General features: G+C 32.2%; 43 protein-coding genes. 35 read left to right on the top strand and 8 right to left on the bottom strand.

The window, feature by feature from the left end; genetic code table 11:
* The first annotated feature begins 20 nt into the window (after positions 1-20).
* From GC105_RS06255 to prmC, 11 genes are all read left to right on the top strand, one after another.
* Positions 21-950 (top strand): AEC family transporter, encoded by a 930-nt coding sequence (locus GC105_RS06255; RefSeq protein WP_152802835.1) that lies wholly within the window; start codon positions 21-23, stop codon positions 948-950.
* A 27-nt stretch (positions 951-977) separates the two neighbouring features.
* The gene (locus tag GC105_RS06260) at positions 978-1,688 is read left to right on the top strand and encodes a 5'-methylthioadenosine/adenosylhomocysteine nucleosidase (RefSeq protein WP_152802836.1); all 711 of its coding nucleotides are present in this window, start codon (positions 978-980) and stop codon (positions 1,686-1,688) included.
* Between the two features lie 22 nt (positions 1,689-1,710).
* Entirely contained in the window at positions 1,711-2,847 is a 1,137-nt protein-coding gene (alr, locus tag GC105_RS06265; RefSeq protein ID WP_343029969.1) for an alanine racemase, read from the top strand.
* A gap of 248 nt (positions 2,848-3,095) precedes the next feature.
* Entirely contained in the window at positions 3,096-3,455 is a 360-nt protein-coding gene (locus tag GC105_RS06270; protein ID WP_484476966.1) for a type II toxin-antitoxin system PemK/MazF family toxin, read from the top strand.
* A 655-nt stretch (positions 3,456-4,110) separates the two neighbouring features.
* Entirely contained in the window at positions 4,111-4,977 is an 867-nt protein-coding gene (locus GC105_RS06275; protein ID WP_152802838.1) for a YitT family protein, read from the top strand.
* Positions 4,978-4,989: 12 nt separating this feature from the next.
* Positions 4,990-5,799: a transketolase gene (locus GC105_RS06280; protein ID WP_152802840.1), complete on the top strand. Its 810-nt coding sequence runs from the start codon at positions 4,990-4,992 to the stop codon at positions 5,797-5,799.
* Positions 5,796-6,734 carry a transketolase family protein gene (locus GC105_RS06285; RefSeq protein ID WP_152802842.1) on the top strand — a complete coding sequence of 313 codons (939 nt, stop codon included), beginning with the start codon at positions 5,796-5,798 and terminating at the stop codon, positions 6,732-6,734. The genes GC105_RS06280 and GC105_RS06285 overlap by 4 nt, the downstream gene beginning before the upstream one ends.
* A gap of 248 nt (positions 6,735-6,982) precedes the next feature.
* Complete coding sequence (pyrG, locus tag GC105_RS06290) at positions 6,983-8,593, top strand: CTP synthase (protein WP_152802844.1); 1,611 nt, start codon at positions 6,983-6,985, stop codon at positions 8,591-8,593.
* 559 nt (positions 8,594-9,152) lie between these two features.
* Positions 9,153-10,808, top strand: a complete 1,656-nt coding sequence (rho, locus tag GC105_RS06295; RefSeq protein WP_152802846.1) for a transcription termination factor Rho — start codon at positions 9,153-9,155, stop codon at positions 10,806-10,808.
* Positions 10,809-10,904: 96 nt separating this feature from the next.
* Positions 10,905-11,114, top strand: a complete 210-nt coding sequence (rpmE, locus tag GC105_RS06300) for a 50S ribosomal protein L31 (protein WP_152802848.1) — start codon at positions 10,905-10,907, stop codon at positions 11,112-11,114.
* A 49-nt stretch (positions 11,115-11,163) separates the two neighbouring features.
* Complete coding sequence (prmC, locus tag GC105_RS06305; RefSeq protein WP_152802850.1) at positions 11,164-12,018, top strand: peptide chain release factor N(5)-glutamine methyltransferase; 855 nt, start codon at positions 11,164-11,166, stop codon at positions 12,016-12,018.
* Positions 12,019-12,060: 42 nt separating this feature from the next.
* Here prmC and GC105_RS06310 read toward each other — a convergent pair whose 3' ends face one another.
* On the bottom strand, positions 12,061-13,314 hold the full coding sequence (locus tag GC105_RS06310; protein WP_152802852.1) for an aminopeptidase P family protein: 1,254 nt from the start codon (positions 13,312-13,314) through the stop codon (positions 12,061-12,063).
* Positions 13,315-13,508: 194 nt separating this feature from the next.
* Here GC105_RS06310 and GC105_RS06315 point away from each other — a divergent pair, with 194 nt between their 5' ends.
* The 6 genes from GC105_RS06315 to GC105_RS06340 all read left to right on the top strand — a co-directional run bounded on the left by GC105_RS06315 (position 13,509) and on the right by GC105_RS06340 (position 22,743).
* On the top strand, positions 13,509-14,378 hold the full coding sequence (locus GC105_RS06315) for an N-acetylmuramoyl-L-alanine amidase family protein (protein WP_152802854.1): 870 nt from the start codon (positions 13,509-13,511) through the stop codon (positions 14,376-14,378).
* A 241-nt stretch (positions 14,379-14,619) separates the two neighbouring features.
* The gene (locus tag GC105_RS06320) at positions 14,620-15,543 is read left to right on the top strand and encodes a sugar-binding transcriptional regulator (RefSeq protein ID WP_152802856.1); all 924 of its coding nucleotides are present in this window, start codon (positions 14,620-14,622) and stop codon (positions 15,541-15,543) included.
* Positions 15,544-15,564: 21 nt separating this feature from the next.
* Positions 15,565-16,890: a dihydrolipoamide acetyltransferase family protein gene (locus tag GC105_RS06325; protein ID WP_152802858.1), complete on the top strand. Its 1,326-nt coding sequence runs from the start codon at positions 15,565-15,567 to the stop codon at positions 16,888-16,890.
* A gap of 15 nt (positions 16,891-16,905) precedes the next feature.
* Entirely contained in the window at positions 16,906-18,264 is a 1,359-nt protein-coding gene (gene lpdA / locus GC105_RS06330) for a dihydrolipoyl dehydrogenase (protein ID WP_343029971.1), read from the top strand.
* A 67-nt stretch (positions 18,265-18,331) separates the two neighbouring features.
* Positions 18,332-20,797: an alpha-ketoacid dehydrogenase subunit alpha/beta gene (locus GC105_RS06335; RefSeq protein ID WP_152802860.1), complete on the top strand. Its 2,466-nt coding sequence runs from the start codon at positions 18,332-18,334 to the stop codon at positions 20,795-20,797.
* A gap of 503 nt (positions 20,798-21,300) precedes the next feature.
* Entirely contained in the window at positions 21,301-22,743 is a 1,443-nt protein-coding gene (locus GC105_RS06340; RefSeq protein ID WP_152802862.1) for a nicotinate phosphoribosyltransferase, read from the top strand.
* Between the two features lie 97 nt (positions 22,744-22,840).
* Here GC105_RS06340 and GC105_RS06345 read toward each other — a convergent pair whose 3' ends face one another.
* From GC105_RS06345 to GC105_RS17580, 3 genes are all read right to left on the bottom strand, one after another.
* On the bottom strand, positions 22,841-23,530 hold the full coding sequence (locus tag GC105_RS06345) for a hypothetical protein (protein WP_152802864.1): 690 nt from the start codon (positions 23,528-23,530) through the stop codon (positions 22,841-22,843).
* 151 nt (positions 23,531-23,681) lie between these two features.
* The gene (locus GC105_RS06350; protein ID WP_152802866.1) at positions 23,682-24,440 is read right to left on the bottom strand and encodes an SDR family NAD(P)-dependent oxidoreductase; all 759 of its coding nucleotides are present in this window, start codon (positions 24,438-24,440) and stop codon (positions 23,682-23,684) included.
* A 143-nt stretch (positions 24,441-24,583) separates the two neighbouring features.
* Positions 24,584-25,276 carry a GntR family transcriptional regulator gene (locus tag GC105_RS17580; RefSeq protein ID WP_343029972.1) on the bottom strand — a complete coding sequence of 231 codons (693 nt, stop codon included), beginning with the start codon at positions 25,274-25,276 and terminating at the stop codon, positions 24,584-24,586.
* A 380-nt stretch (positions 25,277-25,656) separates the two neighbouring features.
* Here GC105_RS17580 and GC105_RS06360 point away from each other — a divergent pair, with 380 nt between their 5' ends.
* The 11 genes from GC105_RS06360 (at position 25,657) to gndA (ending at position 37,100) form a co-directional block, all read left to right on the top strand.
* On the top strand, positions 25,657-26,673 hold the full coding sequence (locus GC105_RS06360) for a zinc-dependent alcohol dehydrogenase (protein ID WP_152802868.1): 1,017 nt from the start codon (positions 25,657-25,659) through the stop codon (positions 26,671-26,673).
* Between the two features lie 59 nt (positions 26,674-26,732).
* Positions 26,733-27,881 (top strand): galactonate dehydratase, encoded by a 1,149-nt coding sequence (gene dgoD, locus GC105_RS06365; RefSeq protein ID WP_152802870.1) that lies wholly within the window; start codon positions 26,733-26,735, stop codon positions 27,879-27,881.
* Positions 27,882-27,905: 24 nt separating this feature from the next.
* Positions 27,906-29,321 (top strand): gluconokinase, encoded by a 1,416-nt coding sequence (locus GC105_RS06370; protein ID WP_152802872.1) that lies wholly within the window; start codon positions 27,906-27,908, stop codon positions 29,319-29,321.
* A 73-nt stretch (positions 29,322-29,394) separates the two neighbouring features.
* Positions 29,395-30,414, top strand: a complete 1,020-nt coding sequence (locus GC105_RS06375) for a DctP family TRAP transporter solute-binding subunit (protein WP_152802874.1) — start codon at positions 29,395-29,397, stop codon at positions 30,412-30,414.
* Positions 30,415-30,520: 106 nt separating this feature from the next.
* Complete coding sequence (locus tag GC105_RS06380; RefSeq protein ID WP_152802875.1) at positions 30,521-31,015, top strand: TRAP transporter small permease; 495 nt, start codon at positions 30,521-30,523, stop codon at positions 31,013-31,015.
* Entirely contained in the window at positions 31,008-32,291 is a 1,284-nt protein-coding gene (locus GC105_RS06385) for a TRAP transporter large permease (protein WP_152802877.1), read from the top strand. The genes GC105_RS06380 and GC105_RS06385 overlap by 8 nt, the downstream gene beginning before the upstream one ends.
* Before the next feature lie 50 nt (positions 32,292-32,341).
* Complete coding sequence (locus GC105_RS06390; RefSeq protein ID WP_152802880.1) at positions 32,342-33,340, top strand: 2-dehydro-3-deoxygalactonokinase; 999 nt, start codon at positions 32,342-32,344, stop codon at positions 33,338-33,340.
* Positions 33,341-33,375: 35 nt separating this feature from the next.
* A complete protein-coding gene (locus GC105_RS06395) occupies positions 33,376-34,011 on the top strand; it encodes a bifunctional 4-hydroxy-2-oxoglutarate aldolase/2-dehydro-3-deoxy-phosphogluconate aldolase (protein WP_152802882.1) in 636 nt (211 codons plus the stop codon).
* A 14-nt stretch (positions 34,012-34,025) separates the two neighbouring features.
* Positions 34,026-34,973 carry a phosphoglycerate dehydrogenase gene (locus GC105_RS06400; protein WP_152802884.1) on the top strand — a complete coding sequence of 316 codons (948 nt, stop codon included), beginning with the start codon at positions 34,026-34,028 and terminating at the stop codon, positions 34,971-34,973.
* A 22-nt stretch (positions 34,974-34,995) separates the two neighbouring features.
* Complete coding sequence (gene eda, locus GC105_RS06405; protein ID WP_152802886.1) at positions 34,996-35,619, top strand: bifunctional 4-hydroxy-2-oxoglutarate aldolase/2-dehydro-3-deoxy-phosphogluconate aldolase; 624 nt, start codon at positions 34,996-34,998, stop codon at positions 35,617-35,619.
* Positions 35,620-35,720: 101 nt separating this feature from the next.
* Positions 35,721-37,100, top strand: coding sequence for an NADP-dependent phosphogluconate dehydrogenase (gndA, locus tag GC105_RS06410; protein ID WP_152802888.1), 1,380 nt, complete (start codon positions 35,721-35,723; stop codon positions 37,098-37,100).
* 144 nt (positions 37,101-37,244) lie between these two features.
* On the opposite strand, the gene GC105_RS06415 is transcribed toward gndA, so the two are convergent.
* The 3 genes from GC105_RS06415 to GC105_RS06425 are packed head-to-tail and all read right to left on the bottom strand — an operon-like array spanning position 37,245 to position 40,205.
* Positions 37,245-38,213, bottom strand: a complete 969-nt coding sequence (locus GC105_RS06415) for an acyl-CoA dehydratase activase (RefSeq protein ID WP_152802890.1) — start codon at positions 38,211-38,213, stop codon at positions 37,245-37,247.
* Complete coding sequence (locus tag GC105_RS06420; RefSeq protein WP_152802892.1) at positions 38,201-39,292, bottom strand: acyl-CoA dehydratase activase-related protein; 1,092 nt, start codon at positions 39,290-39,292, stop codon at positions 38,201-38,203. Before GC105_RS06420 ends, GC105_RS06415 begins: the two co-directional genes overlap by 13 nt.
* Entirely contained in the window at positions 39,264-40,205 is a 942-nt protein-coding gene (locus GC105_RS06425) for an acyl-CoA dehydratase activase-related protein (protein ID WP_246169742.1), read from the bottom strand. Before GC105_RS06425 ends, GC105_RS06420 begins: the two co-directional genes overlap by 29 nt.
* 378 nt (positions 40,206-40,583) lie before the next feature.
* Between GC105_RS06425 and GC105_RS06430 the strand changes: the two genes are divergently transcribed.
* Together GC105_RS06430 and GC105_RS06435 are read left to right on the top strand one after the other, a co-directional pair.
* Entirely contained in the window at positions 40,584-42,356 is a 1,773-nt protein-coding gene (locus tag GC105_RS06430; protein WP_152802896.1) for a phospho-sugar mutase, read from the top strand.
* Positions 42,357-42,491: 135 nt separating this feature from the next.
* Positions 42,492-43,598, top strand: a complete 1,107-nt coding sequence (locus tag GC105_RS06435; RefSeq protein WP_152802898.1) for an aminopeptidase — start codon at positions 42,492-42,494, stop codon at positions 43,596-43,598.
* 55 nt (positions 43,599-43,653) lie between these two features.
* On the opposite strand, the gene yyaC is transcribed toward GC105_RS06435, so the two are convergent.
* The gene (yyaC, locus tag GC105_RS06440) at positions 43,654-44,205 is read right to left on the bottom strand and encodes a spore protease YyaC (RefSeq protein ID WP_152802900.1); all 552 of its coding nucleotides are present in this window, start codon (positions 44,203-44,205) and stop codon (positions 43,654-43,656) included.
* A gap of 177 nt (positions 44,206-44,382) precedes the next feature.
* On the opposite strand from yyaC, the gene GC105_RS16805 reads away from it, so the two are divergent.
* From GC105_RS16805 to GC105_RS16810, 5 genes are all read left to right on the top strand, one after another.
* Positions 44,383-44,523, top strand: a complete 141-nt coding sequence (locus GC105_RS16805) for a hypothetical protein (RefSeq protein ID WP_207706948.1) — start codon at positions 44,383-44,385, stop codon at positions 44,521-44,523.
* 91 nt (positions 44,524-44,614) lie between these two features.
* On the top strand, positions 44,615-45,301 hold the full coding sequence (locus tag GC105_RS06445; protein WP_152802902.1) for a transaldolase family protein: 687 nt from the start codon (positions 44,615-44,617) through the stop codon (positions 45,299-45,301).
* The gene (locus tag GC105_RS06450) at positions 45,298-45,774 is read left to right on the top strand and encodes a COG2426 family protein (RefSeq protein ID WP_152802904.1); all 477 of its coding nucleotides are present in this window, start codon (positions 45,298-45,300) and stop codon (positions 45,772-45,774) included. The genes GC105_RS06445 and GC105_RS06450 overlap by 4 nt, the downstream gene beginning before the upstream one ends.
* A 358-nt stretch (positions 45,775-46,132) precedes the next feature.
* Positions 46,133-46,942, top strand: a complete 810-nt coding sequence (locus GC105_RS06455; RefSeq protein ID WP_152802906.1) for a hypothetical protein — start codon at positions 46,133-46,135, stop codon at positions 46,940-46,942.
* Between the two features lie 61 nt (positions 46,943-47,003).
* The coding region (locus tag GC105_RS16810; protein WP_207706949.1) for a hypothetical protein at positions 47,004-47,247 on the top strand (244 nt) is incomplete at its 3' end.

Here is a 47,247-nt window from a genome sequence, read left to right on the forward strand (position 1 = left end):
AGTAGTAAGAGGAGCGATATATGGATTTATTAATAGTATTTACATCTATACTTACATTATTTATTGTAGGAATAGTTGGTTATTATTGTAGGAAAAAAGAAATATTAGGAGAACAAACAGTACAAAATTTACCTAGGTTTTTATTAGATATTACATTTCCTTGTATGATTATTAGTTCAATGCAAATTCCATATTCTACAAATAAGTTAGATGATCTAAAAGCAATGTTTTTAATATCAATAGGTGTGTACATATTTTCATTACTATTTGCATTACTAATACCAAAGATCTTAAGGATAGAAAAGGAAGAAGATCAAGGAGTATATAAATTCATGTCAGTATTTTCTAATGTCGCTTTTATGGGGTATCCTGTGCTATTATCTATTTACTCTAGTGAAGCGATATTTTATGCATCAGTATTTAATTTGCCATTCAACTTTTTAGTTTTTACTGTGGGAATTTATTTTATGCAAAGTAAATTCAAAAAATTCAACTTTAAAATTTTAATAAACCCTAGTTTAATTTCAGTGTTTACAGGTTTTATTTTTTTCTTATTTTCTATTAAAATTCCTAATATGATATTGCAACCAGTAGAAATGATAGGGAATTTGACAACGCCACTGGCTATGATTTTTATAGGAGCATCTTTAACAAATGTAGATATAAAAAAGATTTTTACAGAATGGAGATTATATGGTATATCTTTAATAAGGTTAATCATAATACCAATGATTATTCTATTAGTTTTAAGAAACTTCGTTCAGGATCCATTATTGTTGGGAATACCAGTAATAATATGTGGGATGCCTGTAGCAGCAAATTGTGCTATTATCTCAAGTCAATACGGATGCGATTCTGATATAGCGTCGCAAGGAATTTTTATGACTACATTGTTATCAATGTTTACAATTCCGTTTTTAGTTTTTATTTTATCAATTTTATCAGTATAGAAATAAAAGTGAAAAGGAGAGTTATATATGATTATTGGAATTATAGGTGCCATGGAAAAAGAGATTGTTTTACTAAAAGAAAAAATGATTATAGAGAAAACCGTAAATCAATCTAGCCTTGAGTTTTATGTTGGAAAACTTAATGACAAAGAAGTGGTGTTGGTTAGATCAGGAATAGGGAAAGTTAATGCAGCAATGTGCACACAAATTTTAGTTGATATTTACAATGTAGAGTTAATAATTAATACAGGAGTAGCAGGCGCATTGCACCCAGATTTAAACGTTGGGGATATAGTGGTATCTACAGATACATTGCAACACGATATTGATGCATCAGTTTTTGGAGATCCAAGAGGAATAATTCCAGGCATGGACAAAAGTGTTTTTTTAGGTGATGAGAAGTTGTTAGGGTTTATCGATGATATTACACTGTCTGATCAGAAAATATTGAAAGGAAGAATAGTAACTGGAGATCAGGCTATAGGATGTGGCGATACTAAAACTTTGTTGTATGAACAATTTGAAGGTTTTTGTGTAGAAATGGAAGGTGGAGCAATAGCCCACGTTTGTCACTTGAATAATATCCCGTTCCTAATTATTAGAGCTATATCTGATAAAGCAGATGAGGAAGTAGAAGTAAATTATAATGAATTTTTAGAGTTAGCCGCAAAGAACTCAAGTTTTATTGTTGAGAGTATACTATCAAACATAGAAATAGGTAGTATGAGGAAATTATAATATATTGTTGGAGGAACGTTAAGTGAGACCTACATGGTGTGAGATAGATTTAGATAAATTGATAGATAACTATACTGCTATAAAGAATCATGTTGGACAGCAAGTTGAATTAATGCCTGTAGTTAAGGCTGATGCATATGGACATGGAGCAATACAATGTGCGAGAGCACTTATGGATATAGGTGCAAATAGATTTGCAGTTGCTATAGTAGACGAAGGGATTCAATTACGTAAGGCAGGAATAACCTGCCCTATTCTTGTTTTAGGATATATACCATTAGAGGAAATATCAAACTTAATAAAATGGGATTTAACACCTACTGTTTATACTATAGAATTTGCAAAAAAATTATCCGATAAAACAAATAAAAACCAAAAGATTCACATTAAATTAGATACGGGTATGGGTAGACTTGGATTTAGAGGATTTAAAGAAACAATCAGTGCTGTAGAAACTATAAACAAGTTAGATAATATAAACATTGAGGGTATATATAGTCATTTCGCTATATCGGATGCATTAGATAAGAGTTATAGTTATGGGCAAATAGAAGTTTTCGAAGAAGTAATTAGGGAGTTGAAAAAAAGAGGAATAGAGATTCCATTAAAGCATTTTTCAAATAGTGCGGGGATTATAGATTTACCAACTAGCCACTATAACTGTGTTCGCCCAGGAATTATACTATATGGACTATATCCTTCTCAAGAGGTACAAAAAAATAATATAGACCTAAAACCGGTAAAAAACTTTAAAACTAGAATATCTAATCTAAATACAATTCATACAAATGAAAGCGTAGGATATGGGAGAAAATATGTAGCTAACAATGAAAGGGTTATCGCTACATTAGCTGTTGGATATGCGGACGGATACAGTAGACTATTATCTAATAAAGGTGAAGTTATATTAAGAGGCCAAAGAGCAAATGTTGTAGGCACAATATGCATGGATCAATGTATGATCGATGTAACGCATATTAAAGATGTCAAAATCGGCGACGAGGTTTTACTTTATGGAGAAAATCTTCCCATTGAAGAAATTGCCCAAAAAATGGGGACTATAAATTATGAAGTAACATGTATGACGAAAGAAAGAGTACTTAAATTATATTATTGGAAAAATATTTTAATTAAATTGGATAATTTTCTTATAGAGTGACAATAATACAAATGAGAGAAAATTACATATTCATTCCCTTCATTTTTCTTGTTATTTTTGGTAACGAAATCATAAAAATAATTATAAAATATTATGAGTACTAAGTGTTTTGGATTATAAGCTAAATTATAAGATGAAATCTCTCACAATACAAGAAAAATAGATGAAATAGTTTATAATTACCTCCAATGCATATTTAGTTTTAATGAGCTAATGAAAATTAGGACTTTATAATATTAAATCGGAGAGTGAATAGGGTGAATGTCAAGCGTGGAGACGTGTATTATGCAGATTTAAGCCCAGTAGTTGGTTCTGAACAAGGAGGCATTAGACCCGTCCTCGTTCTTCAGAATAATGTAGGCAATAAGTATAGTCCGACGATAATAATATCTGCTATAACATCACAGATAAATAAATCAAAATTGCCAACGCATATTGAAATAAATGCTACAGATTTCGGCTTGAGTAAAGATTCAGTTGTATTATTAGAACAGATAAGGACCATTGACAAGAAAAGATTAAGAGAAAAAATAGGCCATTTGAATGAAGACGTAATGAATCAAGTAAATGAAGCACTTCAAATTAGCTTTGGAATGGCAAATTTTTAAATATGAAATTAGCACCCCAATTCGTAGGGGTGCTAATTTCATAAATAGCAAACTTAAAAGACCCTCAAATATATTATTATATTAAAAGAATTCAAATATTGAGCACGTTTACATAATGTAAAGCTATTTACCACTATAAATGATGTGGTATAATATTCGCATCAGCAGATTGGCTCGCAGAATTCAAATCATTTTCCGTGCTTGCACGAGAAAAGGAAGTGAATTCTATGAGCAAGTGCCAACGACCGAGACAGCAAAGCTGTTGAGGTGAGATCTGCAGCAGATTGGATGCAATTAGGGAGCAAGAGGTAGGAAACTGGACGCAGGATTAGAACTTTTTGGCTTTCGCCAAAAGAAGAAAAGTTTTTCGTAAGCGAAAAACAGCAAGCCTTCTGCCTCCAACATCTCACTTCTCACTTCTCACTTCTCACTTCTCAAGGGAGCAAGTGCCAACGACCGAGACAGCGAAGCTGTTGAGGTGAGATCTGCAGCAGATTGAATGCAATTAGGATGCGAGAAGCGAGAAGCTAGATGCAGGATTGGAGCTTTAGTTTACAGCCAAAAGCAAAGAAGGACTTATCCAAAACAAAAGCTATAAACATCTAGCATTTTTGTTTATGTTTAAATAGCGGCGGATTGAAGATAGGAGCAATTAATGAAGAATACTGATATTAAAAAAAGCAAGTTACTTTTAGATTATCTGGGAATATCAATTGGATGTATGATTATGGCTCTTAGCTTTAATTCATTTTTTGTGCCCAGCAAAATTGCGCCTGGTGGTTTTAGTGGTCTAGCTACGGTTTTGTACCATTTTACAGGTTTTCCTATAGGTATAGTGACATTAATTTTGACCATACCATTATTTTCTGTATCAATTAAATTGTTAGGAGCAAAATTTGGATTAAAAAGTTTCTATGGGACAATATTTTTTTCTATCTGTATTGATTTTATTATACGAACTCCACCATTAACGAATGATTATTTCTTAGCGTCAGTTTTTGGAGGTATCTTATTGGGTATTGGTATTGGGTTTATTTTCAGATTTGGTGGTACCACTGGTGGAACAGATTTATTAGCAGCTATTTTACACCATTACTTTAGAGGAATCCCTGTGTCTACTTGGCTGCTAATTTTGGATTCAATCGTAGTATTGATAGCAGGTATCTCATTTAGGAATATAGAGGTAACTCTTTATTCTATACTTACAATATACATTACTATGAGATTAATAGATCTGATACTAGAGGGCATTAGCTACGCAAAAGCATTCTATATCATCTCTGATTATTCATCCCAAATGGCTGATAAAATAATAAATGAGCTAGACAGAGGTGTTACTACACTAAGTGGGAAAGGTATGTATACTAAGAACAATAAAGATGTACTATTATGCGTGGTTAATAGATCACAAGTTTATGATCTTAAAGAGATGGTTAGATCAGTAGATCCAAATGCATTTGTTATATTAGCCGATGTCCATGAAGTTTTGGGCGAAGGTTTTAAAAATATAGATAAAAAATAAGGAGGTAAATGAATGGTAGATTTAAAAGTTATAGCTACTAACATTAGACAAGGCATTATTAAGCAAATATCAAATGCTGCTTCAGGGCACCCAGGAGGTTCATTATCAGGTGTGGAGATTCTAACATTATTATATTTTGAGGTAATGAAGGTTGATCCTAAGAACCCTAAAGATCCAAAAAGTGATAGGTTTGTATTATCAAAAGGACATGCCTCACCATTATTATATGCAACTTTAGCAGAAAGAGGATATTTCGATAAATCAGAGCTACTTACCTTTAGAATGATTAATAGCAAGCTACAAGGTCATCCTGATATGAAACATACTCCTGGTGTAGATATGTCCACAGGCTCATTAGGACAAGGGCTATCAGCAGCAGTTGGAATGGCGATGGCAGGAAAATTAGATAAAAAAGACTCAAAAGTTTATGCCTTATTAGGTGATGGAGAATTACAGGAAGGTATAATTTGGGAAGCAGCAATGTCGGCAAGTCATTATAATTTAGATAACTTAGTAGCATTTGTGGATTATAATGGACTACAGATAGATGGTAGATGTTGTGATGTTATGGGATCTGATCCTATAGATGCAAAATTTGAGGCATTTAACTGGAATGTAATTAGTATTTCTAATGGACATGATTTTGATGAAATAAGAGAAGGTTTAAGTAATATAGTAAAAGGAAAACCAAATGTTTTAATTTGTAAGACGATTAAAGGTAAAGGTGTATCATTTATGGAAGATCAAGTGGGTTGGCATGGATCAGCGCCAAATGAAGAACAAACAAAACAGGCATTAGCTGAGTTAGGAGGTACACTATGAGTAATCAAGTAGCTACTAGAGTAGCCTATGGAAATGCACTTGCAAAACTAGGAAAGACAAATAAAAATATCGTTGTATTAGATGCAGATTTATCTAAATCTACAAATACTGCAACGTTCTGCAAAGCTGAACCTGAGAGACATTTTAATTGTGGTATAGCAGAACAAAATATGCTTGGTATAGCAGCAGGACTTGCTGCTTCTGGCAAAATAGCATTTGCATCAACTTTTGCAGTATTTGGGGCAGGTAGAGCTTTTGAAATAATAAGAAACTCAATTTGTTACCCTAAATTAAATGTAAAAGTTGCAGTAACACATGCTGGATTAACAGTTGGAGAAGATGGTGCGACTCATCAATCTATTGAAGATGTTGCTATAATGCGTTCTCTTCCAAATATGATAGTATTATGTCCTGCAGATGCTGTTGAAACTGAAAAAATGATTAATACTATTGTTGAATATAATGGACCAGTCTATATAAGACTAGGTAGACCAAACTTGCCAATTATATTAAGTGAAGATTATGAATTTGAGATAGGTAAATCTGTAGAACTACAAGATGGTAAAGATGTGACTATTATAGCTATGGGTATTATGGTAGCACAAGCGCTTAAAGCAAGTGAAGAGCTGAAAAGTGAAGGAATTAGTGCAAGAGTTATCAATATGAGTACTATTAAACCAATAGATGAACAAGCAGTGATTAAAGCTGCAAAAGAGACCGGTGCAATAGTAACAGCAGAAGAACATAGCATTATAGGTGGTCTAGGAAGTGCAGTAGCTGATGTTTTAGTGAAGGATACATTTGCGCCACTAGAAAAAGTTGGTGTACAAGATACTTTTGGTGAATCTGGAAAGCCAGATGAATTATTAGAGAAATACGGTTTAACGTACAAAGAGATTATAGAAGCTTCAAAGAAAGCTATAGCAAGAAAGTAAAAATAACTGTATCATACATGAGATCAAAAATTTAATGTGTAATACCACTAAACTCTAACTTAATAAGTTAGAGTTTAGTCATGCAAACTTTTATTATAACTAAGGATGGTTATCTCATCCTTAGTTATAATAAAGAAATAGCATGAAATCATTGATTGATGACTCATTTAACTATATAATTAATTGACATTATTATTATTAATCTTTAAAATGAATAAGTTAAGGTCAACTACGTATGGAGGTTTTTTATGAGTACTAAATATATATTTGTAACTGGTGGAGTTGTATCATCTTTAGGAAAAGGAATTACAGCAGCATCATTAGGAAGACTGTTAAAAGATAGAGGATTAAAAGTATCTATTCAAAAATTTGATCCCTATATAAATTATGATCCAGGAACAATGAGTCCTTACCAACATGGAGAGGTTTTTGTAACTGACGACGGAGCCGAAACCGATTTAGATCTGGGGCATTACGAAAGATTTATAGACGTAAATTTATCAAAGTGGAGTAACGTAACTACAGGTAAGGTATACTGGTCAGTAATTTCTAAAGAGAGAAAAGGTGACTACTTAGGAGGAACGGTCCAAGTTATACCGCACATTACTAATGAAATTAAAGAAAATATATTAAAAGTTGGACAAGAGTCATCTCCAGATGTTGTAATAACCGAAATTGGTGGAACAGTTGGCGATATAGAAAGTTTACCTTTCTTAGAGGCCATTAGGCAATTACAAAATGATTTAGGACATAAGCGTGTATTGTTTATTCATGTAACATTACTACCGTTTTTGAATATGGCTGGAGAGTTAAAGACTAAACCAACACAACATAGTGTAAAAGAGTTAACAGGTTTAGGAATACAACCAGATATTATTATTTTAAGATCAGAAAAAGAAGTTAATGATGATATTAAAGAGAAAATTAGTTTGTTTTGCAATATAGAGTCAAATGCCGTTATTCAAAATACAGATGCTTCTGAACTCTATGAGGTACCCTTATTATTAGAAAAAGAAGGATTAGCAAACTTAGTATGTGAAAAGCTATCTATTCAATGTAATAAAGTTGATTCATCTGACTGGATTTCTATGGTGAAAAAATGTAAAAATTTAAACTCTAAAGTAAGAGTAGCATTAGTAGGAAAGTACGTTGAGCTACACGATGCATACTTATCTGTTGTCGAAGCACTAAAACACGGTGGAATTGAAAATGACTGTGAAGTAGAGATAAAATGGGTGCATTCTGAAGATATAACAGAAGAAAATGTAAAATCAACATTTGAAGATGTAAGCGGTATTATTGTGCCTGGCGGATTTGGACATAGAGGCGTAGAAGGTAAAATACTAGCAGCTAAATATGCAAGAGTTAATAATATACCTTATTTTGGATTGTGTTTGGGATTACAAATTGCTGTAATTGAGTTTGCAAGGAATGTAGTTGGTTTAAAAGGTGCGCATAGTTCAGAATTAGATGCAAATACACCATACCCTGTAATTGATATTATGCAAGAGCAAAAGGATATTGACGATAAAGGTGGGACTATGAGATTAGGCTTATATCCTTGTAAAATTAAAGAAAAAACAAAGGCTATGGAAGCTTATGGAAGTGAATTAGTAGATGAGCGGCATCGTCATCGTTATGAAGTAAACAATGCATACAGAGAAGCCTTAGAAGAAAAGGGTATGATTATAAGTGGTATTTCTCCAGATAGGATGCTAGTAGAAATGATAGAGATAAAGAATCACCCTTGGTTTGTAGCTACACAAGCTCATCCAGAATTTAAATCACGACCTAATAAGGCCCATCCCTTGTTTAGAGATTTCATAAAAAACATTAAGAAAATCAGCAATAAAGCTTAATAATAGTTTAAATAATGAAAAAATATCTCTATTTCTGAGATATTTTTCTTTAAGTTATCAACGTTATACACTATTAAACGGGGGATAATGTGGATAAGTGGACGATTTACTGTGGACAATGTGGATAAAAGTCCGTAAAAATAGATATAGTGATGAAAAAAACATTATATTGTGTATATAATAGATACTATATACTAAAGTTGCTAACAATGTGTTGATTACCTAGATAATATGCTTGTGGATAAGATATTAAGAGAAACAGAAATAATAATATTTTCAAACAATCATTGACAACAGAAATTTATTTGATATATTATTATATAGACAAGCTAATTAAAATATGTTTGTAATCTCGAACGATTCTGTTTAATATTCATTAATTTTGGACATTATATTTGTATATATTATTTTATGATAAGATAATTTGATTTAGTACACTTCAATGCATTTCTATCATATTGAAAAACGATCGAAGTCGCTATTCATTATATTTTCAAATCCTAATTTTCTTCTAAATATCTACTAATAATCTGTCGTACATAATACCGGAGGTGTTTAATTGAACAAAGATAATCTAGAAAAATTAACTATACTGCAATTAAGAGAAAAAGCTAAGGAGTTAGGCATCCATAGTATTACAAAATATAAAAAGCACGAATTAATTGTGCAGATACAAATGGCAACAAAAGAAGAACTAAGTAATATTAGTAATAAAGATCAAAATGAAACCGACAGTAAAATCTCAATTCCCGTTAAGACTACTACTAAAGAGAATATAAAATACTCTAAACTAAAAGACAATATTCAAGATGCTTTCGATTTACAAGGTACGCTTCAGATACTTCCTGAAGGGTTTGGTTTTGTCAAAAATGATGAAATGGCAACCCCAGAAGAATATGTATATGTTTCTGCTTCTCAAATCCAAAAATTTAAGCTTGAATCGGGCAATGAAATAAAAGGAAAAGTACGTAGTCCTAAAGAAGGCGAAAAATATTTTGCCATGCTTTTTGTAGAAAATGTAAATGGGAAAAAAACAAGCCAAATACTTAAAGAAGAAGAAAATTTAATGAGTAATCCAGACAAAAAGGATATGACAAAGTATAGTAAATCTCAAGGGGGAATACTAGATATAAACCCTGACGGATTTGGATTTCTTAGAACGAATAATTATTTAACAGGTGAGAATGACATATATGTATCTCCATCACAAATAAGGAGATTTAAATTGCGTAGAGGAGACAAAATCTACGGTAAAATAAGAATACCAAACGAGGGCGAAAAATTTGATGCATTGCTATACGTAGAAACAGTAAATGGTGACGCACCAGAAAAAGTAGTAAACAGACCAAATTTTGAAAAGCTTACACCAATATTTCCAGAGGAAAAGATTAGATTGGAGACAAGTGGAAAGATATATTCGACTAGAATCATTGATTTATTTGCACCTGTTGGAAAGGGACAAAGGGGTATAATAGTCGCAGCACCTAAGGCTGGGAAGACTATACTATTAAAACAGATTGCTGACTCTATTACAAAGAACCATCCAGAAATAGAGCTTATTGTTTTGTTAGTTGATGAAAGACCAGAAGAAGTTACTGATATGATACGATCGATTAAAGGTGACGTTGTATATTCTACATTTGATCAATTACCATCAAATCATATTAAAGTAGCAGAAGTTGTTTTAGAAAGAGGTAAAAGACTTGTAGAACAAGGTAAGGATGTAGTTATCCTAGTAGATAGTATAACTAGGTTCACAAGAGGAAATAATCTAGTAGTTCCTCCTTCAGGTAGAACTCTTTCAGGTGGGTTAGATCCAGAAGCATTATATTTACCTAAAAAATTCTTTGGAGCAGCACGAAACATTGAAGAAGGTGGTAGTTTAACTATATTAGCTACAGCACTAATAGATACTGGGAGTCGTATGGACGATGTTATCTTTGAAGAATTTAAAGGTACAGGAAATATGGAATTACACTTAGATCGTAGTTTAGCAGAAAAGAGGATATTTCCTGCAATAGATATATATAAATCAGGAACTAGAAGAGAAGATAAACTATTAACTGAAATGGAATTAAAACTTGTTTTTGGAATTAGAAAGATGTATAGCAACTCATCAAATGCAGATGTAACAGAGAAAATAATCGATATATTATCAAGAACAAAGAGTAATAAGGATTTTATTAACTTCTTTATTTCAAAATATAATTTCTAAAAATATTTGCTATATAAGAAATATCATGATAAAATATCATGAGTGTAAACTATGTATATTATTTATATAATTTCGTTAGGAAAAGAGGTGATTGTAATGAAGGAAGGTATTCATCCAAATTACAAAAAATCTATAGTAAAATGTGCTTGTGGAAATACTTTTGAAACTGGTTCTATTAAAGAAGAATTAAAAGTTGAGATATGTTCTGCTTGTCATCCTTTCTTTACTGGAAAACAAAAATTAATTGATACAGGCGGTAGAGTAGATAGATTTAAAAAGAAATATGGAATCAAAGACGAACAATAGTAGATCAGCTGCCTAGCAGCTGATCTTTACTACTATATAAGGAGTTATAATGATTACAATATCTGAATTATTAATTAATAGCACGAAACTATTAAGAGAGAACAATAATGCTTCACCAAGATTAGATGCTGAAGTCATGTTAGGACACCTATTGAATGTAGAACGCTCTTATTTTATTATCCATAGCGACGTACTACTTGAAGATAAAGAAGTATTAAAGTATAAAGAAATGATGTTTAGAAGGCTACAAGGAGAGCCCATAGCATACATTATTGGGCATCAAGAATTTATGGGTTTAAATTTCTTGATAAATAATCATGTCCTTATTCCAAGGCCAGATACAGAGAAATTAGTAGAATACGTGATAGATTATTGTAAAAATATGAGCGACAAAATTTTAAATATACTAGACATTGGAACTGGAAGTGGTGCCATAGCACTTTCAATTGGAAAAAATATACATGACTGTACTTTGACTTTAGTTGATATATCAGAAAATGCGCTAAGGGTTGCAAAAATTAACGCAGAGAAATTAAAAATTTCAAGTAAAGTTAAGTTCGTGCTTAGTGACTGCTTCAAAGAAATCGAGAATCAAAAATTTGATATTATTGTTTCTAATCCACCATATATACCGTCACATGATATTGAATGTTTACAAACAGAAGTTAAAACGTATGAACCACGAGGTGCCCTTGATGGAGGGAAAGACGGACTATTGTTTTATAGAAGAATAATTAGAGATGCTAAAAACTTCCTTGTGAAAGACGGGTTAATTGGTTTTGAAATAGGATATAATCAAGGGCAAGAAGTCTCTAAATTATTAAGAGCTGGTGGATATGATAATATTCAAATTATTAAAGACTTAGGGAGACATGATAGAGTAGTTGTAGGAAATTTGAAATAGAACATAGATAATATTCTCGCATATTATCTATGTTCTACTCAGTTAATTACTAATACTCGACATAAATGATTCAATGGCATCTACTTCTTTTATAATATGATTAGAAAGGTTGATGTTTCCTTCTTCAGTAATTAAAATATCATCTTCTATCCTAATTCCAATTGACTCTTCTTGAATATACAAACCAGGTTCGCAGGTATAAACCATACCAGGTTGTAATATCACGTCTCTATCTCCAATATCATGAGTATCTAGACCAAGAGAGTGCCCGATGCTGTGATAATAGTAATTGTCTATTTCTTCTAAAGATTTGATAAGACCTATACTGATACAACCTTGAGCTAAAAGGTTTCTTGCTAATTTATTAATAGCTGTCATAGATGCTCCTGGTTGCATATGGTTAATGACTTCTTTCATACAAGATAATACCACATTGTATACTTCTTTTTGCCTATTAGTAAACTTACCGTTTACTGGAAATGTTCTTGAGATATCAGAACAATAATTATCAACACTAGCCCCGAGATCAAATAAGATCAAATCATGTTCCTTTAAGACTCTTTTATTATCTATATAGTGAAGTATGGTACCATTAATTCCAGAAGCAGCAATTGTTTGAAAAGCATGTTGAACACCTTTTGATTTTAGAGTAAAATCAAAATACGCTTCTAATTCACACTCTCGCATACCAGGCTTACTATTTTTCATTAAGTTTTCTATACCTTCATTAGTAATATTTATAGCCTTTATAATTCGAGCCACTTCTTCTGTACTTTTAATACTACGTAATTTTACAAATTCCTTAGAAATATCAGCAATATCTAATTGGGGATATTTATTTATAATCTCTCTAGAAAAAGCGATGGGCATAGTATCAGGATCATCCCAAGCGTATTTACTTAGATCGAAGTATACATATGTTATGGGTTTGTTACTAGAACTCAAACATCGAACAAGTTTAGATTTGAAGTCATTTTGATATAGTATCATTTCTATTCCAGAAATTTCTGTAGCTTCGTCTACAGAAATGGATTCTCCCACCCATTTTGCTAAAATAGGATCAGGCTTTTCGACAAATAAAAACTCTTCTACTTTGCCTTCAAAGTTTATAGCCATAAAAGTTATATTTTCTTTTTGAATACCAGTAAGATAATAAAAATTCTTATTAACTTCAAAATTATAATAGGCATCATTAGATTTATGAGGTGCTTTGCCAGAAAATAAAATAATTATGCTATTATTTTTTAGCATAGAATAAATGCTCGCTCTATTTTTAATAAAAAACATTTTATTCATATCGATCACTTCCTTTATATACATTGTACCATTGTGATTATTAAATATAATAATGTTTTTATGATTTAAAGACAACTAAATCTAAGGTTAAATATAAGAATATATTAAGAATATATTAAGAATATGTAGAAATATATGTGCTATTATTATTAAAAAGAGAGTAAAACGTCTCATAAGAAGGTGAATGTCGACATATGAAAAGAAAAACTAAAAAGAGAAAAAGAAATCTGAAAATAGTAGTGAGTATTATAATTAGCATTATATTTTTTATATTTATATTAGAATTAATCAATGGTGGTCAAACTAAAAATATTACAATTATGATTGATTCCGGTCACGGTGGAGCTGAAGATAATCTAAAAGGCGCTAAAATATCAACAGGTGGAAGAGAAGTGACATTAAACAATAGTTTATCTCTATTAATTTCGAAGTATTTAGAGGAGGAGGGATACACAGTAGCTGTAACTAGAGATTTAAATATTGAAGACGAGCACGTATCATTAGGACAAAGATGCGAAATTGCTAATGAATTAATGCCTGATCTGTTAATGAGTGTACATCATGATTCTATATCAGATAAATCAGTTACAGGATTTAGCCTATATTACAGTAGTTATAGGCCTAATTTAGATATGGATGATGTGTATGTATTATATAAAAATAAAGAGTATAAATTCTTGAAAGAAGAAATAATAGGAGGGAGAAGTAATGTTTTTTTTCAAGACAATAGTGAAACAAGGAAAGTAATTAGCGGTCAAGATAATTATAAAGTGATAGACAAATCACCACATGAGATTTCCATTAGAAGTCAAGAATTTGCTGAAATTTTATTCACTGAGTTAGAGGATATAGGATATATGCAACCGCTACACGGTAGTAGAGAAAGAGCAATAATAGATAACGATTTAAGGATTACGCGTAGTACAAATGTACCAAGTATACTTATAGAGGCTGGTTTTATGAGCAACGTAGAAGAAGCAAAGCAGATTAGCAATAAAGAAAACCAAGAGGAATTTGCAAGACGAGTTGTACAAGCAGTGAATAGATATTTTAATCAACCGTAGACAGTGATGAGATTAATAATCATAAGAAAGATGCTTAGATGCATCTTTCTTATTTTATAGCAAAGATTTAATTAGAATACGACAAACATTATTTCGCACTTGTACATTTGTTCAAGATAATTTATAATAATATAAAGTGAAACTTTATTCAGTAGGCGATTTTTTCCATTTTAAATTTTAATTTTGAAGAGGGAATTTTAGTGCCTGTTAATGCGGGATAAAGAATAGAAGGAGGATATCTATGGATTATTCTAAGAGTCTATTATTAAAGGTTGCAGAGTTATACTATAACCAAAATATGAACCAACAACAGATTGGAGATAAACTTAAAATATCAAGAGTGAAAGTATCTAGACTTTTAACTGAGGCGAAAAACAAAGGCATTGTCAAAATAGATATTATATATCCTAAGGATAATTGTCTGGAATTAGAAAGAGAATTAGAGGAAAGATATAACTTAGAAGAAGCTGTAATAATTTCAGCACGTGATAAATCAAAAGATGTAGTCTATTCTGAAGTTACTAGTGCTGTAGCACAATTTCTTGAAGAAAAGGTTAATAAGAACGATATTATAGGAATCGCTTGGGGAAGAACTTTAAAAAAGGTAGCTAACAGGATCCGTGAAGTTAATAAAGAGGTAAGAATTGTGCAGTTATTAGGTAATATAGGATCTAGTGATGTAAGTGGAGATATTATTGTAAGAACTATTGCAAATTCTTTTCATGGTAGTATTCATCTACTACCTACACCGGCTATAGTAGATAATGTAGAGATTAAACAAGCAATTATGAGTGATGGGAATGTTTCAAATATATTTGCAATACAAAAACAATGTTCGCTAGCTATCGTTGGGGTTGGTGTAGTAAGTGAAAAATCAACTTTAGCATTATCTGATTATTTGAATCAAAATGATCTTAGTTTACTAAAACAAGATGGGGCTGTAGGAGAAGTATGTGGAAGATTTATTGATAAGCATGGAAATGTATGTGAGACCCCAGTTAACGATAGGGTATTAGGCATAGATATAAAGGATTTAGCTGAAATTCCCTGTGTAGTAGCTGTTGCTACAGGGGATGAAAAGGTTAAGCCTATACAAGCTGTTTTAAATACAGGAGCTATAAATGTATTAGTAACTGACGAAAATACTGCAAGAAGATTATTATAACTTTAATTAGGAGGGAATAACATGGCAAATGTAGTTATAATGCCGCAAATTGGTTTAAATGAAACTAGTAATTTAATTAGTACTTGGAACGTGGAAGTTGGAGAAGAAGTTAAGATTGGAGATATACTTTTTTCTATAGAAACGGATAAGTCTTCTATGGAAGTAGAGTCTGAGTTTGAAGGAATTCTATTAAAAAAATTGTACGAAGAAGGAGATGCTTGTGACGTACTTACTCCTGTAGGAATAATAGGACAAAAAGGAGAAGATATTAAGAATATTATATTTGAAGAAAAATCAGTGAATGAAAATGAAATGCAACAAGAAGATACTGTAACAGAAAATACACAAAAGAGTGTAACGCTAGTTCAAACAAATAGAGATGGAGTGTCTAGAATTTCACCTAGGGCAAAAAACCTAGGAAGCAAAAAAGGTTTAAACTTAGAATATGCAGTAGGTACTGGTCCTGAAGGTAGAATAATTGAAAGAGATATCTATTCATTACTAGAGAATGGACCAGTTATGACTAAGGCTGCTGGATTAGAAGCAGGAGATGTAGATGCTTCTTTAATTAATGCTACAGGACTAGGTGGTAAAATTTTAACTAAAGATATAGGTAATACTGTGCAACAGGAGACATCAGTTAATAAAGATGAGTATAAAGTAGTGAAACTTACTAATATTAGAAAATTAATTGCAAAAAACATGATGCAGTCACTACAGAGTACAGCACAGTTAACCTTAAGTGCATCATTTGATGCAACAAGTATTATGGAATATAGAAAAATAATAAAAAGTAGCACTGATAATTTTAGTCTAGCTAATATTACATTAAACGATATGGTTATGTACGCCATATCTAGAACGGTAAATAATTTTGAAAACTTAAACGCTCATATGATAAATGAGGAAGAAATAAAAATATTTACTAATGTACATTTAGGCTTTGCATGTGATACAGATAAAGGCTTAATGGTGCCTACAATATTTAATTCAAACAATATGACACTTAACGAAATTTCACAAACATCTAAAGAACTTGCTACTGCTTGTCAAAAAGGAAATATTGACCCATCAAAATTACAAAACGCAACGTTTACGGTCTCAAATCTAGGAAACTTTGGGATAGAAAACTTCACACCTGTTTTAAATCCTCCACAAACAGGGATTTTAGGAGTCGGATCTATAGAATATAGAGTAAAAAAAGTTGGAAGTGAATTTGTAGAGTATCCAGCAATGATGATTTCATTAACATTTGATCATAGAGCTATTGATGGGGCACCAGCCGCTAGATTTATTCAAGAACTAAAAAATAATCTAGAGAATTTCTATTTATTATTAGCAAAATAAAGGAGTGATTGAATAGTGTATGATTTAATTGTTATTGGAGCAGGACCAGGAGGATACTTAGCTGCTGAAAGAGCGGGGGGCGCAGGACTTAAAACTATGGTAATAGAGAAAAAAAATATAGGTGGAGTATGCTTAAATGAAGGTTGTGTACCATCAAAAACAATACTAAATTCATCCAAAATATATGAGTATGCTAAGAATGGAAATAAATATGGTGTAACATGTGAGAATGTAATATATGATCAAAAAAAAGTAATTAAAAGAAAGAATATAGTAGTGAAAAAATTAGTAAGTGGCATACAGGCAGTTCTGGCAAAGAATAAAGTAGAAGTAGTTAGTGGTAAGGGCGTAATAGTAGGAAAGACTTCGGAAGGTTTTGAAATAAGTGTTAATGGAGAACAACATACTTGCAAGAATCTTATTATTGCAACTGGATCTGAGGCATTAATACCACCTATACCAGGAGTGAAAGAAGCTTTTGAAAAAAGTATTATTGTAACTAATAGAGAGATTTTAGATCTTACCACTATACCGGAGAGATTAACGGTTATTGGTGGTGGTGTTATTGGTTTAGAAATGGCATCGTATTTTGCTACAGTTGGGAGTAAAGTTACAGTTATTGAAATGATGGATAGAATTGGTGGTTATACAGATCGAGAGATAGGCACTATATTAAAAGGTAATTTGGAAAAAAAGGGTATTACATTTTTACTTGAATCGAAAGTGACTAAAGTAATGGATAGTCGCGTTTATTATGAAATAGAAGGAAAAGAAACGAGTATAGATAGTGATAAAATATTACTCAGTATTGGTAGAAGAGCAAATATATCTAATATAGGGCTAGAAAAACTTAGTATAGCAGTTGAAAAAGGAGCTATAAAAGTAGATGAAACATGTAAAACAAACATTCCAAGTGTCTACGCAATAGGAGATATAAATGGTACATCTATGTTAGCACATACAGCTTATAGAGAAGCAGAAGTAGCTGTAAATAATATTTTAGGAAACAGAGACATCATGAGATATAGTGCGATACCTTCAGTAATCTATACAAATCCAGAAGTAGCGTCTGTTGGTGAAACAGAAGAAACAGCAAAGAATAAAGGAATTTCATTTGAGATAAAGAAAATATCTATGAACTATAGTGGTAGATATATGGCAGAAAATGAAGGTGGGGACGGTATTGCAAAAGTTCTCATTGACAAAAAGTACAAAAAGATAATAGGAGTTCAAATTATTGGAAGCTACGCATCAGAGATTATTTATGGTGCAGGTATTATGGTAGAAACAGAAATGTTAGTAAAAGACCTACAGGAAATAGTTTTTCCGCACCCTACTGTCAGTGAAATAATTAGGGAAGCTATATTTAGTTAATAAAGCGTAACAGTAATATAGAAGAAGTGACTATTAGCGAATAGTTAATAAAAATGGAGGTACAAAAATGCCAAAAAGTATAAATATCGATCCTATTGAAAGAAGAAAACCAGGGGAACTCACATTCAAACCGATCCCACTTAATCAATATCAAAAAAGAGTTAAAGATGTAAAAGAAGAATATACTAAAAAAGAATTATTAAATATGTATAGAGATATGATTCTCATACGTGAATTTGAAATGATGTTGCAGGATTTAAGAACTACAGGTGAATATAGAGGGGTAAAATATAGCTATACAGGACCTGCTCATTTGTATTTAGGACAAGAGGCGACAGCAGTTGGACAATCATTTATATTAGATAAAGAAGACTTAGTATTTGGAACACATAGAAGTCATGGTGAGTTAATTGCAAAAGGAATGTCAGCATTAGAAAAATTAGATGAAAAAGAATTGATAGAAATCATGGAAAAATCTCACGGTGGAGCTCAATTAAAAGTTGTAGAACAAGGGTTTAAAGGTAGTGTAAAAGAATTAGCCATGAGATTTTATATTTACGGAATTGCAACTGAAATATTTGGTAGAAAAAATGGATTTGCTCAAGGATTAGGAAATTCAATGCATGCTTTCTTTATTCCATTTGGAGTTTATCCAAATAACGCTATTGTTGGTGGATCTGCGCCAGTAGCACTGGGTGCAGCTCTTTATAAAAGAGTAAATAAAAAAGATGGTATTATAATCGCCAATGCAGGAGATGGATCATTAGGCTGTGGGCCAGTATGGGAATCTATGAATATGGCAGCTATGGATCAATTAACTACATTGTGGGATGAAGCTCATAAAGGTGGGCTACCAGTTTTATTTAACTTCAATAACAATGGTTATGGAATGGGTGGACAGACAGTAGGAGAGACAATGGCATATAATATACTTGCTAGAGTTGGTGCGGGAATTAGTCCGACTCAATTGCACGCAGAGCGAGTAGATGGATACAATCCATTAGCGGTTATAGATGCAATGAAGAGAAAAAAAGAAATACTTATAAGCGGAGAAGGGCCAGCTTTACTAGATCTCGTCACTTATAGAATTGGTGGGCATTCTACCTCAGATGCTGGACCATATAGAACAAAAGAAGAATTGGAAGCTTGGAAGGACATGGATGCTATCCTCAGCTTTAGAAACGATATTTTAGAAGCAGAAATGGCGACTGAAAAAGAAATAAATGACGTAAAGCAAACATCTGAAATTTTAATTCAAGAAGTATTTAAATTATCTATAGATGATAGTGTGTCGCCAAGAATGGATTTAGTTAATGAAGTAGATTCTATCGAAAAATATATGTTCTCTAATGAAAAAATTCCTAAAATGGATGACAGAACACCAGATGTATTAGGGCCTAAGAGTGATAATACTCGTATTAAAAGAATAGAAAAAAAAGAAAGAGTAGGGATTAAAGACGGTAAAACTGTACCATCAGTAAAAGCATATCAGTTTAGAGATGCAGTATTTGAGGCTTTAATGGACAAATTTTATGAAGATCCAACTTTAATAAGCTTTGGGGAAGACCTTAGAGATTGGGGTGGAGCTTATGGAGTATATAAAAATATGGAAGAATCGATTCCATACCATAGATTATTTAACTCACCAATATCAGAATCTGCTATCGTAGGTGCAGCTGTTGGATACGCAATGCTAGGTGGAAGAAGTGTACCAGAATTAATGTATTGCGATTTTATGGGCAGGGCTGGAGACGAAATATTTAATCAATTGGCAAAATGGCAATCTATGACTGCAGGACAATTAAAAATGCCAGTAGTACTTAGGACGTCAGTAGGGGCAAAATACGGTGCACAACATTCACAAGATTGGTCATCTTTATGTGCACATATACCAGGTCTAAAAGTAGTATTTCCAGCTACTCCTTACGATGCAAAAGGTCTTATGAACGCAGCATTAAATGGCAGTGACCCAGTGGTATTCTTTGAAAGTCAAAGATTGTATGGCATTGGCGAAATGTTTAATCCAGAAGGTGTGCCAGAAGGGTATTATGAAATTCCAATAGGAGAACCAGATGTTAAAAGGGTAGGTTCAGATTTAACCATATTAAGTATAGGCGCTACATTATATAAGGCTATAGAAGCAGCAGAGAAATTAGAAAAAGAATTTAGTATGTCTGTAGAAGTAATTGATGCAAGGAGTATTGTGCCATTTAACTTTGAGCCAGTTATAGAGTCCGTAAAGAAGACAGGAAGAATACTCTTAACAAGTGATGCAACTCAAAGAAATTCAGTGTTAAATGATTTTGCACAGAATATTTCAGAATTAGCATTTGATTACCTAGATGCTCCACCAGTAGTAGTAGGTTCAAGAAACTGGATTACTCCAGTAGATGAATTAGAAGAGTATTTTTTCCCACAAGCTGACACAATAATAGATGCGATACATGAAAAGATTGTTCCGCTAGAAGGACATAAAGTAAGGTTTAACCATACAAAGATAGATCAAATAAGAAGACATAAGTTAGGATTATAAATTTATATATTAAGGGCGTAAGCCCTTTTTATATTATATAGATTTAATAAATTACAGGTCACATAAGGGTACACGTGAAGTAATTGTTAGGAAAGCAAAATACTATTTAAACTACTAGAGTTATAATATCTATTTGATGTATAATTAAATTTATCCCGCATTAACAGGCATAAGACTCCAGTCGTAGGTTGCGGGCTTCTAGCTCCTTTCAGTTGTTACAAGCCTCGCCAACCCTGACCGGGGAAATACCATTCAATTTCTCTAACCTTTCAGTCTAGAGAAATCGGGTATTGCTCCCACTTCTTCAAGATGATAAAAAAAGCTAAGTGGGGGATTAAGAAAACCCCTAATGAATAAAGTTTCAATTTATAATATGAGTTAAATTAAGGCACTGACTTTTAGTAAATTGCTAATACATGAACTTGCCAGTATGTAATGTGTTGCAATATTATAAACACAAGTGTAAAATTAAAACATTACATGAAAAATGGAGGAAATATGAAATGTATCACAAAAGGATACCGCAACTTTCTACAGATTACTATCAACTAAGCATGAGTAATGTGTTTGTTAATGACAATAAAAAAGACGATATAGCTGTATTTGATTTATTTATTAGAAATAATCCTTTTAACGGTGGTTATACTGTATGTGCAGGACTAGAACAAGTAATAAACTATCTTATGAATGTTCACTTTTCGCAAGATGATATCACTATGTTAAGAGAAAATCACCCTGAGTTATCAAATGAATTCTTAGATTATCTTAGTACTTTTAAATTTACAGGAGAATTACATGCCATCCCTGAAGGTACAATTATATTTCCTCATGAACCAATACTACGTGTGAAAGCACCGTTAATACAAGCACAAATTATAGAGACTTCACTTCTTACTATTATAAATCACCAAACTTTAATAGCTACTAAAGCTGCTAGGATAGTACAATCAGCTGAAGGTGATTCTGTTCTAGAATTTGGGCTTAGGCGTGCCCATGGTTCCCAAGCAGGTTTATATGGTGCAAGAGCAGCTATCATAGGTGGGTGTGTAGGCACTAGTAATGTAGAAGTTGAATCCATTGTAAATATACCTGCAAAAGGGACTATGTCCCACAGTTATATTCTCAGCTATGATAACGAATATGAAGCTTTTGAAAAGTTTTCCTATTATAACCCTGATAATTTAATGCTATTAGTAGATACCTACAATACTCTAAAATCAGGTATCCCTAATGCTATAAAAGTATTTTTAAAACTGAAAGAAGAAAATAAATTACCTGACATTTATGGTATAAGATTAGATTCGGGAGATTTAGCCTACTTAAGCAAAGAATGTAGAAAAATGCTCGATGGGGCAGGATTTCCCAACGCGATTATATCTGCATCTTCAGACTTAGATGAATATCTAATTAGAGATTTAAAGCTTCAAGGAGCTAAGATTACTTTATGGGGAGTAGGCACTAAATTAATTACGGCCTATGATCAACCCGCATTAGGGGCTGTTTATAAACTATCTCAAATAGAACATCTAGGGCAAAGAATAAATAAGATTAAAGTTTCAAATGATCCTGGTAAAATTACTAATCCAGGATATAAAAAAGCTGTAAGAATATATGATAAATCATCAAATAAAGCTTTAGCAGATGTAATTATGATAGATGATGAAGTTATAGACGAATCAAAACCTCTAACGATATTTCATCCTGTTTATACGTGGAAGAAGAGAATATTATTTAACTATCGAGCACAAAATTTACTAGTGCCTATTATTGTGGATGGTAAATTAGTATACGATTTACCTACAATTAGAGAGATTCAAAGTCGCCTAAAAGAAGAGTACAAATCAATATGGCCTGCTATTACTAGGTTTACTAATCCTCACGAGTATCACGTAGATTTGTCACCAAAGCTTTGGAATCTTAAGAATGAATTATTAAATGAACAATAGTTAATATAAGTATAAAGCGCTATGCAGAAATATCTGAATAGCGCTTTTAAAGTGTATGTTAATATAGTTGCACAAAAGTAAAAGACAAGTGGAAGTATTACTCTTTTGTTTTTTCATCTTCATCTGGAACTGTACTAGTATCTTGAGAATCTTCAAAAGTATTTAATTCTATTGGTTTTATTGTCAAAGCATTAGTGTTTAATCCTAGGCGATCTTGTAGTTCAGTGGAAAGCTCTAAGTTTACTATACTATTATCATCTAATCTAGTAAAAGTGTAAGTTGTCAATGAGACAATCGTTCCATCAGAACCAGAAATATCACTAGGTTTTACATCTAAGAATTGTATATGGTTTGAAAATAAATTGCCACTAATTTTACCTTTATTATGTATATCTAGAGGTAGTGTAGTATATGGAGATTGTTCTTCTGAAACACTAAGTTTAAAACTATCGGAACTTATTTCAATAATTCCATCTTCGGGTATTGGAATGTCATCTACTAAGATTGAATAAGTCCATTGTTGTTGAGCAATTTCGATCATATCTTCATCGCTGATATAAGGTATAATACTAATAATAAAATCTAAATAGAATTGCTTTTCTAATTTAGTATCTTCTTCTGACGATTTGTAACCTTCGATCTGTGTTTGTAAGTCGTCTATTTTTCTCTCAAGATCATTTATTTTTTTAGTATTAAGATCATTTTCTTCAATAACATCTTTGTTTGAACAGCTTGTACCAATTAATAATATAATAAAACATAAAAACATTAATGTAATTTTTTTCAAGTTACCACTCCTCAATGCAAATATCTTATACATTATAATATGAATTAATATATTTTAAAAGAATAAAGTGTAAACAAATTTTAACAAAAATATTAAGAATAAAGAAAAAATAGACGTTTTACCGTCTATTTACGAAGCAATATATAAATTTTTATCTAGATAAGTATCCTCCATCAACTGGGATAATTGCGCCGTTTAAATAATCTGAGGCCTGAGAGGCTAAGAAGATTACAAGACCTTTCATATCTTCTGGTTTCCCCCATCGTTTAGCTGGAATTCGACTAAGAATTTCTGTATTCCTTGTTTCATCTTCAATTAAAGCTATATTCATTTCTGTAGCCATGTAACCTGGAGCAATAGCATTTACATTTATACCTTTACTAGCCCATTCATTTGAAAGTGCTTTAGTAAACTGAGCGACTCCACCTTTACTTGCTGCATAAGCACAGACAGTATTTCCACCAAAGAAGCTAAGCATAGAGGCAACGTTAATAATTTTACCGTGACCTTTCTTTAACATTAAATTTCCTGCTAACTGACACATGAGAAATACTGAATTTAGATTTACATTTAAGACTTCTTCCCAATCTTTTAGTGGAAAGTTTTCAGCATTATGTCTGCGCTGTATACCTGCTGCAGTAACTAAGATATCCAGGTCTCCTTTAAAATATTCAACTGCTTCATTGAACGATCTATTGTTTTCATCTTCAATTTTTAAATCAGCTTTTATACCGTGACACTTATAACCTTGCTTTATAAAATCTTGTGAAACAGTTAATGCCTTATCAGAACTTCCAATAATAACAACTTCACAGCCAGCTTCTAGTAAACCTTGTACCATCCCATATCCTAGTCCACGACTACCACCTGTTACAATTGCCTTTTTACCTTGTAAATCGAATAAATCCATATTATAACGCCTCCCGAATTTTAAATAAATAAAGTGATACTTTATTAAGTAAGGTTGCTTCATCCCTGTTAAGCCTGCTTATCTTTTATTGTTATCTTAATAGCTTAAGCGGGAATGTGAATACCTATAGTGCGTAATAAAACTTAAAGCATTTTATCAACTTTTAGTATAAGGCTAACAGCTTGCTTTGCATTATCAATATGTAAGTGAAGAGCATCTCTAAGAGCCTGTTCATCTTCTGATAATATTGCGTTTAAAATTATCTCATGTTCTTTAACTCCTGCAATGTCTTTTTCTCTAGATTGTCGTTGAAATAAATAATTTGAATATAAAAAAGGATTTATGTACTGGAATAAATCTACTATCTTTGTGTTTCCTGAGCATTTTAGATAAAGTTCGTGAAACATATAATCGATATGATAAATTTTTAGGTAGGAATCAACAGAAAAATCCGAATTTAAATCGGTTACAATCTGCTTATGCACTCGAACATTGTCTTTAAGTTGCTCTCTCAATTTTTCGTTAAAATTTACAGATGTAATTATTTCATGGACATACTGTAAATCTAGCATTAATCTCATATCAAAGATTTCGTCAATTTCATCGGCCTTAACTGATTTAACTTTCATACCATGACGAGGGAAATTTTCTATAATTTTTTCTGAAATTAACCTATTTAATGCAAGTTTAATAGGAGTAACGCTAGCACCATAACGATCAGAAAGATCTTTAATATTAATTTTTTGACCAGGAAGTAACACGTGCTCAGTTATATCTCTTCTTATATTATCGTAAATTATGTCAACAAGTGTTGATTTATTTGTGTTATTAGACACTTATTGCACCTCCATTCCATAAAGATATTAATGATGACTATTATACAGCAAAGAGAATAAATGATAAAGTAAATTTTATTACAGTTAATATAAATTTAATTTTACGACAAATAAATTTATTATTCAAGTCTATATTGACAAATAAGAGTTAAATAAATATAATTAGGGTAAATTAAAAATATATTCACTTATTTAAAAAATATTGTTTAGACGAGAAATTATTTATTAAGTTGTTATGATCCAATTTATGAAAACGTTTAATACGTCTAAGACAAAGAGCTAAGCCTTTGACTTTAGATGATTTACAACAAAGAGGAAGCAGTTTCTTTTATGTAACAGCTATCGTAATGATAAGATCATGAGCAGAAGGAGAGATGATTTTGAAAGCGTTAATTTATACAAATCCTAAAAAGGTTGAAGTTAGGGACATACCAGAACCTACATTTCGGGCAGGTAGTGTAAAGTTAAAAATGAAATATTGTGGAATATGTGGCTCAGATATAGGTATTTTTCTTGGTACACACCCAAGAGCTAAAGCGCCATTAGTATTAGGACATGAATTTTTAGGAGAAGTAGTTGAAGAAGGAAAAAAGTTTAAAAAAGGTGATCGGGTAGTTGCTTATCCATTACTTTCATGTGGTAACTGTTTACCTTGTCGAACTGGTAACGCCCATGTATGTAATACATTAGGATTGATAGGGATAGATGTTGATGGTGGCATAGCACAGTACGGCTATGTAGATGAAGATGTATTATTTAAGGTTCCTGATAAAGTTTCAGACATAGCAGCTACTGTTATAGAACCACTTGCTGTTATAGTTAGGGCAATTCACCAAAGTAATTTTAAATCATTAGATGTAGTTGCAGTAATAGGTGCTGGGCCAATAGGAATGATTACGGGAATGATGTTGAAACATATGGGAGCTTCAAAGATTTTTATCTCAGATGTAGATGAGAAAAGACTCGAAATGGCTAAACAATTCGGACTGATACCTGTAAATGCAAAAACAGAGAGTATGGAAACCATATCAAAATTAGACACAGATGGTGAAGGCGTAGATGTATTGTTTGAATGTAGTGGTGCTGAAATTGCAGCAATGGAGATGACTAATATTACCAGAGTTGGAGGTAGTATTTGTATGGTATCTGTACATAAAGCTCCACATAATGTGAATTTAAGAGATATTAATTTCAAAGAGCAACATATGGTAGGTACAAGAGTATACACTAAGGAAGAGTTTAGACAAGCAGTAGAGTATGCAGCTCAGATAAATGGAGATTTAGAGAAGATCGTCTCTCATATCGTACCTTTAAAAGATAGTGAAAATGTGTTTGATATGATTGCAGATCCGCAGTACGGTACAGTTAAGGTTCTTGTCGACTGTACGAAAATATAAACTATTTAAAGAATTGAAAGGCGTGCATAAGCTTAGCTTACGTAGGGTATAGGGATTTTATGAAGATAACAGAAGTTAAATTATATAAAGTACCACCACGGTGGTTGTTCCTGAAAATAAGCACAGATGAAGGTTTATATGGATGGGGTGAACCTGTTGTTGAGGGTAAGGCTAGTTCCGTAGAAGCTTGTGTAAAAGAAATGTCTGATTATATTATTGGAAAAGACCCTTTAAGAATTGAAGATATATGGCAAATGCTTTATAGATCAGCCTTTTATAGAGGTGGACCAATTATAACTAGTGCAATATCTGGAATTGAGCAAGCGTTATGGGATATTAAAGGCAAATATTATAATGCACCCGTATATGAATTGTTAGGTGGTGCATGTAGAGATAATATTGATGTTTACTGCTGGATCGGAGGAGATAGACCCTCAGATGTTGGTGCTGCAGCATTAGCTCAGAAAGAACTTGGATTCAAGGCTATAAAAATGAATGCCACAGAGGAAGTGCATTACATAGATAATTATTCAAAAGTACAAGGAGTATGTGAACGAGTAGAAGCAATTCGTAAAACTTGTGGATCAGATTTCGGCATTGCTGTAGATTTCCATGGAAGACTTCATAAAAGCATGGCAAAAATATTGGCTAAAGAATTAGATAAATATCATCTGATGTTTATAGAAGAACCAGTATTATGTGAAAACTACGAAGCTTTTGCTGAAATTGCAAAGTATACATCTACACCAATTGCAACTGGGGAGAGGTTGTATACCCGCTGGGATTTTAAGAAAATCTTTGAACAAGGAATCGTGGATATTATTCAACCAGACCTTTCTCACGCAGGAGGCATCTTAGAATGTAGGAAAATTGCTGCAATGGCAGAAGTTTACGATATGGCAGTTGCACCACATTGTCCATTAGGCCCTATTGCATTGGCTGCATGCTTGCAATTAGATGCATGTACACCTAATGCCTTTATTCAAGAACAAAGTCTAGGAATTCACTATAATCAAGGAAGTGATTTGTTAGATTATTTAAAAGACAAGTCGGTATTCAACTATAGTAATGGTGTAGTAAAGTTGCCTACAAAACCAGGTTTGGGAATTGAAATTGATGAAGAGTATGTAATTAAACAAAGTAAAATAGGACATAACTGGAAAAATCCTGTTTGGAGAAATTCAGATGGTACAATAGCGGAATGGTAAAAAAACGTAAAGGTGGGCAAGCCATTGAACATATTAGTATTAGAATCTAGTACGACGTCTGCCAAGGCAATGTTATATGATACTGTAACAGGAACATATGAAGTAAAGATAAATACATATACACTCTGTAATAATGATACTACAATACATGATGCTGAGAATATTTTTAATGAAACAGTAGCATTAGGAAGAAAACTTTGTAAGGGTAAGAAAATTGATATTGTGTCATTAGGGGGAGCATGGCATAGTGTTATGCTTTGTGATATGGCTATGAAACCTAAAACACCAGTATACTTATGGTCATACACTGGAGCGTCAGACTTATGTAAAGAGCTTAGAGAAGATAAGGATTATGTGAAATCGTTTTATCAGAAAACGGGTTGTATGGTAAATGGAATATATCCAGCATTTAAATTAATGCTTTTAAAAGAAAAAGGATATGACTTAAATGACTATTTAATTGCAGGACAAGGTACATATAATATGTTTCGTTTAACTGGAGAGCGCGTAATAACGGATAGTATGGCTTCAGGGACTGGATTGTTAAATACTCATACAAAAGAGTTTGATATAGAAATCCTCGATGAGATAGGTATTAAGGAGTCTCAACTAAGTAGGTTAGTAACTTATAAAGATACTATTCTATTATCTAAAGAAGGATCGTATCACTTAGGAATTGATGAAGGTACTCCAGTAATTCCAACAGGACCTGATGGTGGTTTAAACCAAGTTGGTGCAGGAGCTTTAGGTGATGGAGTTATGACTTTTTCAATTGGCACAAGTGGAGCAATGCGTTTGACCACAGATAGTCCAATTATACCAGAAGAGCCAAGCACGTGGTGTTATATGTCTCCAAAGAAATGGCTTAGTGGAGCAGCAACATCAGGATGTTGCAACTGTATTGATTGGTTTAAGGAAAAGATGTTTAGCCCAGATACAAGTTATGAGGACATAGAAAAAGGTTTTGGAGATATAGAAACAACACCAGTATTCCTGCCCTTCTTGTTTGGAGAGAGATGTCCCGGTTGGCAAGATGACAGGAATGCAGCATTCTTTGATATTAAGCCATTTCATACAGCTCATGACATGTATCACGCAATTATGGAAGGTACGCTGTTTAACTTGTATCAGTGCTATCAAGTACTGACAAATATTAATGGTATTCCAAAGAAAATCAAACTATCTGGAGGAATTCTAAATTCCCCGTATTGGACTCAAATGTGTGTAGATATATTTGAAACCGATATGGAAATTGATAATCTAGAGCATAGTTCATTATTAGGAGGTGTAGCACTAGGCATGGAACATCTTGGAATAATAAAGGATGTGACTGAGTTTACTGCAGAAAGTGCCAAGGTCATTCATCATAATCCTAAAATGAATCAACTATATAAGAAAAAGTATGAGAGATATAAATACTGGTACGATAAAGTAATTTAGTTATACTAAATATTCAGCTACTAATAGCTTAATATTTTTTATATAAAACAATAAAAAACAGGGGGAGTAAATTATGTTGAAGTTGAAAAAAAGTTTAGTATTATTATCAGTTGGCTTATTAGTAGCTCTAACAGCTACAGGTTGTGGTTCTACTGACACAGAAACAAATGATTCAGGCGAAGAACAAGTAACATTAGTTTTCTCAAATGTAACTTCTAAATCAGGTAAGGATGCAGGCGAGATGTTTAAGGAAATCGTAGAAGCTGAGACAGATGGATCAGTAACAGTGAATCTATTTCCTGACAACCAACTTGGTGATGATCGTGTTGTAATCGAAACAACTCAGTTCGGTGACATTGATGTTGGAGTTAGTTCAACTAGTCCATTAGCAACTATGTATGCAGATTTTTATCTGTTTGATGCGCCATACTTATTTTTAAGTAGTGAAGATGCGTATGCTGCACTAGATGGTGAAGTAGGTCAAAAAGTTTTAGATGGAATGGAGAGTATAGGATTAAAAGGTCTTGCATTCTGGGAAAATGGTTTCCGTAACTTTACTAACAACGATGTTCCTGTAAGTAAACCAGCTGATGTTAATAGGTTAAAGATACGTACTATGGAAAATGAAATCCATATAGCTGCATGGACAGCATTAGGTGCTAATCCAACTCCTATGGCGTTTACAGAATTATTTACAGCGTTACAACAAGGTACTGTAAATGGACAAGAAAATCCTTTAGGGATTATCGATGCTAATAAATTTGAAGAAGTTCAAAAATACGTTTCTATAACTCAACATGTTTATACACCGTATATAGTTACTATGAACTTAGATAAGTATAATTCATTATCAGATAATCAAAAAGCTGCAATATTAAAAGCTTCTGAAGAATCAACAAAATATCAAAGAGAACAGTCACAAAAATATGAAAAAGAAATTATGGATGGATTTGAGTCAAAAGGTGTAACCGTTATCGAATTGACAGCTGACGAAAAAGCTGAATTCCAAAAGGTTATTACTGATGCTAATATATTTGAATTAGTTAAAGAAAAGATGGATAATCCAGATTATGTTGACGGTATTTTGAAATAATCGTCAGCAAAATGTAATTAGTTATTTTAAAATGGATTTCGATAATATTTCATCTGGAATAGCATCGGAATCCATATCTATTTTCATTATAGAAAGGGTGAGATTAATGAAGATTTTAAAAGCACTTGACGATAAATTTGAACTCTTTGTGTGTATAATTCTTATGACACTTATGACTTGTATAATTTTTGTTCAAGTATTTATGAGATATGTTATGCAAAATTCTCTTGTTTGGTCTGAAGAATTAGCTAGATATATTTTTATTTGGTTAATATATATGGGAATCAGCTATGGTGCAAAAATAATGAAACATATAAAAATCGATGCTGCACTAGGTTTATTTCCCAGGAAAGTACAACCAATAATTGTAATAGTAGGAGATCTATTATTTTTAGGATTTGCGCTGTTTATAACGCATTCCTCATATACTATAGTACAACGTCAAATAGGCTTAGGACAGTCTTCTCCAGCTATGCAAATACCGATGTGGATTATTTATGCCGCTCCTATGGTTGGGTTTGCATTCACATCTATTAGACAAGTACAGACGATTATATATAGAATAAACATATTGAGAAGTGGAGGAGAAAACAATGGTTAGTGCAGCTTTATTTATTAGTCTACTAGTTTTTCTTATATTTAATTTGCCTGTAGGTATTGCCATCGGTCTTTCTTCTTTAGTAGCAATTCTCGTGGGTGGAACTTTATCGCCAGGCTATTTAGCACAGGCATTAGTTACAGGTACAGACTCTTTTCCAATCATGGCAATACCACTATTTATTCTAGCTGGTGAGTTAATGGGTGCAGGAGGAGTTTCAAAGCGTATTTTGAATGTTGCTAATGTTTTTTTTGGTAGAATTACTGGAGGGCTTGCAATAGTTACAGTAGTTGTTTGTATGTTTTTTGCAGCTGTATCTGGTTCCGGTCCTGCAACTGTAGCTGCAGTAGGATCTATGGTTATACCAACTATGCTTGCAAAGGGATACAGTAAAAGTTTTACATTAGCTTTAATCGCTTGTGCAGGGAGTATTGGTGTAATTATACCGCCTAGTATACCAATGGTTATTTACGGTGTTTCAACAGGTACTTCTATTAGTTCTTTATTTATTGCAGGTTTTATGCCAGGAATACTAATAGGTCTTGCTTTAATTTTGTGGTGTTATATTTATTGTAAAAAACAAGGTTGGGAAGGTGATGAAGAACCTTTCTCGTGGAAGAGATCACTAGAGGCTATATGGGATGCGAAATGGGCTCTAATTAATCCAATAATCATTTTAGGCGGTATTTATGGTGGAATATTTACACCAACTGAAGCCGCTGCAGTTGCAGCAGTATATGCTTTTATATGTGGCGTATTTATTCACAAAGAGTTAAAGCTACGTAGCCTAATTAGTACTATAGGAGGTGCGTGTTCGACTACAGGAACAACTATGGTAATTCTAGGATGTGCTACAGCATTTACAAAAATCTTGACCATTGAACAAATTCCAGCTATGATTACAAATGCTATCATTAATGCAACAGATAATACCATTGTGATATTATTGTTAATAAATATATTATTATTGGTAGTAGGATGTTTTATGGATACAACTCCAGCAATTATGGTACTTTCACCAATATTACTTCCAGTTGCCCTATCAATAGGCTTAAGCCCTGTTCATTTTGGGATAATAATGGTAGTTAACTTATCAATAGGGTTTATAACACCTCCTTTAGGTATAAACTTATTTGTTGCCGCAAGGATTGGGTCAGAACCTTTAGAAACGGTCACTAGAGGCATAATTCCATTCATAACTGTTATGATTGTATGCTTACTATTAGTTACATACTTTGCTCCAATATCAATGTTCTTACCAAACTTATTAATGAGATAGTAAGTGAGATACGTACTATAAGTTTTTAGTAAAGCGAGAGGATCATAATAATGTACAATGTTTATATAGATTCAGGAACATCTAATACAAGAGCATACTTAGTAAAAAAATTTGAGTTGATTGATACAGAAGCTATTAATGTTGGCACAAAAGATTCTGCTATTGCAGGAAATAATAATGTCCTATTAACTGCAATGAAAGAGTGTTACGATAAATTATTGTTAAATAATAAATTACAAGAGATTGATATTGTAGATATTTGGTCTTCAGGAATGGTGACAAATACATTTGGTATTACTGAAGTGGAACATATTAGCATCCCAATAACTGGGCAGAAACTATTAGATAAAATATACCTTCATAATGAAGAAAAAATCTTTAGAAGAGAATTGAAACTTATTTGTGGTGCCAAGACGGCTCAACCGGGAGACATTATTGATATAGAAAATGTTGAAAGAATGAATAATGTTCGTGGCGAAGAAATAGAAGTAGTTGGTATGGTAGCTACTAAAATATTACCAAGGGACAAGAAGTGCGTAATGATCTCTCCTGGATCTCATACACATATGTGTTATGTAAAAGATGGTGCGATTATTGATATAGCATCTAATTTTACAGGAGAGTTAAATTATGCAATTGTGAAAAGCACTATTCTAGGCGGAGAATTAAGTGAAAAAGATATTAAAATGAATTGTGAATATGTAAATAAAGGATACCAATACCTTAAACAATATGGAATTTGCAGAGCCTTATATATTGTGCATGGAACAAAGGTTTTTAATGTGTGCTCTGATGATGTCAGGAGTCAAATTATGGCTGGAATTATCACTGGCAGTGTTGTGGATCTATTGGGAGTTAAAATATCTGAAGATTGGAAAGATGTAGAAAAGATTATCATCATTGGAAGTAAGTTATACGTAGAGTCATATCGTATTTTGTGTGAGGAAATTATTCCTGATGTTTCAGTTGAAGTAGTATACGGATATGAAGGAAAGAGTTTTGCGCTATGTGGGTTTTTAGAAATCTTACGATTAAGAAATCAAACATAAACTAAAATAAAAATACTATACGAAGGAGAATGCAAATGAAGAGCACTATAGATATGATTGTTGAAAATAAGTTAGTGGCAATATCAAGAGGTATTTCATCTGATAAGATGATTAATACAGTACAAGCTTTAAAAGACGGTGGTATAGTTTGTATCGAGGTGACATTTAGTGCCAAGAGCGAAGAAATATCCAGAGATACCTTAAAAGCCATATCAATGATCAAAGAGTACTTTGGTGACGATATTGCCGTTGGAGCAGGTACGGTACTTACAGTAGACAACGTGAGACAAGCTGCGGATGCTGGTGCTCAGTATATGATTTCACCTAATATTAACGAAGAGGTAATAAAGGAAACAAAGAGATTAGGTTTGGTATCAATACCAGGTGCTTTTACACCAACTGAAGTTATAAATGCCTATAATATGGGTGCGGATATAGTTAAATTATTTCCTGCAGCAGTTTTAGGTGTAGAGTATATTAAAGCAATAACAGGGCCAATCACACATATTCCTTTAACTGCTGTTGGTGGTATACATGCTGGTAATGCCAATGATTTTATAAGAGCAGGCTGCATAGGTGTAAGTGTTGGTGGAAATTTAGTGAATAAGAAATTAATAGATGCAGGAGATTTTGAAGCAATCAAAAAATTAGCTCAAGAATACAAACTATAGTTAGGAGATAAAATATGAAAAAAGTACTAATTACTTCTCGTTCTTTTGGTAAGACAAGTGAAAAACCTATTCAGATACTTGAAGAGGCAGGTCTAGATATTACGCTTTTAGGTAGTGACTTTAGTGAAGAAAAGTTTAAGGAAATAATTCAAGATTACGATGCACTGATAATTGGTGCACACAAATTTGATGTAGAAGATATGAAGAGATGTTCAAAGTTGAAAATTATCTGCAAACATGGTGCAGGTTTAGATAATATTTATTTAGATGATGCCAAAGAGTTAGGTATAGTAGTTACTAATGTACCTGCCATGAATTCTAATGCAGTTGCAGACTTAGCATTTGGACATATATTAAATATTAGTAGAGGAATATCAATTTCTAGTGAAAAAGTGCGTAATGGTGAATGGAAAACTTATACAGGTAGAGACGTGTATAAGAAAACTCTTGGGTTGGTAGGATTTGGTGCAATAGCAAAAAATGTAGCTCGGCGAGCAAATGGCTTTGATATGAAGGTATTAGCTTACGATCCATTTCTAAAAGAAGTACCGGATGAATTTAAAGATTATGTAACACTTGTGGATTTCAATACAATAGTAAAAGATAGTGACTTTATTTCTATTCACGTTCCTCTAACAGATGAAACAAAAGATCTGTTTAATAAAGAAACAATTCTTAGTATGAAAGAAGAAGCTTATTTAATTAATACAGGACGTGGTGGTATTATTAATGAGATGGAATTGTACGAATGTATGGTGGCTGGTCATTTAAGTGGCGCGGCTTTAGACGTAGTAGAAGTTGAGCCTATTAATGCTGACAATCCACTATTAAAACTAGAAAACGTAGTAATTACTCCACATATGGGTATGTATTCACTTGAAGCTATCAGTGCAGTTAGCATAGTTTGCGCAGAAAATGTAGCGAAAATGTTAAAAGGTGAAACACCTAATTATATTGTTTGATTATTTTAAAGGAGGAAAATGAATGAGCCATTTATTAGATAAAATCGCAGAATTTAAAGTAATACCAGTTGTAAAAATTGATAATGCAACTGATGCAGCGCCACTTGCTAAAGCGTTAATTGCAGGTGGATTACCTGTTGCAGAGGTAACTTTCCGTACAGATGCTGCTGAAGAAGCTATCAAAGAAATGTCTAAATTTTCTGAAATGGTAGTAGGAGCAGGGACAATAACATGTGTAGAACAGGCTCAAAAAGCTTGTGATGCAGGAGCTGTATTCATAGTTACTGCAGGTTTTAACCGTTTAGTTACTGAGTTTGCAGTTGAAAATAATATTCCAATATTTCCAGGTGTATGCACTCCCACTGAATTAATGTACTTGTTGGAGTACAAATTACCTGTAGCAAAATTTTTTCCAGCCGAACAATTTGGAGGGTTAAATACTATAAAAGCACTAAGTGGTCCATTTCCAAATATCCGATTTATGCCAACAGGTGGAATTAATGAAAAAAACATACTTGAATATTTGGCAAATCCTAAAATTATAGCCTGTGGTGGAAGTTGGATGGTAAAGGACACCTTAATTAATGAGCAGAAATTCGATGAAATTCAACGCTTAACTTCTGAAGCAGTAAAATTAGTAAAATAATTCAATTATTTTCAATTACATGCCTCGTAGGTTCATAAAATAGCTTAAATATACGAGGTAATTTTTTTATCCCACATTAATAGTTTAGAGGAGGTAAGGTAATGTACTCAATTGCAATTTATGGTCTAGGTGTGATGGGGAGCAGTTTAGCTAAAAATCTATTAAGCAAAGGATACTCTACAGCCCTTTTTAGTAAAAGCGATGAAGAAGGTAAAAGGTTTTGCTACGATGGCATAAATAAGGATTGGAAAGTGTTTTCAGATGAGAAAAAACTAGTATCTAGTCTTGTGAGTCCACGTATTATTTTTCTGATGATTACTAGTGGCTCGCCAGTAGATGAAGTAATAGAATCTTTAATCCCTAGTTTAAATAGTGGAGATATAATTATCGATGGTGGAAATTCTCATTATACTGATACATCGAAAAGAGTAGAGTATTTAAAAAACTGGCAAATTAACTATTTAGGGATTGGAGTATCTGGCGGTGAAAAAGGAGCGCTGATAGGTCCAAGTATGATGGTTGGAGGCAGTAGAGAAGCATGGGAAGTAAGTAAAGAATTGCTACAGAAAATTAGTGCCATTTATCGAGGTCAATCTTGTTGTAATTATCTCGGACCAAAGGGAGCAGGACATTTTGTGAAAATGGTTCATAATGGAATCGAGTACGCTATATTACAACTTATAGCAGATATTTATACTATTATGAATCAAGGACTGGGCTTGTCACATAATAATATTATCAATACTTTTATGAAGTGGAAAACTAGCAAATTGAATTCATATTTGTTAGATATAACCATTGATGTATTGTCCAAAAAAGATGAGGATGGAAAGATATTAATAAGTAAGATTTTAGATGTAGCAAAGCAAAAAGGAACAGGAAGTTGGACATTACAAGAGGCTATGAAAAGAGGAGTATATGTTCCAACAATTTGCGAATCTGTATTTGCTAGATATTTTTCTGCAAATAGAGAATTAAGGATAGAGGGAAGTAACACTTTAAGCGCTACTGTAAGACCTATGGAGCTAGATAATATACAAGAACAATTAAAAGATGCTTTATTATCAGGAATTATCTGTAGTTACGCGCAAGGGTTAGAATTAATATCAGTAGCATCTCGAGAAGAAGACTGGAACATAGATTTAAAAGAGGTTGTTTCAGTATGGAGAGAGGGATGTATTATTAGCGGTGACTTACTTATAGATATACTAGATTCATTAGAAGAGAATAAGCAAAATATCTTAATTACAAAAAAGATGTTATTCATCACTGATTTAGAAAGCTCATGGCGTGAAGTAATTGTCAAAGCACAACAAGCAGCATTAGCTATACCAACTTTAATATCTACACTTTACTATTATGATAGCTGTCGTGCAAAATTGATGTCAGTTAATTTAATACAAGGACTACGAGATTGTTTTGGTGCTCATGGCTATGAAAGAGTTGATAAAGAAGGAGTTTTTCATACAGATTGGCAATAATATGGGAGATTTAATATGATTACTGGAAATATGACTATTTAAAACGGTTCTTATTTATAAATAAGAAAGTAGTTAAGCTAAACAAATATTAAAGGTATCTTAATACTACTAAACTATAATATGTGTCAGTAGTATTAAGTTTATCTATTTATCTCCAGAAGCAGAGATATTGTTTTCACTCCATTTGCCGCACTTGTCTCCAAAACGTCCGACCAGAGTATTATTGTCTTGCATTATTGTAACGACTTCGCAGCAGTTAGGACAATCTTGGCATTCTAAGCTAGTCGAATTGAAACTACTTAAGCATGTATTAAATCCTCTAAAACTAGTATTTGTTTTTTTAGTTTCCGCTGATAAAATGGCGGCTCCTATTGCTCCCATGACGCCATAGTGTGCCGGAACGTACAATTTTTTACCTAATGATCTTTCGAATGAAGCCTTAATTCCTATGTTTGCAGCTACTCCACCTTGAAAAAATATAGATTCTTGTATATCTTTCCCTTTAGCTACATTAGTAAGGTAATTTCTTACTAATGCATCACATAATCCAGCGACGATGTCAGGAGTATTATATCCCATTGCTTGTTTGTGTATCATATCTGATTCAGCAAAAACACTACATCTACCGGCAATGCGTAAAGGTAAAGTAGCTTTCAAAGCGTAATCTCCAAACTCTTGAATTGGAATTTGCATTCTCTCTGCTTGTCTATCTAGAAACGACCCAGTACCAGCAGCACAAACGGTATTCATTGCAAAGTCAACGACAATACCGTTATTTAATACAATAATTTTAGAATCTTGTCCTCCAATTTCTATAATGGTCTTTACATTTTTATCAATATTTAGGGCTGCTACAGCATGGGCAGTAATTTCGTTTTTTACTAAGTCAGCCCCTAAAATGTACCCTCCCACACTTCTACCACTACCGGTGATACCAACTGATAAAATCTGTTTGTCATTATATGTTTGTCCTAAGATACTTAAACCATTTTTGATGGCATCTATTGGTTTACCATTAGTTTTTAAGTATAAGTGTTCAATTACATGATAATTTTTATTTAGTAACACAAAATCAGTACTTACTGATCCAACGTCTACCCCTAGATAGTACATGAAGCATTTCTCCTCTCAAGTAAATCTAAAAAAGCTTCTATTCTTGTAGTATACCCAGCTTCACCAGTCATTTCATCAACAACTAAAGACATAATTGGAAAATCTTTGTCCCTTGAGATACTAGGAAGTATAGATTTAGAAACTACTTCTGGCATGCAACCGACTGGGAAAATCTGAATTGCACCATGATATTTTTCTTCATGTGCCATTACAGCTTCAGCTACACACTCTCTACCATGACCTCCTACCCAGTATGAAAGATAATCTTTTGAGAACCGTTTGACATCGATGCCATTTAATTTTATTAGTTTGAGTAGGCTATCTTTTATCCACCAACTAGGAGTTAGTTTTCGAGAAGAACTTACTCCATAATCCATTAGTTTTTCTTCGATATTTAAATTTGAGAAGGAGTCAATGACAGTGTATATTTCGCCAATAATTGCTATTTTAAGTGGTGATTTATTATTATCAATTTGAATGTGATTCATTTTTGTTTTATATTCATTTAGTATAGCTAGTGCACCATGAGGATCATCAATGGAATATGCTGTTGATAATGCATTTTTTAAAAGTTTTTTTGATTCACCACGATTTATTTCATAACCAGCATATAGATGAGCTTTACTTTCTAAATGATCTATAATATTCATAGCACGAATTCCCCTTAATACGGCTTTCGTAATTTGTGGTTTACTTAAGGAGGTTTCATTAAATAAAGCATCTAATCCACAAATATGATCATTTGACTTTAGTTGATCAGGTAAGTCAGCTAAGATAAACTTAACTGAGTACCCAGCCTTTTTAAGTAGTCTCATTTGAAGTTCACTATATTCACCAAACCTACAAGGTCCACAGCTACTTACTAATAATATAGTATCTGCTCCTTGCTGGATACTCTGAATATAATTGCCCATCATGATTTTAAAGGGAAGGCACATTTCCTCTGGAGAAATGCTAGACCCTATTTCTAATGATTTTTTATTAGAGAGAGGAGGGATAATGTACTCGATTTTTAATGCATCTAATAATATTTTGCCAGCAAGATATAAATTACCCATGTGTGGAAATGTCAAGATCAATTAATTTCCTCCTTTTTAGCATATCGATAAATGCTTCTAGTCTTGTGTCCATACCTGCTTGTCCAGAGTGTTCATCTAATTTAAGTACAAGCATTGGAAAATCTTCAATCATATCCTTCATGATGTCGATAGAGACAGAGTCAATACCACATTGAAACGAAGACAAGAACACAATTCCATCTACTAGGTTGTTTTGTGCTAAATGTACTCCAGAGCCAAGAGTTCCTATCATATTTGACCAAAAAGGTTTTTTAACGAGATTTTCAATGGCGGATTTTATATGAATCATTTTCACACACTCTTCTGTAATAACACCTGCATCTAGTGCATGTAGTTTATTTATAACATCCATATTTAGGTGATTATCATAAACTGTATACAGATGTCCTAATAGTGCTATCTTTAGTGAGAACCCTTTTTCATCATCTAAACCTTGCTTTTCATTAGCATGATATTTTAATGCATCTTCAAATGATTCTTTAATTAAAGAAGGAGTTTTACCCGCCAATTTACCGACTTTTTCACACCACTTATATATTTTTTTCTTATCATTTAAATATAGAGGGGAACTAGTTATTGTAGTAAGCTCAGGTATACTGTTTATAATCATCTCAGGCAAACCACAAAATTTTGGGCAAATATATTCTCCATCAGAAGCTTTCATTATTCTTGGCGTTAAAATAAGATCACACTTATCTCGTAAATAAGATACATGTCCATGAAAAATTTTTATAGGTAAACATGCTTCATCGACGCAAGTGCGAATGCCTTCATTTAAAATATTCTTATTGGTATTTGGTGAGGTTAAATATGAGATGTGTAGGTTGTCTAGAAATTTCTCTATAAATTTATGGTATTTATAATAGTAAAGACCTTTTGGCAAGCCAACTATCAATATCATCACTCCTAACATATACAATAATTATGTATTTATTTGGACTATTTTATACATAAATTAGTCAATTGACGAAATAGCCGTGGTTAATTATCACTTAACTATTTCTTAAATGATTCTTTCTTATAATTTATATAATGAAAATTATCATGCAAATTATACCAATAGTGTTGGTTATCTGATGAAAAAAAATAGTAATGAGTTAATATTGTGTTATAATTAGGGTATATATATTAGATGATTTACGCTAATAATATAGATATATAATTGATTATAAAAAGATGATATACAATCTATAGTATTAATTATTTAAAAGGGAAAGGTTTCCCAATATTATAATCGTACTTTCTTATTTCTTACATCTTTTGCAATAAATGATTATACCAGGGGGATATTATGAGTTATATTAATAGATATGATAATTGGATCAATAGCGAACACGTTGATGAAAAAACAAAAGAAGAACTTAAAAGTATTGAAAATAATCAAAACGAAATAGAAGATAGGTTTTATAAGGATTTAGAATTTGGCACTGCAGGGCTTCGTGGAATAATGGGAGCTGGAAATAATCGAATGAATAAATATACTATTGGGTTTACTACACAAGGATTAGCTAACTATATTTCAAGATGGGGACAAAAAGGGAAAGAAAAAGGTGTGGTAATAGCATACGATTCGAGAAATATGTCTGCAGAATTTGCTAAACATACAGCCCTGATACTATGTGCACAAGGCATAAAAACGTATTTATTTGAATCGTTAAGGCCGGTGCCTGTTTTATCATATGCCATCAGACAATTAGAGTGTTTAAGTGGAATCGTTATTACAGCTAGCCACAATCCGCCAGAATACAATGGCTATAAAGTATACTGGAAAGAAGGCTATCAGCTAACTCCTACATTAGCAAAGGATATAAGTGAAGAAATCAATAAGATAATAGACTTTAAGTATATTAATGTAATGGATGAAGTAGAGGCGATAGAGAAAGGAGTATTATCTTATATTTCTAGTGAAATTGATTCAAAATATAATTGTGCAGTAATCGCTCAATGTTTAAATAAAAATATGATTAAAGAAGAAGGACGAAATATCAATATCGTATATTCACCTTTACATGGTGCAGGTAATATACCTGTAAGAAAAGCACTTGACAGTATAGGGTTTTCAAATGTATATGTAGTAAAGAGTCAAGAACACCCTGATGGAAATTTCCCTACTGTAAAAATTCCAAATCCCGAAGAAATTCAAGTATTTGATTTATCTAAAGAATTAGCATGTGAAAAGGATGGAGATATTATTATTGCTACTGATCCTGATGGAGATAGAGTAGGAGTAGCGTATAAAAATAAAGAGGGAGAATATATTAACTTAACTGGTAATCAGATAGGTTGTTTACTTGAATATTATATTCTTAGCCAATTGCAGCTGCAAGGTAAATTACCAACTACCGGAGTAGTGATAAAGAGTATTGTCACTACAGATTTAGCTGATCGTATCGCTAATAAGTTTAATATAAATGTGGAAAATACTTTAACAGGATTTAAGTTTATAGGGGAAAAAATAGAAGAGTACGCTAATACAAAAGTTAAAACGTTTATATTAGGGTTTGAAGAAAGCTATGGTTATTTAGTAGGTGAACATGCAAGAGACAAAGATGCAATTGTAACGTCCGTTATCTTATGTGAAATGGCATTATATTATAAAAATATAGGTAAGAATTTAGGTGACATCTTAGAAGATATATATATAGAACATGGATATTATACCGATCATATTGAGTCTATACAACTAGAGGGAAAAGAAGGAATTGTTAAGTTGCAGAGGATTGCAAGTTTCTTTAGAAAGAGTTTGCCTATGAAATGGGCAGATATAAAAGTCACTCATATTGAAGATTATCTTCAAAGCAAAAGAAATGTAATAGGTGAAGGTATAGAGAGTATAAATTTACCAAAGTCTAATGTCATGAAAATTTATTTAGAAGACGGAAGCTGGTTCTGTATACGACCTTCTGGAACTGAACCGAAAATAAAAATTTATTTTTCGGTGGTAGCTAATTCAATACAAAAGTCAAAAGAAAAATTAGAGGCTTTAAAGATAGAGGTTATGTTAAAAGTAGTAGAAGCGCAAGAACCAAAAGAAACAGTTGCTAAAGAAAACCTTGATAAATAAATTATCAAGGTTTTCTTTCTATACATAATATTACAAATTATCTTCTTGTATTTATGTATATGAATAGACTAATTAAACATGGTCAAACTAAATGAATTATAAAATTACTAAATTGAAGATAGGAGAAATAATAAAATGTCAGATATAAGATTAAAGAAATATGCACATACGTTAATCAATTATTCTTTAGAAGTCAAAAAGGATAATTTAGTAGTAATACAAGGTTATGACTTGTCTTATCCATTGATTGAGGAGTGTTATCGAGAAGTAGTGAAATTAGGAGCACATCCTTACGTAATCTTAAAACACGATTTAAACGAAATACTATTTAAAGAAGGAAATGAGAATCAATTAAGTTATATATCTCCTATATCTGAAGAGATTGCATCAAAAGCAGATAGGTTGTTAAATATAGGAGGTGGTAATAATACAAAGTATATGAGCAATATAGATCCTAAGAAAATATCTGCCTATAATAAAGCTCGCGGAAACATAAGTAAAATTCAAATGGATAGAGCAGACAAAGGTAAAATGAAATGGACTATATGTATGTATCCAACACAATCTTCTGCACAGGAAGCAGGTATGTCTATACGGGAATATGAAGATTTTATTTTTGAAGCCTGTCTTATAAATGATGAAGATCCTGTAGTTTCCTGGAAAAAAGTAAGAGATAGTCAGCAGAATATAGTTGATTATTTAAATAAAAAGAATCATCTTAGAATAGTAGCAGATGGAACTGATATAGAAATGAAGATAAAAAATAGAATTTGGATTAACTCAGATGGTCATAATAATTTTCCTAGTGGAGAAGTATTTTCAGCACCAGTAGAAGATAGTGTCAATGGAACCATACGTTTTTCATTTCCTGGCATTTATTCAGGACAAGAAATAGAGGATATACGTTTAACATTTACTGACGGGAAAGTTGTAGAAGCAAAAGCAACAAAGGGGCAAAAGTTATTAGAGGCGCTCCTTGCCACAGACGAAGGAGCTAGTAGGGTAGGAGAAGTAGCTATAGGTACTAATTACAATATTACACAATTTACTAAGAATATGCTGTTTGACGAAAAGATTGGTGGTACAGTACACTTAGCATTAGGAAAATCATATGCTCTTTGTGGAGGGAAGAATAAATCTGCTATACATTGGGATATGCTCTGTGACATGAGAGATGGAGGAGAAATATACGCTGACGACGAATTGTTTTACAAGGATGGGAAAAGCATTATTAATGATTAGTGTAATGAATTCATAATCTATAACAAATTATTAGAAATTGACTCATAAAGCAGTCTTATATTGGGACTGCTTTATGAGTTGCTAAATATATTGATTGAGTTATAACCTCAGCCATCTCAATTATCAAACTAAGTCTAACTTGATGTATACTAGAACTATTAAATTTATCTACTGAATCTACAATGCCAATTAATGAAAAATTACCTACAGGAGGGAGTTTTTTACCTACACCTTTTCCAGGATATAAAGGGCCTTCTCTAAATTGAATAGTTCCTACAGATTTTGAATTACCCAGCGAAGCATCAATAGCGATGATATTATGATTAGGGTATTTAGCATTTAAGTATTTAAGATTATCTTTTAAGTTAACTGCATGGATAGGCTCAAAAATAGTGCCATATACAGGATATTTTACATTTAAATTCTTTAAATTATACCCAACTAAAGGTCCTAAACTATCACCGATACAGCGGTCGGTACCTATACACACTATCACAAAAGGAGAGCTTAGATAGTCTCGTAGTACTAGACTTAAAGATACGCTAGCATTGGGTTCTTTTACATCATATACTATTGAGTCGGAATTATTTCGTTTTATACCCAACATCTCATCACCTCTATCTATGTATATAAAATAAGCAATCATAAGATTACAAAAAATATAAAAATAATTTTGTATTCATTAAAATTATTTTTATGTATAAGCTGTTTAATAACACGAAAAATTTTAATGGTTGAATATATAAAGGGGTTTTATGTCAACAATCTATATGAGGTGATAGAATTGAAGCTTAAAAGACTAGTATTAACAATTTTGGTAATTATTATTACTGTATGCACGATTAAATTTCAAATTGATATTGTTAATGGTAATCAAGCTATGATAAATGAGAAGGATATAAGAGTTAATCTATTACAAAATTAAAAAATTAATTTATAACGGGGAGTATCTTATTGATACTAGGTTCATAAATAGGTATAATGATTAGATAAATTTCCATTAGAGGAGTGTGTTCATGAAGATATTATTAGATACTGCTAATATCAATGAGATTAAAAGATGTATTGATTATTACGAGATAGACGGTGTAACTACCAACCCAAGTATTATTGCCAAAGAAGGTAAAGCATTTATTCCACATATGAAGAGTATCGCAAAGCTTATTGACGATAAAAGAACTTTGTTTGTCCAAGTAGTAGCTACCGATTATGAAGGGATTATAGAAGATGCTAAAAAAATACTAAATGAGATTGACAGTAATATTTCAGTAAAAATTCCAGTAACAAAAGAAGGATTAAAGGCGATGAAATCTTTGAGTAAAAATGGATTTAATATAGCAGCAACCGCTATCGTTACTTCACAACAAGGATTAATGGCTGCAAAATGCGGAGCAAAGTACTTAATCCCATACGTAAACAGGGTAGATAATATACTAGGTGATGGAACCAATTTAGTAAGTGAGATGATGCAGATGATGATTAATTACAATTACAATAGCGAAGTAATTGCAGCAAGCTTTAAAAACATACAACAAATTCACAATTGTACTTTAAATGGTGTTCATGGAGTTACAATCAGTGCTGATTTACTAGACAGTCTAGTACATCATTCCCTTACTGATACTAGTGTAGAACAATTTACTAATGATTGGATGAATGCATATGACAATCAAACTTCTATAAGAGATGAGGGTTCAAATTGATTGAGTTCTTAAGCAACTTTCCTGATTGGCTAAAGATATTAATTTCATCAGCAGTTCCTATTTTTGAACTAAGGTTTTCTATACCTTTTGGAATATTACTATTAGAAATGCCATACATAAATACATATGTTTTAGCAGTAATAGGCAGTATAATACCAGCTCCATTTATTTTATGGCTTATACCTTCAATATTAGAATGGATGAAGGGAACTAAAATATTCGGTAAATTAGGAAATTGGATTTATGACTTAGGAATGAAAAAATCAGAGGTTATAGATAAGTACAGTTTCTGGAGTTTAGTAATGTTTATTGCAATACCATTACCAGGTACTGGAGTTTGGACAGGATGCTTGGCTGCATCATTAATGAGAGTAAAATTTAAAAAAGGCTTATTAGCTGCATTTATAGGCTCTTCCATTGCAGGTATAGCTATGATCATTTTAAGTAGTGTATTTGGTATGGCAATACTTTAAAAAAAGTCTAAAATCAATAGTATGAAATTTGATTTGACACAAATTAACAGTGAGAAGTTCATAAAGCTTGAGAACCTTATAATACTAGGTTTCAAGCTTTTTTTAAGTGCCTGAAAGTACGTAATTTTGTTATCTTTCTGTTCTAGTTATTAATCCAACTCCTATTGTTTTTAGTAACTTGTAGAAAATGAATTGAACACTTATATTGCAATCTAGAGTCTATAGAATCTTTTTTTTACTTATAATCCAAAATTCGACATAACAAATAATCAATTTGTTATATCATAAATTAAAATAAAATAAAGGATAGATATAACAAATAAGGAATTAATTAAATAAAAAGAAGAGGTGTGATAAAATGAAATTTAAGAATATATCAATTAAAACTGTTGCTGTTACTTTATTAATTTTATTAATATGTAATTTACCTGTATATGCATCAACTGCACAATTACAAGATATTAGCAACATGGATTACAGTAATCTACCAAGCAAACAATTAAAAGTTTTGGAGAATGAAGTTATAAACATGTCATCTGATGAATATGATGAATTTATACATAACAATGTAATTGCAACAGATGACTTTACACTATTACAAAAAAATCTATCAAAAGTAGGAGTTGAATTATCAAAAAATAAAATTATAACTGAAGATCAAATAGGCATACTTGCAGTACCAGCTTCTGGATCTACTATAAATACTTACAATTCAAGACAACCAGGTGCTAATTATGAAACGATACATTGTGATTTCACTCTTAAATATGGAGAATCAAGGCCCGCAACGTATGATGTTATAATAATATACTACGATTCAACAAAGGCTGATTATCATAGTTATGGGACGCAATCTGGAGTTACATCTCTCAAAACAGCAGCAAATATAACTAAAGGTACGGGCGTTTTTAATTTTTTTGATACCAATTATAGAAAAAATGGTTATTGCACCATAAGAATTCAACGTAAAAACCAAGGGGTTACTAGAGTTAATTATGGAGCGGATTTTGTTCATACTTACAATACTACTAGCACATCAACCTCTGGAAGTGCAAACGTATCATTTGGCGGAACAGGTACAATAGGAGGAAGTGTAGGAGTAAATGTTAAAATTTCGTCAGCAGAATCAAAATGGTCAATTGCTGATACAGGTTATTGGAAACCATAACAACAGTAAAAGAGAGGGTATACACGTGAATAAAAAAAATATTTTTTTAACATTTAGTATATTGATGACTATTATATTTACATTGGGGTGCCAAAACCAGAACAAAGAATCACTTCAAGAATATCAGGATACGTTATATTCTATTAGTAATGACATATTTCGAATTACTTATAAATCAGACATTGATGATCTAACAAACATCGTAAAATTATTAATAGACGTAAACGAAGAAAACTACCTAACCCAGATACCTTATATTAAAGGTAAAATTTCCAGTTTTGAAGAGGAAAGTCATTCGATTTATT

Origin of the sequence: Alkalibaculum sporogenes, from assembly GCF_009362815.1 — a bacterium.
Classification (GTDB): Bacteria; Bacillota; Clostridia; order Eubacteriales; family Alkalibacteraceae; genus Alkalibaculum_A; species Alkalibaculum_A sporogenes.

Excerpts from the sequence above, each read along its gene's own strand:
- GC105_RS06255 (WP_152802835.1), top strand. The coding sequence starts at position 21 with ATGGATTTATTAATAGTATTTACATCTATACTTACATTATTTATTGTA.
- GC105_RS06260 (WP_152802836.1), top strand. The coding sequence starts at position 978 with ATGATTATTGGAATTATAGGTGCCATGGAAAAAGAGATTGTTTTACTA.
- GC105_RS06275 (WP_152802838.1), top strand. The coding sequence starts at position 4,111 with ATGAAGAATACTGATATTAAAAAAAGCAAGTTACTTTTAGATTATCTG.
- GC105_RS06280 (WP_152802840.1), top strand. The coding sequence starts at position 4,990 with ATGGTAGATTTAAAAGTTATAGCTACTAACATTAGACAAGGCATTATT.
- GC105_RS06285 (WP_152802842.1), top strand. The coding sequence starts at position 5,796 with ATGAGTAATCAAGTAGCTACTAGAGTAGCCTATGGAAATGCACTTGCA.
- pyrG (WP_152802844.1), top strand. The coding sequence starts at position 6,983 with ATGAGTACTAAATATATATTTGTAACTGGTGGAGTTGTATCATCTTTA.
- rpmE (WP_152802848.1), top strand. The coding sequence starts at position 10,905 with ATGAAGGAAGGTATTCATCCAAATTACAAAAAATCTATAGTAAAATGT.
- prmC (WP_152802850.1), top strand. The coding sequence starts at position 11,164 with ATGATTACAATATCTGAATTATTAATTAATAGCACGAAACTATTAAGA.
- GC105_RS06310 (WP_152802852.1), bottom strand. The coding sequence starts at position 13,314 with ATGAATAAAATGTTTTTTATTAAAAATAGAGCGAGCATTTATTCTATG.
- GC105_RS06315 (WP_152802854.1), top strand. The coding sequence starts at position 13,509 with ATGAAAAGAAAAACTAAAAAGAGAAAAAGAAATCTGAAAATAGTAGTG.
- GC105_RS06320 (WP_152802856.1), top strand. The coding sequence starts at position 14,620 with ATGGATTATTCTAAGAGTCTATTATTAAAGGTTGCAGAGTTATACTAT.
- GC105_RS06325 (WP_152802858.1), top strand. The coding sequence starts at position 15,565 with ATGGCAAATGTAGTTATAATGCCGCAAATTGGTTTAAATGAAACTAGT.
- GC105_RS06335 (WP_152802860.1), top strand. The coding sequence starts at position 18,332 with ATGCCAAAAAGTATAAATATCGATCCTATTGAAAGAAGAAAACCAGGG.
- GC105_RS06340 (WP_152802862.1), top strand. The coding sequence starts at position 21,301 with ATGTATCACAAAAGGATACCGCAACTTTCTACAGATTACTATCAACTA.
- GC105_RS06350 (WP_152802866.1), bottom strand. The coding sequence starts at position 24,440 with ATGGATTTATTCGATTTACAAGGTAAAAAGGCAATTGTAACAGGTGGT.
- dgoD (WP_152802870.1), top strand. The coding sequence starts at position 26,733 with ATGAAGATAACAGAAGTTAAATTATATAAAGTACCACCACGGTGGTTG.
- GC105_RS06375 (WP_152802874.1), top strand. The coding sequence starts at position 29,395 with ATGTTGAAGTTGAAAAAAAGTTTAGTATTATTATCAGTTGGCTTATTA.
- GC105_RS06380 (WP_152802875.1), top strand. The coding sequence starts at position 30,521 with ATGAAGATTTTAAAAGCACTTGACGATAAATTTGAACTCTTTGTGTGT.
- GC105_RS06385 (WP_152802877.1), top strand. The coding sequence starts at position 31,008 with ATGGTTAGTGCAGCTTTATTTATTAGTCTACTAGTTTTTCTTATATTT.
- GC105_RS06390 (WP_152802880.1), top strand. The coding sequence starts at position 32,342 with ATGTACAATGTTTATATAGATTCAGGAACATCTAATACAAGAGCATAC.
- GC105_RS06395 (WP_152802882.1), top strand. The coding sequence starts at position 33,376 with ATGAAGAGCACTATAGATATGATTGTTGAAAATAAGTTAGTGGCAATA.
- GC105_RS06400 (WP_152802884.1), top strand. The coding sequence starts at position 34,026 with ATGAAAAAAGTACTAATTACTTCTCGTTCTTTTGGTAAGACAAGTGAA.
- eda (WP_152802886.1), top strand. The coding sequence starts at position 34,996 with ATGAGCCATTTATTAGATAAAATCGCAGAATTTAAAGTAATACCAGTT.
- gndA (WP_152802888.1), top strand. The coding sequence starts at position 35,721 with ATGTACTCAATTGCAATTTATGGTCTAGGTGTGATGGGGAGCAGTTTA.
- GC105_RS06415 (WP_152802890.1), bottom strand. The coding sequence starts at position 38,213 with ATGTACTATCTAGGGGTAGACGTTGGATCAGTAAGTACTGATTTTGTG.
- GC105_RS06425 (WP_246169742.1), bottom strand. The coding sequence starts at position 40,205 with ATGTTAGGAGTGATGATATTGATAGTTGGCTTGCCAAAAGGTCTTTAC.
- GC105_RS06430 (WP_152802896.1), top strand. The coding sequence starts at position 40,584 with ATGAGTTATATTAATAGATATGATAATTGGATCAATAGCGAACACGTT.
- GC105_RS06435 (WP_152802898.1), top strand. The coding sequence starts at position 42,492 with ATGTCAGATATAAGATTAAAGAAATATGCACATACGTTAATCAATTAT.
- yyaC (WP_152802900.1), bottom strand. The coding sequence starts at position 44,205 with ATGTTGGGTATAAAACGAAATAATTCCGACTCAATAGTATATGATGTA.
- GC105_RS06445 (WP_152802902.1), top strand. The coding sequence starts at position 44,615 with ATGAAGATATTATTAGATACTGCTAATATCAATGAGATTAAAAGATGT.
- GC105_RS06455 (WP_152802906.1), top strand. The coding sequence starts at position 46,133 with ATGAAATTTAAGAATATATCAATTAAAACTGTTGCTGTTACTTTATTA.